We start from the raw sequence: 57,671 nt of genomic DNA on the forward strand, positions 1-57,671 counted from the left end.
ATGTAGTGGTGAGTGGCTTGCTCAATACTGACTTAAAACTCACTATCCCCTTGAGTGACGCACAAAATGTGCGAGCGCAAGGGACAGTTAATTTGGTCAATAATGACGTACGAATTGCAGCCCTAGGCCTTTCATTAACTGAGTCTATGGGTGAACTACGATTTGATAACCAAGATTTAGTCGTAAAAGATGTAAACGCGGTGTTGTTCGAACAACCCATATCTTTGAATTTACTTAGTGTTCAAAATGACACCTATGACCTAGACATTGGCATCAGAGGACAATGGGTGCTTGATAAGTTATTACTTGAGCACGCGCCTGATTTAACCGAAAGTGTCGCAGGTACGGCAGATTGGTTGCTTAATATTGATGTTCAATTGCAAGAGAAAGACTACAAATATACTGCGAATTTTACGTCTGACTTGTTGGGTGTGTCTTCAAGCTTACCGGCGCCTTTAGACAAAGCGTTGGATGACGTGTTTAATCTTAAGTTAGTTGCAAATGGCAATAATATTGCGTCAGTTATCAGATTGTCTGCGAACGATCAGGTCCGGTTTGAAGGCGCACTGCCGCACAAAGAAAAGCGATTTAATCGAGCACATTTATCTTTGGGCGAAACAGATTTTTTTGGTATGGGTGCCGGTTTCAGCATAAGTGCAAATTTACCTGAAATGGATGTAAGTCATTGGTATCGCACGGTGAATCAGATATTGTCTGGTAAAAAGAGCAATTCCCCCGGTTACTTAGATGTGCCACAACGAATTTTTGTTGAAGCTGACCAAGTAAACTTTGGCGATACAAGAATCACAGATATGGGCATGACGGCTAAACGGAATCAAGATAATTGGTTGATTGATTTTGACGCAGATCAAACGCGTGGAACGGCAACAATTTTCGATCAGTGGGTATCAAGAGGTGTCGAAATTTCAGTTGATTATATCAAATTTAAGAAAACCCCAGCACCTGAGTTCAAGAGTGACAATGGAGAGCCTTCTAAGGAAGTGTTAGCGCAAGCACCTGATTTAACTGAGACCTCGATAGATCCAGAGAGTTTGCCAACAATTCGGTTTGATTGCGCTGATTGTACTTTTGCGGGCTTAGATTTTGGCAAAGTGACCTTAGTCGCCTCACCAAATGATGATGGCTTAGAAATAAATCAGTTGTCGATGCGCGGTGAAAGCGGCCGAGTGAACGCCAGCGGACAATGGTATAAACGCCATAAAGACCACTACACATTTTTGGTTGGTGACGCACAGAGTAACGATTTTGGTCGATACCTCCAGGCATTTGATGTAGATAGTGGTATTAAAGACTCTGAAGCGCTGATGGATTTTCAGTTGACGTGGAAAAATTCGCCCTTGGATTTTAATTTTTCAACTCTCGACGGTGAAATCAATTGGCAACTAACCGACGGTTACTTAAATGAAGTGAGTGATAAGGGATCACGAATATTTACCTTGTTGAGTCTAAATTCACTAGTGCGGAAATTATCCCTAGACTTTAGGGATGTATTTGCAAAAGGCTTCTTTTATGACGAGATGAATGGGAGCATACAAATAACAGAAGGCAAAGCAGATACGCGTGATACTAATATAGACGGTGCAGCTGGTGAGATTGAGATTTATGGTTATACTGATTTGGTCAGTAAAGAACTCAATTATAATGTGAGTTTTGCACCGAATGTTACAGGAAATCTCCCAGTGCTAGTGTATTTCTTTACCGTCAGCCCGCCCTCTGCCTTAGCAGCTTTGGCTTTAGATCAAGTGCTTACATCGACTAAAGTGATATCTAATGTTAATTATTCGGTCACCGGTACCATTAAAGAACCTATCTTAATTGAAACTGGACGAGAAAGTACGGAAGTAGACTTGCCTGCAAGGCGTATTCCCTCACCACAAGAAGATGACCCTACATTTATTCCTCCTACGACTGGCGATATTATAGAAGTGCAAGCACAAGATGGTTAATTTGCATGCTTTGCAAATGACGAGTAGCGATAATGTAACGGAAAATTTGTCGTGTGTTGAAGGCTTATTAGCTAAGCTATTTACGTCGTCCTTCGCAAATACTGGGGCACACGATGAAAATATTGTCGTATTGCCGGAGTGCTTCTCCATGTTCGGTTGTGGCGGACGCGCGATGCTCGCACGAGCAGAAGCGTTAGGTGACGGTGAAGTACAACTGGCCTTGTCATCGTTAGCTAAACAGTATCAGTTATATTTAGTGGGCGGCAGTATGCCAATTACTTCAAATGAGCCACAGAAATACTTCGCTTGTAGCATAATTTATGGTCCAAATGGTGAACTAGTTTCTCGTTACAATAAAATGCATCTTTTTGATGTAAATGTTGATGACAACACTCAAAATTATAACGAGTCAGCATATACGACGGCTGGGCATTGCTGCTCTGTTGCATCACTACCTTTCGCACGTGTAGGCCAGAGTATTTGTTACGATCTAAGGTTTCCGGAATTGTATCGTAAGATGAATTTTCCTGATATTGTAGTTGTTCCCAGCGCTTTTACTCAAGTCACTGGTGAAGCACATTGGCATGCCTTATTGAAAGCGCGAGCGATTGAAAATCAATGTTATGTTGTTGCTGCAAATCAATCGGGAAAACATCAAGATGGTCGAGAAACATTCGGTCATAGCTGCATTTATTCTCCTTGGGGGGAGTTATTAAGCATTATCAAATCTGGCCAAGGTATGGCATCATCTGTCTTTAATAAAGATGCACTAACTAAGATCCGCAAGGCTATGCCTGTTAGATCTCACATTCGCGGAAACTATGAGTAAAGAACAAGTTGTTAATAGTCTACTAGACCAAAGTGGTTTATCACTGCAATCCCTTGAAAATGCCTTTGGCATTCTTTTGTCGCATGACAATAATTTCGCAGATTTATACTTTCAAAGCAGTCAGCATGAAAGTTGGGTATTGGAAGATGGCATTATTAAGGAAGGAAGCTACAACATTGAAAAAGGTGTTGGTGTAAGAGCCGTTTCGGGAGAAAAGACCGGGTTTTCTTATTCAGATGAAATATCTACGGATGCGTTGATTAAGGCCTGTAATGCTGCCAAAAATATTTCACCGCAGGCGACTAAGGCTAAAGGTTTCAAAGAATTAGTTACGCCAACGTTTACGCCGTTGTATGGCGAGGATAACCCACTTATTTCAATGTTAGATGCTGAAAAAATTGATTTGTTACGATCGACTGACGCGTATATTAGGCAACAAGCACCAGATGTAAGTCAGGTAGTCGTCAGTCTTTCTGGGGTTTACGAAGAGGTCTTAATTGCGGCCTCAGATGGCACCTTCGCTACCGACATTCGCCCACTTATCCGTTTAAATTGCTCCGTGCTATTAGAAAAGGGCGAGCGCCGAGAGCGCGGCGCTGCCGGGGTCGGTGGGAGAAGAATGTATGAGTATTTTTTGAGTGACGATACGGAAGGTAAGCCCTTATTTAAAAAGCTCGCGGATGATGCATTGCACATGGCTAAAGTTAACCTAGAGGCAATTCCTGCGCCAGCAGGTACGATGCCAGTTATCCTAGGAAGTGGTTGGCCTGGCGTATTGTTGCATGAAGCAGTAGGGCATGGACTAGAAGGTGACTTTAATCGTAAAGGTGCGTCTACATTTAGCGGCAGAATCGGTGAACAGGTGGCATCTAAAGGTGTGACGGTTGTTGATGATGGAACACTGTCAGATCGGCGTGGCTCATTGTCGGTAGACGATGAAGGCACGCCAAGTCAATACAATGTGCTGATTGAAGATGGCATTTTGAAAAGCTACATGCAAGATAAGATGAATGCGGAGCTGATGGGTGTGCCTGTTACAGGGAATGGACGAAGAGAATCTTATGCCCATTTGCCAATGCCAAGAATGACAAATACCTATATGTTAGCTGGCGAGCACAGCCCTGAAGAGATTATTAGCTCAGTGGAAAATGGTATTTATGCACCTAACTTTGGCGGTGGGCAAGTAGACATTACGTCGGGTAAGTTTGTATTTTCTACATCAGAGGCGTACTTAATTGAAAATGGCAAAGTTTCCACGCCGATTAAAGGCGCTACGCTAATTGGTAACGGGCCAGAATCTATGCAGCAAATATCCATGATAGGAAATGACCTTGCCTTAGATCGAGGCGTTGGGGTTTGTGGTAAAGATGGCCAATCTGTACCTGTTGGCGTTGGGCAACCGACACTGAAAGTTGACAACATGACAGTTGGCGGTACTCAGTAACGACGAAGCTTTTGAATATTCATTGTCTACACTCATAAGCGTCATATGTTATGAGTGAAGACAGCGACGATCTATGCCTTCTTAATCTCTACTACTTCAGCTTTTTCAGCTTCTAGAATAGTATCTGCGCTGGTGCCTTTCAGTAATTTAGAAACCGCCTCTTTATTTTTGGCGAGCAAGATACCGAGTTCTTCCGACATGGACTCGTTTAGCTCAATGCCTTTACTCGATATGTACAAACTTAGATTGTCTGCAATATCGAGCATTTTATCGTATTGATCAGCTTCTTTTTTGTCTGTAGTAACCAACTTATCTACTCCCCTATGCTGCACAACATATTGGGTAATGACTGCCATTCAGTTTCTCCCCTAAGTAAATTACAGATCATAATAACATTATAACTGTATAAATAAACAGTTTATGTCTTTATTTTTGATATAAACTTTACACTTGTGTTTGAACGTTTGCTTATGCTTTTTTTAAGCAATTCAGAGAAGGCTTATGTAAAGTTGAGAATGTTAGGCTTATTACGGCAGTTGATTTAAGGTTTAAATTTTGTAAATTTTATTGCTCAAACGCACAATTGTTTTGTTTACATCGAATGCAGTCGTGGTTAGATTTTATAGATTAGTTGGCATGTTAAGTACACATAGTATTGATTTTATTCATATTACTAACGGAAACAGAAAAACTTCCTAGAAAGTACATATAGCATGCAAATTGTGTTTTTTTTATATGCTAAAAACGTATAAATGGTTAACATTTATAACGGTATAATATAACCATTATATTTTCCCAATGAGTCACGTAGTACATAGGAAATTACCGTTGGATATTTTTTACGAAGCTATTTATGTCGTAGGTGCGTTTGCGTTGTGCGTGTCGCTTTACGTTAACTTGATGCAAATTCGGATTATTCGTGAAGTAAAACATCAGACTATCCTGCTAACAAAGAACGCATGCGATAAGCCCAAAGTAATAAATAACAATAAGCTATTTACTATGGCTAATCAGTTAGAAACTGCTGTAAAGGGGTTAGCTACGTCTAATTACTGGACGCAAAATCATGAGCAATGCCCTTCATTGTACCGTACCAAGTTGCGCAATGAATTAGGGCAAGTGCGCAATTTACTGCATACCTTAAGACATTTCCAGTTCAATAATACCGAATGCGACGCTGCTATCGATGATATTACTGCTCAAACAAGTGTTACGCTTGAAAACAACACCTTAGATCTATCTTCTGTACAAAAAGCATTGTTTGAGTTCGCTGATTTCCATCATTGTAAATTGTCAATATCACTATCAGAAAAATGTATTCTTCTGATGCCAAATAGTACCTTTTGCAAAGTATTAAAAGAACTAGTCGTTAATGCCGTAGTGCATAATGATGAGCACACCAATATTCTTGTTTATGGCGGTGTTTGTGAAAACAACTTAGTAATTAATATCTTGGACAATGGGCGAGGAATGCCTTTAGCACAACTAAATGACATTTGGTTCAAGGTCGAGAATGCATGTGCCTTGCATCGGCGCAGTGCTGATACTTATGTGTTTACCGACTTACCGGCGGCAATATGCACCATTAAATCGTTTGGCGGAGACGTTGAAATAAATACCGCTTTAGAATACGGAACCAATGTTAGAGTATTTGTGCCTCTTAAGGATAAAACTTCTGATGATGCAACAGACAAATGCGAGACTGATGGAAGTGTCAATAGCAATACTAAGCCTCTTGAAAATGTGCTTCAGATAGCCGCTAGCGCAGAAAAAACTTCAGCGTTTCAGCAGTTGCATAATCCAGCATTACTAGTCATTAATTTTTCAAACTCTTATGTGTTTAAAGATACAAGAGCGTCTATTTTACCAAACCATGATGTGTGTCTTGTTGAAACGATTGATGAAGCAATAACTATGCTGTCTACGCGTAACATTAAGTTAGTGTTATGTGATATCGACGTGGAATATGACAAAGCATTAGAGCTATCTTCGTTGATGATGGCTAGCCCTAAGATACGTGATATTCCGATTGTACTCTTAGCGTTTGCTATTCCTCAAGATTTACGTATTAAATTGTTGCGAGCAGGTATCACTAACCTTCTAGAGAAGCCAGTGAGAATCGAAGAAATCATGGCGATTTCACGTGCATGTATTGACGAAGTCAAAGCGGCAGAAAATAATGTTGAAGAAGCGTTAGCGACTTATACGATAGAAAAATCCGTAGTCAGCGCTAGTAATGTTGACAATGAATTTGTAGACAAATTTCAAAACATCATTGAACAGTATTATGCAGATCAAGAATTTAATCGTGCCCGATGCGCAGCGTTACTATTCATGTCAGAGAAGACACTTCATCGGCGTATTCGGACGTATTTCGATTCAAACTTTCGCTCTTACTTACAAAAGCATCGTATGGTCAAGGCGCGCGAAATTCTATTGAGTGGTGAATCTGTTACCTACACCAGTTTGAATGTCGGTATCCCATCCTTATCAAATTTCACTCGAAATTTTAGGCTGCACTTTGGATACCCACCATCAAAATTAAGCAAACGTGGATAACTAGGCTAATGTTGATTAGTCTAGTCGTGGCCGCCCAAGATTTGTATTTGTGCGATATCCGTATCACCTTTAATGACTTTGCGAATACCATCTTGGGTTAGTGTACGCATGCCATCTTGCATTGCTTGCGTTTTCATCTCATTGACTGACGCTTCTTTGTACACGAGCGCCCTCAGTTCGGGTGTCATGCCCAATAGTTCATGTACGCCCGTTCTGCCTTTGTAACCCGTATCACCACAGTCATCACAGCCTTTCGCCCTATGCAGTTGTAAGTTACTATCTAGGTGTAATTCTTCAAACCATTCATCGCCATATTGACGCTTAATAAATGCAATGTCGTCTTCTGTGGCGGCGTATTTTTCTTTGCAGTTACCACAAAGTGTACGAATAAGTCGTTGAGCTAGAATGCCGACACATGCATCAGAAAAATTCACTGGATCTAAACCTAAATCTAATAGACGAGTGATGGTCTCGGGCGCAGAGTTAGTGTGTAATGTAGACAATACCATATGTCCAGTTAACGACGCTTCAATTCCCGCATGCGCCGTTTCTTTATCTCGCATTTCACCAATCAGGATAATGTCTGGGTCGGCACGCAAAAAGGCCCGTAATGCATTTGCGAAAGTAAAACCAATTTTGGGGCTCACCTGCACTTGTTGAAGCCCTGGTTGAGTGATTTCTACAGGATCTTCAGCAGTCCAAATTTTCTTTTCAGGCGTATTGAGATATCCAAGTACGGCGTGAAGTGTGGTTGTTTTACCTGAACCAGTAGGACCAACAACTAGTAATATGCCGTGTGGTTTTTGAATCATTTGTTTTAGCCTATCCATGTTTTCGGCCATCAAATTCATTTTTTCAATGGGCATGGCACCGCCAGTGGCTAATATCCGCATAACGACACCTTCACCAGCAACGGTAGGGATAGTTGCTACTCGCACTTCAACTGATTGTCCGGACATTTTAAATGCCAATTTTCCATCTTGAGGAACACGTTTTTCGGCAATATTTAGGCCTGACATAATTTTGATACGCGCGATAACAGCACTATGGTGGGATGCTGGTACTTGTGTGATATCACGAATAACACCATCAACTCGCATTCGAACGCGTGTGGGCGCGCCTTTTTCAGGGTCAACATGAATATCTGATGCATTCAGACGTTTAGCGTCTTGCAATACTCTACTGACTAAACGAACGACCGCTGGAGCGTCTTCCGCCATTTCGTCAGTATTGTCGTCATCATCTTCTAAAGATGTTCCTATTTCGTCGAGGATTTCATCCATTTCTCCTGGGCCAGCACCAGCGCTGGTTTCACCTAAGTACTGAAGAATATGATTTGGCAATGCCACTGCAATTTCGTAGCTGTCGATACCCAATGCACTTTCAATTTCCATTAGAAGTTCCGCATTGTTAGGTTCCAACATCAAGACTATTGGGTTTTCTCGTACATCTGAAATAACCGCTACAAGATTACGTTTAAGGTATGACATATTCAGTTTAGAATTACCTTGATGTAAGTTGTAGGTATCAGGCAAATAACCCAAAAATGGTACTTGATAGTGAACAGACAAAGCTTCGCCAATGTCTTCTTCTTTAACTCTCAATTCAGAAATGATGCGTTGAATTATTTGCCTTGGATTATTGGACTCACAGATATCGTTGAGAGGTTTCTGTTGAACCAAATTTCGGTGGACGAGATAGTCTAAGGGGTTTTTGGTGCCACCGAGTTCATATCTAAATTTATCGCCGAGGGTGTTTGCTATTTTCGTCGCTAAGGCTAAGTCGTCATCGTTAAAACTGCCAGAAGATTTATTGATAACTTGCATAACGCCCATTAAAACGCCTGCATTGATCACCGGTACGCACAAAATACTGGCCGTTTTAAATTGACTCGCCTTATCAAACTTCTTATCAAAACGTAGCCTGAAATGTATTTGTTTTAATTGTTCGTCGTCATAAGGATCGTTAATGACTAAAGGCTGTTGTGCCATTGCAACGTAACCGGCAATCGAAAGTGGGCTGATAGGTACCTTTATCTCTTTGGTTTCTTTACCTGTCTTATATCTTGCGACCAGATCTTGATGTTGGCGACGACGTTGAAATATCGACATACGAACGGCGCCAAATGCTTGTAAAATTAGTGGTTCAACTTCTCTGTATGCTGCGGTCAGCGAAGGGTAGGCTTGCAGTCGCTTATTAAGCTCTGTGAGTATTGTATTGTTTGGCGACTGTTCTTGCATTGGATCTTTGGTTTCCTTTAACGATCTTCAAATTAATCTGGCAAATTGTTACGTGTTCTTTCGTAAAAGTCATCTGACTTCTGGTATAGATTAAGCGTTTCACCTTATGAACTTTATACGTATATAATTGAGTATTATCGGCAAATTTGAAAAAATCTTTCGTGTCAGGAATATTGACTTTTTATAAGACTGTTTTGGGTCAAAAAATAGACTTGTAGACAGCCATTGTTGTCCATAAAAAGAACATATTCATAGATTAAAGAAGAGCCTATAATTCCAATTGTAAATATCAATTTTGTACAAATATGAGTTAAGTTTTACAATACCCCGTTGAACAACATTCTGATAATATGTTGGCCATTGATAAAACCTCCAAAGCGTCAAGAGGTAAATCAAGTTTAGTGTGCATAAATATACAAATCGCTATTTGATTTATTTGTCGGTATCTTGAGACAACAAAAGGATATACAACACGTCATGGCGTTAGCATTTTATTCTCTGCTCAAGAATTTGAAAAACATACTCCTACGTCGTGGAAAGTAGCGCAGATTTAAAGCATTGACGCCGTTAAGCGTCCAAGATATTTAAAGCGCAATTGTTGCGCCTAAGCTATTAAATTGCGATAAACTTTGATTTATAGATTTATTAAGGACAAAGCATGAAACAAACCAGTTCAATATTTCGCTGGCTGATTACGTTAGGGGCTTGCTGCGCGATTGCTTATGCATTGTATTATTTCAATCTGCGACAAAATGCCTCCGCAGCATCTAATGAGCCGATGGAATTCCCGGAAACAGTTGAAGCAATTAAAGTAGGTAGCACAACGTGGGTATCTAAAACCAAGGCTTTGGGAGAAGTTGTTGCCACCCGTATCATCACAATTCGGAATGAACTTGAGGGTACTATTGTTGCGCTTAATTTACCTTCAGGTGGTCAAATTAAACAAGGACAAATTCTTGTTCAGTTGGACAGTAGTGAAGAACAAGCGAACTTAGCTAATGCCAGAGCAAACTTAGAATTGGCAGAAATAGAATTACGCAGGAACAAAAAGCTTTACAAGCAGGGCGTCGTCAGTCAAGACAACTACGACAAAGCACGGATTCAAGTGACGATTCAACAGGCGAAAATTGATGCCATCACCAGTTTAATTGATAAAAAAACTATCAAAGCGCCTTTTGATGCAGTAGCAGGATTACATTCACTTGAAGTGGGGCAATATCTTTCTGCGAACAGCGAAATCAATACATTGGTTAGTGTTGACGACAAAATATGGGTTGATTTTAAACTGCCACAACAATTTGCTTATATTCAAACTGGTACAGAGTTGCAGGTTAAATTGCCCTACGACGAAGTACCCGTTAAAGGTAAAATTTTGGCGAAGAACACGCTGTTGAACCGGGCGGCTCGTAGCTTAACGTTCAGAGCTGAAATTACCAACACTGATCAACTACTTAAACCAGGTATTGTAGTAAATGTATTGGTTCCTACGTCGGTTGCCACTCAAGCGATTGAAATACCCACATCCGCTATCATGCGTGATCAGTTCTCGACCTATGTGTATTTTTTAACGCCAGCTCAAGACAACAAGAATTACCGCGCTACAAGAAGAGAAATCACTATTGGTGAAGAGTTTGATAGCAGCACTATCGTGACTTCAGGGCTAAATATAAACGATTTAATTGTGAGCCTCGGTGCATTTAAATTGCGTCCAGACTTACTCGTAACGTTTGATCCGAAAGCAAATGCTCTGGATAAACCTCAGTAATTAAACAGGACGTTTACCAATATGAATCATATGAAAAAAAATATAATGGACATGTTTGTCACTAAACCTGTTTTGGCCATCGTGTTATCCATGGTTATTGTATTGGTCGGCCTATTGGCAGCTACTAAATTACCTATATTGCAATATCCTCAAATCGAAAGTTCTTCCATTGAAATTAACACCTTTTATGTAGGGGCATCAGCCAAAGAGATCCAAGGTTTCGTTACTGAACCAATTGAGCGAGCTGCTTCCACTGTGCCGGGTGTTGATTATGTTGATTCAACTTCAGTGGCTGGTTCGAGCAGGGTTACTATGTGGTTAGAGTTGAACCAAAATAGCACCATGGCCTTAGCTGAGTTGTCTAGTCGTCTCAGTCAGATTCGTTTTGAACTACCACAAGGTGCAGAAGATCCCGCCGTATCGGTTAGACGTGCCGACAGACCTAACGCCAGCTTTTATTTGGATGTAGAATCAAAAGAAATGTCACGGGAACAACTGACTGATTATTTGACTTATCAAGTCAATCCAATTTTGTCTACGATCAAAGGTGTGCAGCGCGTTGGTTTAGAGGGGGGGCGTTCTCCCGCGATGCGTATTTGGATTGACCCGGATAAACTTGCTGCATTCAATTTAAGTTCTATCGATGTACAAAATGCACTAATTGCTAACAACGTGGCGGCAACTATTGGCAATAGTGAAAACGATAAACAACGTATAGATCTAATCGCTAACACATTAATGAAAACTGAGAGTGATTTTCAGCGCTTAGTGATTAAACATATTGATGGTAGTAGCATTACCATAGGTGATATAGCCACCGTAGAGTTGGCAGAAAGTGAAGGTACAATTAACGCTAAGCTCAACAAAAACCAATCAATATACATTTCAGTTTGGCCCCTACCTGGTGCAAATGAAATTGAAATTGGTGATGAGTTGTATCGGCTAATAGAACAAATTAATCCTACACTTGATGGTGGTACCGAAATAGGCGTGGCATATGACGCTACTCTGTATATGCGCGATGCTATCAGTGAGATTTTTACCACCTTAAGCGAAACCGTCGTGTTAGTAGGCATTGTTATTTTGATGCTAATGGGTTCGTTTAGAACAGCCATAGTGCCCTTGATTACCATTCCTATTTCTATTTTGGGTGCTATGGCTGCTATGTCATTGATGGGATTCTCGCTTAACTTATTGACTATTTTAGCAGTAGTGCTATCGGTAGGTTTAGTTGTAGATGACGCAATAGTAGTTGTGGAAAATGTTGCCAAATACATGCGAGAAGGTATGGGACGTCGGCAGGCTGCGCTAAAAAGTTCAAGGCAATTACTTACACCAATTATCGGAATGACTATTACTTTAGCGGCGGTATATGCGCCAATTGGATTTATGTCAGGTTTAACTGGTATGTTGTTCAAAGAATTTGTATTTACCTTAGCTATTGCCGTCTTATTTTCAGGTGTCGTCGCGTTAACATTGTCACCCATAATGAGTGCTTATTTGTCACCAGAGGGGGGCAAGGAAAGTAAGATTACCGTGTGGGTTAACCGCCAGTTTAGCAAGCTAGAACGCTTTTATGCTAAACAACTAATTAGCGCGTTGGCATGGCGGCCGCAATTAATTACGGCAGCTGTCTTTATCAGCATGTTAACCATTCCATTTTACTTGTTTTCGAAAAAAGAACTTGCGCCTACTGAAGACCAAAGTACCGTCGTTGTCATTGCTCAGTCACCGCCAGAGTCATCGTTGGAATACACTGACTTTCACATGAACAAAACCGTTGATAAATTGCTCGATATCGAAGGTGGTAAAGAAATGTGGCAAATAGTTTTCCCTACTGGAGGGTTTGGTGGAATTGAATTTGTCACTAGTGACAAACGTGATTACACAACGGAAGAAATTGTTGGGGAAGTCTACAGTAGAGTCTCTACCATTGCAGGTATTCAAACCTTCCCTATACTGCCACCAGCCTTGCCTACCGCTGGAAATTTTGATGTAGAACTGATTATTACGTCAACAGATTCCCCGGAAGAGATGCAACAGTATGCCAGTCAAATTGTTGGTGCGGCATTCGGTAGTGGTCACTTTATGTTTGCTGATACTGACTTACGAATTGACCTCCCGCAAGCTAGATTGGTCATCGACAGGGAACGAATAGCCGACTTAGGTATGAGTCTCAATGAGGTGAATAGGCAAATGGCTATCATGTTGTCGGGCAACTATGTGAATCGTTTCAATTTAGATGGTCGAGCTTACAAAGTAATACCGATGATAGAAGGTCATGGAAGGCGCACACCAGAGGCCTTACTTGACTTACAATTGACTACCCCAAGTGGTGACTTAATTGCACTTTCTGCGGTTGCGCAACTTGAAAAGGTTACTGCTCCGCGCTCATTAACCCGATTTACTCAACAGAATTCTTTCAAAGTATATGGCGGTATATTACCTTCAAGTACCAAGGAAGAGGCGCTGAGTGTGCTTGAGAATATTGCTCGGGATATCATGCCTAAACATTACAACATTGATTACGCAGGCGAATCTCGACAAATCCGTAAAGGTGGCAACAGCTTGGTAGGTATTTTAGGTATAGCGCTCATTTTTGTTTATTTTGTGCTGGCCATTCAATTTAACAGTTTGCGTGATCCTTTAGTCGTGTTGCTAGGCTCTGTCCCCTTAGCATTAGCTGGAGCAATGTTTTTCCCATACCTAGGCTTAACGACAATTAATATATATTCACAAATAGGCTTGATCACCTTGGTGGGTTTGGTGGCTAAAAATGGCATCCTTATTGTGGAATTTGCTAAGGAAATGCAGCTCGATGGCCATGATAAATTAAGCGCTATTACAGGCGCCGCGACCTCTCGTTTACGCCCAATTTTGATGACAACCGCTGCCACTGTATTAGGTCATTTTCCACTTATGATAGTAACTGGTGCGGGTGCAGAAGCAAGAAATAGCATTGGTCTTATTTTAGTAGCTGGTATGTTTATTGGCACCTTATTTACGCTGTACATTTTACCCAACGTTTATGTGTTGATTGCTCAAACACATAAGCCTACTAATATCGAAAAAGTAAAAGTGACGGAAGCAGCAGTACAAACGTAGGCGTTTTATGGTATATTACTGGTCGGATTTGCTGTTGAGTGTCAAAAAGCTTTACAGTGAATGTAATTAATAGGTGCATCCTATTGAAATATATAAATATAATATGTGGCTTGATTTTTGCTTTTCAGAAGCGGTAGTTAAGCAAAGTACGCACAGTAGACACACTCTTGTAGTTTGTTTTCGGCACTCATGCTGTAAGCGTAGTTGTGATAATTTAGTAGTGTAAATGCCATGTTAAAGTGCATTTAATTAAATCAGTAGGTAGTAAGAGTGAAGTTTAGTTTAATAAAGGCCATTAGCACAGTGGTCGTTGTGGGTTTGGCGTCATATGCGTATGATGCAAATAGTGTTGAAAATACAATTGGTAAACATAACCTGATACTGATTGAAGATTACAACTTCACTGGCGGAGACGTTCAAGGTTCTGCTGTTATTGGTGGGGACTTAAACGCCAATGTCGCTGCAGAGTTTGGTAGTAGACTTGAAAATACAGACATCGCAATTGATGCTGTAACAGTTGTTGGCAATGTCGGTGACGTAAATGGCGGCAATGTTCAAATTCGTGTACTAAAAGACAATAACTTTGTTTATGGTGGCCAGATATACAACAATACAACAATTGAATTAAATGATGGCGATGATGCCCAGCTAATACACAATCCGGCTGTTTCTATTGCGGATATTGTTGCCGAATTGCACGCGGATACCGCTTACTATGCTGGATTAACCGCAAATGGTACATACGCTAATGGCCAATTCAATTATTCAGGCACAGAAGATCAGGTTGTCTTCAATGTTGAAGCAAAAGATATCTTTGCACAAAACAGCAATCTTTCGTTGAATGGTACCTCAGGACGTACAGTCATAATTAACGTTGCTACGAATGGTTTAACTGATAATGAAATCGTTTTGGGTGGAGGTATAAATCTTAACAACGGTTTCAATGGAAATGCAGCATTTTCTAGCGTTTTGTGGAATTTCTCTGATGCAACTCGAATTGATTTTGGCTCTTTGAATGTTAAAGGATCTGTTTTAGCCCCTTACGCGCATACTTTCGGTAGTGCAAATGTTGATGGCGCATATGCTGCGTTGTCCTTTACCGGTGCGAGAGAGTTCCATAATTTCACTTTCAATGGGGATGAACCGCCAACGTCAACTGTTAGCGTGCCAGTGCCTCCCATGTTCTGGTTTATCCTAGCGTCTGCTATAGCGCTGGTTTATAGACGCTCCCGCTAAATTATTCCGAATAATTTTATCTTCTAAGAGCATTAGTGCGTAGGTTATTAATACCTGCACTCTAATGCTTTGTTGCATTTGGCAGACTATACTTCTTATGTCGTTAATATCAGCGCCTCTTGCTAAACGACGTATATTCAGGTTGCTATAATTAGGTTTACTTTATTCTCGGAAAAGAACATGTTTATTCAACGCTTTAGTATTGTCATTCTAGTGTGTGTATTTTTACCATATACTTCTTTAGCAAATGACAACAACACGAATTATGAAAAAGCCTTAGTAGCGTTTAATGATGGTAAGTACGATGCAGCTTATGTCCTTGCAAAAAATGCGATACAAGCAGCACCAAAATACTTACCAGCTAAAATACTAATGGGGAAGTTACTGCTGAATAAGAAAGAATTCAGTGCTGCAGAACAAGAGTTCTCTGAGGCAGAGTTTGCTGGCGCTGACCCCAATTTATTTTCAAGAGAGTGGGGGCAAGCATTATTGGCGTCGCGCCAGTTCTCACGTTTGATATCCTTGAAATTTGAATCCTTGTTATCTGAAGGCAATCGGCTTTCCTGGGCATATTTAAAAGCGGAAGCTTGCATAAATATCGAAGATTACCTGTGCGCAAGAGAATTGCTTAACTCAATAAGAAAAAGTGCTTCTCAGCGAATGAATGCACTAAATAGTTTAGCCAGAATCAGTTTGCAAGAGGACGCGTTTAATAATGCTAAAGCATTACTTGATGAAGCCAACAAGTATGAAGCAAATAACCCTGAAACACTTCGACTATTAGGTCAATATCATCGTATTCATGGCGATTTATTCAAGGCGCAGATGTATCTAGAACAAGCATATGATCTTGAGGGGGCGTCGCCAACTATTTCTAGAAATCTAGCGGATATATATATATCGCAAGGAAAACTTGAGCAAGCGCTTAAGCTATCAGAAAAAATTCTTACTGAGTACCCGCAAGACCCTTATGTAAATTTTGCCTTTATTTGGCTAAAAGAACATTTAGGGGCAAGGCCAGTCGATGCAAAAGCCTTCGATGCACTTGAAGCTAGTCTGTCAAAACTTAGCAGCCAGGCAGCAAACCTAGAACCAACATTGGTATATTTGCGTGGTTTGGTAAATTATGTTCAAGGTAACTTTGAGTTGGCGTTACAAGATTTTGACACTTACTTGTCTGGCGATAAAAGTAATGTAGATGCTGCATTTTTATTGTCAAAAACTCATGTGGCACTAAAGGATCCAGCAGCTGCTTTATCTGTTTTTTCACAATATGAAACGTCGGTATTGAGAAACTTCCAACATACACTGTTTCTAGCGAATTTATATCTCGAAAGAAATAAAGTATATAAAGCCAACGCACTATTAGCACAGTTAAAAAATGGCTTTGATGACCATCCGCAAACTGCCTTGCTGGAATTAAAGAGCCTACTTACGAAAGCCGACAAGTCGCTAGCATTTGACGCATTAGACACTATGTTTAGCAAATTTTCAGATGATATCTCGGTGTTGCAAACATATGTATTGACCAATATAGATTTCGCTCGATTTAATGCCGCAGATAAGGGAATTGACGCTCTTTATTCTGTTGACCCTCAAAATGAAATGATACCTAGCTTTAAGATTGCATCGAATATTAAGCAGGGAGCATTTGCTGAAGCTCTCGCGCTCATTAACAAACAAATAGAGCATCAAGGGGATTCATTTGATTTGCTGTTTAATAAGGCAATAGCTTTAAATGGTATGAACGATTACAAGCGAGCGCAATCTATATTAGCGTCAATACTGGCGCGCCGAGGAGAGCATCTATCTGCAAGTTTGGCGTTGGCAAGGTCATATATGGGGTTGAATCAATATGATGACGCAGGCGCATTATACCTTGAATTAGTTAAAAAATATGAAGACGATGATGTCGTTCGGAGTGATTACATCGAGTATCTAATTTCTATTGGTGATTTTGTTCAAGCGCTAAATCAAACAAATCGTTTAACTAGACAGTTTCCAAGTGCTGCAAATTATATTGTGCTAAAAGCTAGATTGCACATCAAATTAAAACAATATGATAAGGCAACGGTTGAGGCTAAAAAGCTTAGCTATTTAGCTAACGCAAACCCACTACTATATAAAGCACAAAGTGGCTTATATAGCGCCACTGCTGAATATGCCTTGGCACTGGAGGCAATGGAAAATTTGCGAGCCTTGTTACCAAATCAGCGTCAAATTGAAGTTGATTACATAAGAGTCCTTTTACAGAATCGAGATTACGAAGATGGGGCTAAGGCTATAGCAAGCTTGCAGAAAGTCTATCCAGAAGACATTGAAGTTGGTTTGTTAAGCGCAGACCTGAGTTTGCTGCAAGATGATACAGCATCAGCAAATGCGCAATATGAAAAACTTTTAGCCATTGACGTTACTAATCAAGTGGTATTGGCAAAAATGTATGCATTGGTCAGCAAAGGGTTTAATGCGAGCGCTTTTCTCGCCAAGTTGGAAATCGCAATCGGCAAAGATAGTAGTTATTTTTACAGAAGCCTTAAAGCACAGTATCACTACTATTATGGGGATAAAAATATTGCGATACGTGAATATGAATATATCTTAACGAATAACTTAATGCCAAATCGAAGCGCGTTGCTTAATCGCTTAGCTGGACTGTATTTGCCAGATGACCTTGTGTCAAGTGAGCAATATATATTGCAGGCATACGCGTTGGATAATGGCAATTCAAAGGTATTGCAAACATTCGGGTGGCTGAGAGCATTGCAAGGAAAATACAAAGAAGCGTTGGGATTTTTGCGAGAAGCAAGTGTTAAAGACAACAATTCAAACACTTTGAAGTATCGTTTAGCGTATACATTAGAAAAGCTAGGTCGTAAAAGTGAAGCAATAAGTATTCTGAATAGAATACTAGATGTTGAAAATGTCAACTTTGAAGACAAGAAAAACGCAATATTACTATTGCAATTACTCGAAAGTAACTGAAGATTAGCCAGTGACAAAAATCAACAGGCTTTAATCTCTAATTATATTAGCTTTGCTATTGACTCAACATCCAATCCCTGTATAATTCGCGCCCACTGTCTAGCAGACTAACCTAATAGTTGTCTTCTCAAGACGTGAGTTAGCGGTAAATTTCTAGGTCAATGAGTGAATGCACTTCTTTAGAATTTACCACGCCAAAATGGCTTTTAATGATTTATAAAAATTAGCAGTCGCCAAGCAAGCTAACATATGAACAGAACTCCAATTAGGAGTTATCGGTTTACGCACATCTTTTCATCCAACTTTCAATAAGAAAGAACAGGATTGAGAAGGTGAATTTTTTTGTTCTTTCGATTGGAGCTTAATCGATGGCTAATCAAAGAATTCGTATTCGTCTAAAAGCGTTTGATCACAAGTTGATCGATCAGTCTACGGCGGAGATCGTTGACACAGCAAAGCGCACTGGTGCACAAGTTAGTGGCCCTATTCCACTTCCTACACGCAAAGAGCGCTACACAGTGTTAATTTCTCCACACGTAAACAAAGACGCACGTGATCAATACGAAATACGTACGCATAAGCGTTTAGTAGATATCATTGAACCAACTGACAAGACAGTTGACGCTTTGATGAGATTGGACTTGGCTGCCGGCGTTGATGTTCAAATCAGCCTAGGCTAACAAGAGAGGGTAATAACAATGTCGATTGGTCTTATCGGTCGTAAAGTAGGCATGACTCGCATCTTCACTGAAGACGGCGTTTCTATCCCTGTGACTGTTATCGAAGCGACCCCAAACCGTGTAACTCAGTTACGTACTGAAGAAGTTGACGGCTACCGCGCATTACAAGTGACCACTGGCACTAAAAAAGCCAACCGTGTGAACAAAGCACAAGCAGGTCACTTTGCTAAAGCTGGCGTTGAAGCTGGTCGTGGTCTTTGGGAATTCCGCCTAAGTGATGGCGAAGGTGCAGAAATAGAAGTTGGCAGTGAAATCACTGTTGAAATCTTAAACGACACCAAAAAAGTAGACGTAGTGGGTACCTCAAAGGGTAAAGGTTTTGCTGGTGCAATCAAACGCTGGAACTTTAGTTCACAGCGCATGACACACGGTAACTCTATTTCTCACCGTGCACCAGGTTCAATTGGTCAAAACCAATCACCAGGTAAAGTATTCAAAGGTAAAAAAATGGCTGGTCAGCTTGGTAACAAACAAGTGACTACTCAATCTTTGGAGCTAGTACGTGTTGATGCAGAAAACAACCTTTTATTAATTAAAGGTACAGTACCTGGCGCAACTGGCAGCGACGTAGTCGTCAAGCCAGCTGTTAAAGCATAACGTTTAGGAGTGAACTGATGGAATTAACATTGAAAGACGCTAACAGCGCTCTTGAAGTATCAGACGCCACTTTTGGACGTGAATTCAACGAAGCGTTAGTACATCAAGTCGTCGTGGCTTATGGTGCTGGTGCTCGTCAAGGTACTAAAGCGCAAAAAACTCGTTCTGAAGTTCGCGGTGGTGGTAAGAAGCCATGGCGTCAAAAAGGTACTGGCCGTGCACGTGCTGGTACAATCCGCAGCCCAATTTGGGTTGGTGGTGGCCGCGCATTCGCTGCAAAGCCTCGTAGCTTCGAACAGAAAGTGAATAAAAAGATGTACCGTGGTGCCATAAAAAGCATCCTTTCTGAGTTGGTACGTCAAGAACGTTTGATTGTTGTTGAGAAGTTCGGTGTTGAAGCACCAAAGACAAAAGAACTTCTTACAAAACTTAACGAACTAGAACTTAACGACGTGTTGATTGTAACAGGTGAATTAGATGAGAACTTGTTCTTATCTGCACGTAACCTATACAAAGTAGATGTTCGTGATGTTCAAGGTATCGACCCAGTAAGCCTTATCGCTTTCGAAAAAGTGCTTATGACGGCAGATGCAGTTAAGCAACTTGAGGAGTCTTTAGCATGAACGAAGAACGTTTATTAAAAGTGCTACTAGCACCTCATGTATCTGAAAAATCAACCTTAGCTGCTGAAAGTGCAAACACGTTTGTATTTAAAGTAGCTAAAGATGCGAACAAGCTTGAAATTAAAGCAGCTGTTGAAAAGTTGTTTGAAGTTGAAGTGAATTCTGTTCGTACAGTTAATTGCAAAGGCAAAGTTAAGCGTCACGGTCAAAGAATGGGTAAGCGTAGCGATTGGAAGAAAGCATACGTTTCACTTAAAGAAGGCCAGGATATCGACTTCGTCGGTGCGGCTGCTGAGTAAGGGGATTAGAGATGGCGTTAATGAAAGCTAAACCTACTTCTGCTGGTCGTCGTCACGTAGTTCAGGTAGTTAACCCTGACCTACATAAAGGTGCTCCACATGCGCCTTTATTAGACAAGATTAGCAAAAGCGGTGGTCGTAACAACAATGGTCGAATCACGGTTCGTCATATCGGTGGTGGTCATAAGCAGCACTATCGTATTATTGATTTTAAACGCAACAAAGACGGTATCCCGGCTAAAGTTGAACGTTTAGAATATGATCCAAACCGTTCTGCAAATATCGCATTAGTGCTTTATGCAGACGGTGAGCGTCGTTATATCTTGGCTCCTAAGGGTGCGCAAGCTGGCGATGCTATCCAATCTGGTTCTGATGCACCTATTAAAGCTGGTAATGCAATGCCTATGCGTAACATGCCAGTGGGTACTACAGTTCATGCTATAGAAATGAAGCCTGGTAAGGGCGCGCAAATTGCACGTTCTGCGGGTGCATATGCACAGATCCTAGCACGTGAAGGCACTTATGTGACACTTCGTTTGCGTTCAGGTGAAGTGCGTAAAGTATTGTCTGATTGCCGTGCAACTATCGGTGAAGTAGGTAATGCTGAGCATATGCTTCGTTCACTAGGTAAGGCTGGTGCAACACGTTGGAGAGGTATCCGTCCAACAGTTCGTGGTGTTGCCATGAACCCGGTTGACCACCCACACGGTGGTGGTGAAGGTCGCACATCAGGTGGCCGTCACCCTGTAACTCCTTGGGGCGTTCCTACTAAAGGTAAGAAAACCCGAAGCAACAAGCGTACTGATAAACTTATCGTACGTCGTCGTAACAAGTAATAGCGAGGATTCACCATGCCACGTTCTCTCAAGAAAGGTCCTTTTATTGACCTGCACTTGCTGAAGAAGGTAGAGGCTGCAGTGGAAAAGGGCGACAAGAAACCAATTAAAACTTGGTCTCGTCGCTCTATGATCATCCCAGATATGATTGGGTTGACCATTGCGGTCCATAACGGTCGCCAACACGTTCCTGTATATGTCAGTGACGAGATGGTTGGTCATAAATTGGGCGAATTTGCGCCTACGCGTACTTACCGTGGCCATGTCGCGGATAAGAAAGCCAAACGTTAATCGGAGATAAAAATGGAAGCTTTAGCTAAACACCGTTTTGCTCGTACGTCGGCTCAAAAAGCACGCTTAGTTGCAGATCAAATTCGAGGGTTGCATGTAGAAAAAGCACTTGAGCTTTTGAGCTACAGCCCGAAGAAAAGCGCTGGTTTAGTCAAGAAAGTTCTTGAGTCTGCCATCGCGAATGCTGAAAACAATGAAGGCGCTGACATCGACGAATTAACCGTCGCGAAAGTCTTTATTGACGAAGGCCCAACTATGAAGCGTATTAAGCCACGTGCCAAAGGCCGTGCTGATCGTATTTTTAAGCGTAGCAGTCACATTACTGTGGTTGTGGCGGATAACTAGGAGTAGATTATGGGACAGAAGGTTCATCCTACCGGTATACGCCTGGGTATCAGCAAACCATGGAATTCCACCTGGTACGCTAATACAGCAGAATATGCCGACAACTTATACAGCGATCATCAAGTACGTCAGTACTTGACGAAAGAACTGAAAAACGCGTCTCTTTCTAAAATCGTTATCGAACGTCCTGCAAAAAGCATTCGTGTGACTATTCACACTGCTCGCCCAGGAGTTGTTATCGGTAAGAAAGGTGAAGACGTAGAAAAACTTCGTAACTATATCACTAAGCTAACAGGTGTACCTGCGCAAGTGAATATTGCTGAAGTTCGTAAGCCTGAACTAGATGCACAACTAGTTGCTGACAGCATTTCAAGTCAGTTAGAGCGTCGTGTTATGTTCCGTCGTGCTATGAAGCGCGCGGTACAGAATGCAATGCGTATTGGTGCACTAGGTATCAAAGTAGAAGTAAGCGGTCGTCTTGGTGGTGCTGAGATTGCGCGTAGCGAATGGTATCGTGAAGGTCGTGTTCCATTACACACTTTCCGTGCTGATATCGACTACGCTACCTCAGAAGCACTGACTACTTACGGTATCATTGGCGTTAAAGTCTGGATCTTTAAAGGTGAAGTACTGGGTGGTTTACCACTTCAGCAAGAGCAACCAGCTCCTGCACCTCAAAAGAAGAAAGGCCGTGGCGCTAAGCGAGAGGGCTAATAATGTTACAACCAAAGCGTACGAAATTTCGTAAACAGCATAAGGGTCGTAACCGTGGTCTTGCAGTTGCCGGTGGCAAGGTAAGTTTCGGTACATTTGGCCTTAAAGCTATTGGTCGTGGTCGTATGACTGCGCGCCAAATCGAAGCGGCACGTCGAGCTATGACTCGTCACGTAAAACGTCAAGGTAAAATCTGGATTCGCGTATTTCCTGACAAGCCAATTACTGAGAAGCCTCTTGAGGTTCGTCAAGGTAAAGGTAAAGGTAACGTTGAATACTGGGTATGCCAAATTCAACCAGGTCGTGTTTTATACGAAATGGAAGGTGTACCAGAAGAATTGGCGCGTGAAGCATTTGCATTAGCAGCTGCTAAATTGCCGTTTAAGACAACCTTTGTAACTCGGACGGTGATGTAATGAATGCTACAGAACTAAGAGAAAAGAGTGTAGAAGAGTTGAATGCAGAGTTAATAAACTTACTTCGTGAGCAGTTTAATTTACGCATGCAACACTCTACTGGTCAACTTGAAAAAACTGACCAACTTAGAACGGTACGTCGTAGCATCGCACGTGTGAAAACACTTTTAACTGAGAAGGCAGGTGCGTAATGTCTGAACAAAAAATCCGTACAGTTCAAGGCCGTGTTTCTAGTAACAAAATGGACAAATCTATTACCGTAGTAATTGAGCGTCGCGTTAAGCACCCAATTTATGGTAAGTTCATTAAACGTTCTACTAAAGTACACGCACACGATGAAGCTAATGTATGTAACATTGGTGACACCGTTACTCTACGTGAGTGTCGCCCAATTTCTAAGAGTAAAACTTGGACATTGGTTGACGTTGTAGTAAAAGCAACAATTATCTAATTGTTCTTTTGTTATACATATTAAAAGGTTGCTTCGGCAACCTTTTTTGTTTTCTAATACAAAAAATCTACCAGCCAAAATCTCAGTAAAAATACATTTTCAATTTGATATCAAATAAAAACATAAATGTGAGAGACACGTGACAATTACGTGAGATTTTCATTCCAAACTGGATTCCGTTAGCAAATATTTAATTTAGATAACAGGAATCAAAGCATGAAATTACATAGACTAGCTGCATTTGCGGCAGTAACTTTAACATCAATATCGGCGGCTCATGCGGTTGAAGTTGAGCTCAGCATTACCAACTTAACACAGGGTAACTACTTCACTCCTCGACTTGTCGTAGCGCATACTGACGCCGCAGATTTATATGAAGTGGGTGAGGAAGCGTCTGTACCTTTAGCGTGGCTAGCAGAAGCGGGTGTAATTGATGATTCTGACAGTGCTGATTCTATCGGTCAAAATTTTGAATCTGTATTAGGCCCAGCTGACACCGACAATGACTCAAACACTTGGCATAAGTTTGGCGGTTTAGTCGCACCAGCAACTACCCTTACTTATACCTTCGATACTATGGACAAGCCGCTGTTATCTCTTGCAACTATGCTTATCCCAACGAATGATGCTTTCGCTGGCTTGGATAGCATTGAAATTCCGACTGTACCTGGCACATATCACTATTACTTAAATGCTTACGATGCCGGTACGGAGTTAAATGATGAATTAAACAGCCTTCGCACAGACATTACCGAAGAAGGTGGTGCAGCGCTTGGCGGTTACGGTGTGCCAGGTGTTGCGGGTGCAGGTGCGCCGCCAGTTATGCCGTCAATGAGTGATGGTGGTACAGGCGTTGCAGTAACTGTTGGTTGGGATGCTGAAGGTAACGCACTAGCCTCTCCGAACGAGGTGATAGATGGCACTGACGGCCCTATTCATATCCACAGAAATACCTTAGGTGATACGTCTGCAACTGACGGTGCTAGTGACCTTAATTCTACTATTCATAGATGGTTAAATCCCGTTGCTAAAGTGACCATTGTAGTGCCAGCATCTTAAGCTAAGGAGAATGGTATGAAAGATTTAACACTTAAAACGTTGGCTGTCGCTGTTGGTATAAGTTTCTTGGCCGCATGTAGCGGTGATGATGGCGAAGCTGGTGCACCAGGTCCGGCTGGTCCTGTTGGACCTGCAGGTGAACAAGGGCCGGCGGGTCCAGAGGGTCCTCAAGGTCCCGCAGGTGAAGATGCGCCAACAGCAGGTTTGGCTACATATAACGTTGTTGTGACAAACTTGACTCACGGTCAACCTTTAGCGCCACTGGCTGTTATCGCACATGAGCCTGGCTATTACGCATTCAAAGCTGGCGAGCCAGCGAGTGTAGGTATAGAAGTATTAGCCGAAGGTGGGAGTCCTGCCGGTGTCATCGATGAATCTAAAGAAGCGATACAATTTTTAGATGCTGCCCCTGGATCAGGCCCAATAATGCCGGGTCAAAAGAGTGAAAACATCACACTTGTTGTACCGGTACTTGACTCAGATAATTTGCAGCTTACGGTTACATCTATGCTAATTGATACAAATGACGCATTTACTGGCGTTACAGGGTATGACATTAGCAACATGGAAATTGGTGAAAGTGTATCATTCACGACAATTACATGGGATGCAGGTACAGAAGCAAACACAGAAACGGCAGATACAATGCCGGGTCCTGCGGCCACAGCAGCGGGTGGTGGTGGCGCGCCAGCAGGATTTAGCGAAGTGCGCGACGACATCATTGATGCAGTAAGAGTTCACGCAGGCGTGGTGACGGCCGAAAACGCCGACGACCCGAGTAAAGAAGGATTATCAAGCTCAGTGCTAGATCAAAGCGACAGATTTGACAATCCAACAGCGAAAGTTGTGGTAACACGTAGTAGGTAAACCTGTAGTTTTGTAGTTGGTTTACTTGTGTAAAAGGAGGTGTTTAATGACACCTCCTTTTTTTAATTGCTAAACGTCAAATCTTCAGAGGGTATATCTAGGTACAAAGTAGCTAGTTTGCCGTTGCGTTGCACTTCAAATTTAATGGAGTCCAAGTGGTGAACTTGCTCGGATAGCGCTTTAATATTAGCTTGCTCGTTTACATTTATATTGTTGATTCTTTTAATCACATCTCCCTCTTGCAACCCGGCTTGCGTAAATAGCTTATAGCTTTTACCCGGTGATGCATGAAAGTCTTCCATTGGTGTTTGTAGCGGCGTCAAATCGATTATATGTTCTAGTAGTTTTGGGCGGGTACCAATTTGCTCTGATGTCATTTGAGAGAAGGGTATTTTATCTTTCTCGTTTTTCGTAGATAACAGGTTTGCATCATATAAGGGTAATTCAAATACTGTATTGTTAAAAACCAAGGATACAACGGTATCTGAAAGTTGCGTAAATTTAATGGGTTGGTGGAATACAAAATCACCTAATTGATAGGTAATTACCTCGCTCTTCGATTCCAACAATGCGATATTCTTATTTACATCAGTACCGAGCACGAGAATATCAATTGGTAAGATAATTCTGTCCTTTAATAGTGTGCCATCATTTTTTGTCGTAGCGACTTGTTCAGCGATTTTATTCCCCTCGTCAGTGAATATACTCGTCCCTATCGTGTCATTTTTATGATTTAACTTATGCGTATTTTCCGGTATATCGACGGCTTTTTCTGGCGAGGCTTTCAATGAATACATTACGTATCCAAGCGTCGTCGTTACTACAATTATCATTAAGGCCGTAGACCAAGAAACTTTGATTTTGGGCGCCTCTCTTTGTCAACTGTCATTGCTGCGCAAGTTAACTTGACTAAACATATTTGTCGCTACTTGTGTATCGGTACGTACTATTTTTAATTGACGATTATTTTGAAGTATGTGAGTCAACATGCAATTTAGTAGTTAATACTTAAAATTCGAATTAATAATTGGTCAAAATTTAAATTATGAATAAATAAATCGAAATTTTACTCATTAATAAGTTCATAATATTATTTTGTGTGATACGTATATCTGGATGTTAAAAAAAATATATATAAATCAACGCTTTATTTTTAATTGAAAAGCTGGCGCGGACAGTGCTATGGGCGAGTAACACGTACTTTATATGAGTACGCAGTATTAAGCATTACCCTGTTGTTCGTTGTACGAAGATGTATAACGAGAGGAGATAAAAATGAAGTTAATCAGTAAAGCCACTATTCTTGCCTGCAGTATCGCATTGACCTTATCAGTGCAAAGCGAAAATACGCCAGACCTGCCTGTTACAGCAGCGACTAAGGTATTGGCTTCAGCAAGCAGTGAAATCACTGAACAACAATCATATATCATCCAAGGCACGAGCATTGCGCATTTGACTACCGTATTAGAAGCCGCTGGCGTTTCAGTTGCTCGTGAGTTCCCAATCATCAATTCTGTCTCCGCAGTATTAACCAGTGACCAAGTTAAAGCGATAACAAAGATCGGTAGTTTGTCTTTAAAACAGGATGGTGTCGTAAAGACGCAAAGTCCTATGCCTGCGCATATGCAATGGGAAATAAACAACAACATAGCGCAGCAAGTAGAAGCGCATCGTTTGCATACCATTGGTCTAAAAGGGCGTGGTGTGACAATTGCTATCGTTGATAGTGGTACAAATGTCAATGGCGACTATGGCCGACGCTTAGCTGAACATGAAGACGGTAGCAATCGTTTAGTGGCAAAATACGATGCGACACTTGGTCAATTGTCTACTGTAAAAAATGATGATCAAAACGGCCATGGGACGCATGTTGCAAACATTATAGGTAGCAGGTTTAAACATGGTACAGGTGTCTGGCATCGTTACAATGGCATTGCACCTGAGGCAAATATTTTACCAGTAAAAGCGTTTGATGCCGAAGGTAAAAGTAACTACTCGACAGTACTCGATGCACTCAATTGGATCTATCAAAATCGCGACAAAAAGCGTATTCAAGTAGTTAATCTTTCATTAGGCACTGCAGCGACTAGTCGCTATTGGGAGGATCCTATCAACCAAGCCGTGACGAAACTATGGGATGCTGGCATTGTGGTAGTTGCTTCTGCGGGTAACAACGGTGAAGAACTTGGTATTACAGTACCGGGTAATAATCCTTATATTATAACAGCAGGTGCAGCGACCGATAACCGTACGCCGTTTGATTATTCAGATGACCGCATTGCTTCTTTTTCGTCCATGGGGCCTACTTATGATGGCTTTGTTAAGCCTGATGTGGTGGCACCTGCGACAAATATTGCGGTTAAATTTCAACAAAATATTCTTGCTAGAAAATTAAAACTTCATCCCCTTGGGCATGACTACGCAGAAATTTCAGGGACATCTCAGGCGGCGGCTATTGTAACAGGTGTGGCTGCATTGGTAGTACAAAATAACCCGCATCTTTCACCAGATGATGTGAAATGTAAAATCATGACAGCAGCGCGCGCAGCTGTTACACAAGAAGGTAAGTATAGCTTTTCACCTTTTAAGCAAGGCGCTGGCTTAGTTGACGCTTACGAAGCGGTAATGACACACACCACAGGTTGTGCAAATAAAGGCTTAGATATTAAGGCTGATATTGCTGATACCGCGCATTTTATTGGGCCAGTTGAGCAGACAGATACAGGTGAGTTTGCGATTCGTTTGTTTGATGGGACATTGGTAAATGCAGATGAGCATTGGTCTACACAACTTATTGATATTAATGGTGGTCATTGGGGTGGCAATAGAATGCGCCTCTTGGAAGCCCATGCAACTGATAACGCTTTAGATTTGTTAGGTGCACATTGGGAAGGACAAACGATCGATATAAATGGTGGTCATTGGGGCGGAGACAAACTGCGAATAATGGCTCAAAGTACTCAGTCCGTTGAGAATGCTGAAAGTAACTAATTCTCTAGCTATCTAAAGTGTAAAAAGAGCTTTGATTTCCAAAGCTCTTTTTATATGTAAGCACAACAAAAGTGCAAGATACAAATTCTTTGCTACATTACTATCAAGAACACATTCAGCAGTCCGATACAACTATATGCAGCTTATTTTTCAAACATTAATATTACTCACTGGGTTCAAGCGTGTAAGCACGACCTTGGCAGTGCTAATAAGCCTGCTTAATCACGATACAGTGTTGGCAGAAAGCGCATATAAAAATATCAGTTTTTCGCAGATGACGATGGAGGATGGCTTAAGTTCCGATAGCATTACGGATATCTTTCAAGATGACAAAGGTTTTTTGTGGCTAGCGACGCAAGATGGCTTAAACCGCTACGATGGCAACAGTCTTAAACATTACCTATATTCTCCTAAAGATAGTAATACGCTATCCGCGCCATGGATAAATTCAGTTATCGAAGACCAAAATGGCCTGATTTGGGTGGGGACTGATAACGGTCTAAATATTATTGATCCCGTTTCAGACACCGTGCAGAGAATTTTTGCATCAAAGGGCACGGCAAGCTTAAGTGCAAATAGAGTTGGTGATTTATATTTGGATGCGTCAAACACAATCTGGATGCTTGCAGATGGCATATTAAATAAGTATTCGTCCGATAAACAAAAAGTTACTCATCAAAAATTTTATGCTCAGAGTGGTGAGCAGCTAAAGATTAAAGCATTTCAGGCTTTAAGTGACTGGCAGTTTTTGCTTGGTACAGAAAATAAAGGTTTGTATCTTTATTCACCGCAGTCTGACGCCTTTACACCATTACGCGGCCACTTTATTAAAAATGCTGAAATTGTATCCGTTGCGGTAAGTACACTATATATTTCGAGTAACAATACACTTTGGGTTGGCACTGCGTCATCGGGTTTGTTCAAGGTGGATATGAAAGACCTACTGAGCGACAAGGTGGCTGCAACAATTGCGCATATTCCTGCCTCTGGCGATACGCATATTAAAGAATTAATAGAAGACCAAGACAACACCTTGTGGGCAGCCACTAATAGCGGTTTGGCTTACTCAAATCAGGCGCATGACCTCAATTTTATTAGACGGAATCCTCGCGATTCAGATTCTTTAGTGTCAGATGAGGTCAATACAATATTCATTGACGAGAGCGGCATTTTTTGGGTGGGGACATTTTCTGGCATCAGTAAATGGAACACATTTTCAAAGTATTTTACTAATATTGACGCTGACGGCATTCAGGGGGTCAGTTTATCCGGCGCTGATGTTACCGGTATCGATATTATTAACCATGACAAGATATTGGTCTCTAATCTAAAAGGCCTCGACCTTGTCACGATATCTACCGGCAAAGTCGAGAATATACCTGTGCAGCTTAGTCAACAACAAGGGTTAGCAGAAGCGGAAGTTATGTCTGTAAAGTATCGGCATGAGAATGAAATATGGGTTGGTTATCGCAATAAAGGTGTGAGTAAATTCAATCCGAAAACGCTGGAATTTAACCACTATGAGTATAAAAGAGATGATACTTCGAGTATTGGCGCAGCAGGTATTCCTTACATATTACGCTTAGCGAATATACAGAAGGACATGTGGTTTACTACTTTTGGTGGCGGTATTAGTTTATACAACGAGAGCGATAATGCTTTTATATCTTACGCGCGAAATGAAGATGATCAATATACCCTAAGCTCAAATCGCGTAATTTCTGCCTACGAAAGTTCAGAAGACTTGATTTGGCTCGGCACCTTAGATGATGGCATAAACATATTTAATCCAAGAACCAAGTCAAACTATCGAGTAAACGGGCTACTTGATACACAGTACAAAATAAAAGAGATTATTCGAGGTTTCACTGAAGATGGTGAGGGTAATATGTGGGTGGCTACCAATGGACGAGGCCTACTTTATATTTCAGCAGAAACCCTACAAGCGGGTAGATTTGATTACCAAATGCTGGTGCGTGAAGATGGCTTGCCCTCGAATAGTATTGCAGGTATTGAGTACGCCGCAGATGGATACATTTGGGCTAGTACTTACAAAGGATTGGTAAAAGTCAATCCGAAAACCTTTGAGATGAAGGTTTTTACCACTGCCCATGGTTTGAAAGACAATAATTTTAACTCTATGTCACACACCCAGTTACCAGATGGTCGCCTAGTATTTGGCAGTACCAGCGGTATTAGTATTTTTGACCCCAAACAACTGGCGAAAGAACAGCGGCATTTTCCGATAGAGATAACACAATTTCATAAACTGAATACCGTATACAACCCTGCGGTAATTAAAAACAGTCTAGATGAAATTGTGGTGCAACATGACGATTACCTTGTTGGGTTTGAATTTGCTGGCCTTGATTACGTTTCGCCTGACGATAACAAGTTTAAGTATCGTCTTATCGGTTTTGACCCTGACTGGGTCGACGCGAGTGAAGGCAACAAAGCGGTGTATACAAACTTACCGTCTGGCGACTATACATTTCAAGTCATTGGGGCGAATAGCGATGGGCACTGGAATGAAGAAGGGGCAAGCATAAAACTGGTTGTCAAGCCGCCCATTTGGCTATCGTTTTGGGCGTATATCGTTTACTTTTTTATGTTCATGTTAGTCATCTTAGTGGCTGCTCGGATGCTTAGGTTGAGAAATGAACGAGAAAAACGTTACCTAGAAAAACTTGAAAATGATGTGAGTGAGCGAACGCAAGAATTACAGCGCTTAAATACAGAACTACTAAATGCCAGCGTAACTGACCAATTGACCGGGCTGCATAACCGTCGGTATTTGAATAATGTGTTGCCGGGTGTCGCAAAAGAAGCGTTGCAGAAGTTTACGGCAGTCATTGCCGGTATGGACGAACAAAGTTTGGGGGATAGCCAAGTGGTTGCGCCTCGCATATTTTTTCTGATGTTTGATATGGACGGCTTTAAACCGGTTAATGACACTTATGGACATGATGTTGGTGACAAGGTAATTGAACAAGTCGCAGACTTGCTTAAAGACGTTTGCCGGGTAAACGACATCGTGGTGCGCTGGGGTGGAGATGAGTTTTTAATTGTGGGGCATGTGAATCAAGCGAAAGAAGCAACTCAACTGGCTGAACGTGTGAGATCCGTTATTGCCAGTCATGAATTTGATTTAGGAATTTCACAGCCAATTCACCTGTCCAGCTCAATCGGATTTTCTTTATATCCCTTCAGTCAGTTTTCACCTGAAGCATTAACGTGGGATCACGTGCATATTCTTGCTGACAATGCGCTTTATGAATCAAAAGGAAATGGCCGAAATACATGGACAGGCATATTGCCTAAAAATGAGCTATTGCCCTATTCCGCACTCAATCAAATCACTGCAAATGTAGAGGCTGCCATTCAACAAGGTTTTGTTGAGCTGGTTTCACATAAAAAATCTTAGTATGAATGGGTCAACGAACAAGTAGCGCTGATGTCTACCGGAGCGTTTTGAAATTCTTATTGCTGCCTTTTTAATTTGTAGAGTGTAGGCTCACTCACACCAATTTGCGCGGCTGCGCGTGTCATGTTGCACGTGTTTTCTTGCAACACTTTGTCAACTAGCACGCATTTAATAGCCGCAAGTGGTTCTTTGACGACGATATCACTAGTAATTAAGGTATCTAGCAAACTGGCAACGGGTGTCCAGCTTGCAGGCAGGGTTACTTTGAGTTTAGCACTAAGTGCTTTGTTAACTTTTCTGCGTGCTGTGCTAATGGGTAACTGTAGTCGTGTCGCTATTTCTTTATTTGTTTTATATACAAGTTCGCATTCTCTGAATAAGTAGAGTTCTATTTGCTCGCCGATATTGAGGTGGTAGTGCGCATGAGATTGATTCACCTCAATCACGAGTGCTTGAATAGCATTTGAAAATGTTTGAAGCCAACTTTCTGCTGAATCGGTTATTGGCACAATTGTATTGTTCGGCAATTTGCTTTCGATTTGATTGTCCTCAGGGGAAGCAGCAATTTCTGGTGGTGGTGTATGTTGAGCCGATATTGCCCTGCCGCTTTCTGATGTGTTGGTACTTGACCTTATTGCTAGCGCAACTGACTGCATATTATGCTGGGCATCTAAGCGAAGATCCTCAAGTGTAATTTCGTCAGTTTGACTTAACAGAAAGGCTTGCATTAGCTTATTTTCAAGCTCACGAATATTCCCCGGCCAAGTGTACTGGCGCATATGACTTAAGGTGTCTGATTGAATATATTTTTTGGGCGTATCAAAGCGTTTTGAAAACTGGGTAATGAAGTGCTGACAAAGTAGAGGTAGGTCGTCGACCCTATCGCGTAACGGAATATTATGCAGGGTAATAACATTCAGGCGATAAAACAAATCTCGCCTAAACCGACCCGCTTCTACTTCGGTTTCTAAATTTCGATTAGTGACGGCGACAATTTTGACATTTACCGCGAGTTGCTTGGTGCTGCCAATGGGGGTTATATACTTTTCTTGCACGAAACGCAGAAGTTTAGGTTGCATAGACAAAGGTAATTCACCAATTTCATCCAATACAATTGTACCGCCGTCCGCGGCTTTAATTTTGCCTGTTTTTTCGTGTTGCGCGCCAGTAAATGCACCTTTTGCATGGCCAAATAATTCGGACTCAATGAGTGTTTCTGGAATCGAGCCGCAATCTACAATGATTAAAGGCGCAGACGCTCGAGGACCAAGAGAGTGTACCGCATGTATTAGGCGTTCTTTACCAGTACCACTTTCACCGGTAATGAGCACTGTAGTGTCGGTTCTAGCGGCACGTTGTGCTTGTATCATCAGTTGCTGCATTGCATCAGATTGGTATATAAGTGTGCTTGATTTTAAGCCTGTTTTTAAGGTTTCAACTTCTTCAACGAGTTTAGCATTTTGCTGGGCAAGGTTTTTATTTAGGGCGTCTTCAAGTTGATTTCTGCGCAACGCTTTCCCTATTTGCCTTGCAAACCCGGCAAATAGTTGGTTTGTATCTCGAGACAAAGAAAATTGCTGAGTATTGCCATACATGAAAAAACTGACGTCGTGGTTTATGCCCATGGGCAGGACTAAAAAACACATCTCGTTTTCTATATGCTCCATCACTTGTTGTTCAGAAAGCGATTTTTCAGACAAAGTATGTAAAAGCGCTTGCGCATTACTTTCTAGTGCATTTACTTGGCTAATATCCGCTATGTCATTGGATGATAAGAATACATTGTTGTCAGGCTGTTTAGGTGAAATGAGACCTGCAAACTCGAATTCGAAGGTAGACGCTAAACGTTGAATAACGTTAAATATCAGTTTTTCAAATTCGTATTCGTCAGCGATAATTGAGGAAATATCCCAGAGCAGTAACATATTTCTGTAATTCGATACGTTGTCAGCAGAGAAGATGCCACCCAGATAGTCAAAGTCTTGTTCATCGTGGTCAAATTTCCCTATTTCCCACAACATTATTGAGGTGCTTTCATCACTTTGCGCTGCTCTAAGCGCTTTTTCAGACCTATTCATAATAATTGAAGAGGGTGATGCGTTATCATGTTCGGCATCATGTTGGCTGTAAATGCCAACCCCAAAATTAAACGTTAATCGAATGGCGCTGTTGAGATAGGGATTTGCTTCTAGGGCAGTTTTTAGTTTTGAGGCTAATAGATAGCCGTCTTCGATATCGTCAGAATGTGCCGCAACACCAAATAACGCGCCGCCAAAGCGGCTCAAAATATCATCAGCACGCGTATGTTGACCTAAGATAAGAGAAATCTCTTGTAGTACTTCATCGCCTTTTGACTGACCAAATTTTCGGTTAATTAATTGAAAGTCATTACAGTGAATGAGGCAAAGTAGCATGTCAGCGTCCGTTGCTTGCGCATCTATCTTACGTTGTATCGCTTCTCTGCTAAGAAGTTTAGTCAATGGGTCACTTTTTAGTCGTTCAAATTCGCGTACTTGTCGTGAGTGAACATATAGGAGTGACAATAACGCAATAAAGCCCTCTTGCTGAGAGGTGTATGGATGCTCCACAGAAGCCAGCGATATGAGCCAAGCTGGCAGGCTTGACATTGATACAAATGACAATGTGGCAATGCGGTTTGTTCTATGTGTATTGGTCCTGTTTCGTCGCTCATTTGCGTTTGCATCGCCTGTATCCGTCAATTGAATCGACAAGTAGTTATTCGAAATGATCGAAAATGTGAATAAAATTTGCTCTGAGACGTATGTGGCTATTTGTTTTGTGCCGGGAGCATTACGGCTCAATATTGACTCAATGTCAGTGCTAGCATCGCCGCATTCAGCATCATATTGCGCTTTACCATGTTCTTCTTTGTAGCGTAAGTAATCGCAATGTGTCATTCCAGCTAAACCATCGATTAGTTTTTGTAATGATAAATCGCTCTGAGCCATATAAATGAAGAGTACACGGAAAATTTAGCAGATAATAACGTATCGGCATGAGATCGGTATTTCTTAGCGAAACATCAACTTAAGCGAGAATTGCCTAGACAAATAGTTTGCTTTAGGTAATGTAGCAATTGAACAATTTGATTGTAAACTTTAACCATGCACTTATGTATGCAGTATAGTGCTCAAATTTGTATTCAAACAATGTATGCCAAATAATGCCTTACTTGATCTATCTGGTGAATTTTCTGATTCCTTGAATGAAATTTTCGAGGCATGCACAACAGCGATATTACTCGTTGATAAATATTCTAATATTCGATATTGCAACGGTGTCGTATTAGATCTTTTTGGATATCAGCCCAAGGAACTATTGAATCAACCCATTAGCATGTTGATGCCACCAAAATTTCGATTTGGTCATGAAGAAATGTTTAACCGATATTTTACCGCCCCCCAACGCAGGCAGATGGGAAACGGTACTATATTTCCCTCCATCGACAAAATGGGCAATAAAATCAATGTGAGCATTGGCCTTAATACCCTGCTTTTAAATAATGAAAATTTTGTTGTTGCTAATATAACGCAAGCACAAGAAAACAACGATAGAGTCAATCGAGACCTGCAGCTATCCGACGCGCTTCGGATTCGAATGATCAATAATAAACGCTTAATACAACTTGCTGACGCAAGCAATAGCAGTGTGATTATTACAGACAAACAACATGTTATTACGTGGGTAAACACCTCCCTTACTAAGCTGTTAGATAAGTCGTTAGAACAACTCATTGGGCGACCAATCATCGACGTATTTGGCGCGCAAAAGGCTAAGCTTGATGCTTTGTTTATGGCGTACGCAGAGCAACATGCGTTAAAGAAAGAGTTTGTTGTCGAACTGTCTGGCGTACCACGTCACCTTGTGATGGCACTGAGTCCAATACTGTCTGAGCAAAATTCAAACGGGAATGTGCTTTATATTAACGACATTACGGAGCAGTTGCGGCTGCAACACGAATTAGATGAAAATACTCATCTCCTGACTACTATTGCCAGAATCGCTAAGATTGGTCATTACACCTTAAACATTGCGACAAATGAGTTAAATTGGTCGGATGAAATCTATCGCATTCATGATTTACCGATTGGTACACCGATGGACGTTGAAAAAGCTATTGGTTTTTATACTAATCAGTCAAGGCCAATTATAGAAAAAGCGGTTGAAAGCTCATTGCAAACGGGTGAACCCTATGATTTAGAACTTCCTCTAATTACTGCATCAAGACGAGATATATGGGTACGTGCAGTGGGTTACGTAGAGTTTATTGATGGAGAGCCTGCGATGTTGAAAGGTGCATTTCAGGATATCACGCACATGCGCCTTTCGGCGCTTGAAGCAGAAAAAGGAATTCGCACAAAAAGTGCTTTTTTAGCGAATATGAGCCACGAGTTGCGTACGCCGATCAATGGCATTATGGGCGTATCGGAGATTCTTGCCGAAACAAAGTTAGATGCGCAACAAAACGAATATTTATCCGTCTTAACAAAAAGTGCATCAACGCTGCTATCGCTAGTGAATCAGATTCTTACCTATGCAAAATTAGAAGAGTATCCGGATGATGTTCACAATTCCCAATTTTCTGTGTCTACACTAATACAACAAGTCGCATTTACGCATACCGTTGCAAGTGAGAAGAAAGGGATTACGTTTTCTGTCAGCATTGCTGATGACGTACCGGATAGTATTGTGGCAGATGCAGAAAAACTCGAACAAATTATAAATAATATATTGTCTAATGCAGTTAAATTTACGACGCAAGGCGGCATCAAACTTAATATCGCGGCTAGCAGAGATAACGAACTAAGGATTTCTGTCGAAGACACAGGACCAGGTATAAAAGATAGTGATCAGGAAATGTTATTTGAGGCATTTCGGCAGTTAGACATGTCCTATGCGCGGCAATATGATGGCACCGGTTTAGGCCTAGCGATTAGCAAAAACCTCGTTAGTAATATTGGTGGGCGTATGGGCGTAGACAGCGAATTAGGGCGAGGCTCAACTTTTTGGTTTACGGTGCCGTATGAGACAGCGCAGCACGCAAAACCTTCAAACAAAATACTAAAATTGCCACCGATACTTGTGCTAGTAAAAAGTAACGAACGAAATCAATGGTTGAAAGTAGCCGATGGTCTTAATTTAACTATTGTGCCAGCAACAAGCGAAACGCAGATGCTGCAGGTCCTTAAATCCAATGATATTATTAAGCTAGTGCTGGTGCCTTTGGAACAAATTACAAAACCAGCCGATGTGGTTAAACGAGCAGTAGAGCGGTTGCTGAGTAAACAACAGCTTTTACTATTTGTTAAATCGTCTAAGCTAGGTGATGTTATACATAAAGACTTTGTCGATTGTGTCGTGGAGGTCGCTACCAGTCAAGATATCGGTGAGCGGGTAACGCAATACCTATTGGCAGCCGAGTCCTTCTATCAATCGTTCATGCGTCTATCTGAAGGAAAACTTGAAGGTAAGCACTTACTTATTGTAGAGGATAACGAAATTAACAGGTTAATCTTCTATGAGATGCTAAATGATTTGGTGGCTAAAATTACGATGGCAGAAAATGGGGTAGATGCTTTAGAAAAGCTTTCAGCACATGATGACATTGACCTCATTGTGATGGATTGTCAGATGCCCGAAATGGATGGTTATGAATGTACCCAGTATATTCGTAAATCAACCGATGCGCAGCGGCGCAATCTTCCAATAGTTGCTGCGACTGCCCATGTACTCAGCGACGAAGTTACTAAATGTTATACTGTGGGTATGAATGATATTATTCAGAAGCCATTCAATAAACATCAATTAATTAAGGCGATTGCAAATAATTTATGAGCCATGCAGTAAAAATACCGCCGTATCATCATATATGGCGGTACATCTACACTTTCATACTCTCAATACTATTACCGATAATTTTACTCTTAAGTAGAAAAAAGTTAAGCCAGAAAACGGTAAGTACGAATGAACAGTCTGACATTTTAGATGAACGACGCTTTTCTGAAAGGTTTGGTGTGCTTAACCAGCGTGCAACATCCGTGGATATCTTAGTTCATTGCGTGTCAGTCGGGGAGTTAAATGCTGCATCGCCACTCATTGCGCGTTTACTGGTTGACTACCCCGACTATAAGATAATGGTGACAACGACGTCTGTCACCGGGGCAATTCATGCTTATGGATTGTTTAAACAGAAAGTACAGCATCATTTTTTACCTATTGATATTCCTTTTTTCATTGGACGTTTTTTAAAAAAAGTAGCTCCAAAGCTTGTTTGTATTACTGAAGTAGAAATATGGCCAAATTTAGTTAACGCTTGTTGGGAAAACAACATTCCGATATGTTTGTTGAACGCGAGAATGAGTGATAAGTCGGTGCCTACTTATCGAAGGCTAAGTAAGTTGTTTCGACCGACTTTGCGGAAATTCACCTACATATGTGCGCAAAATCAATCATCTTATGACAACTTCTTGTCGGTCGGTATTTATAAATCCCAATTGCGCCTTTGTCACAATATGAAATTTGATATTTCTTTAGATGCTGCCGACACCGACAAGGGGGAAGTGCTAGCGAAACATTTCGCATTGACAGACAAACTAGTTATTGTTGTTGCGAGTTCTCACGATCCTGAAGAAAAGCTATTGTTGTCGTCATATTCGTCCTTGCAGAAAAAGCACCCTAATTTAGTGTTGATTGTTGTACCTCGACATCCTCATCGCTTTGGCGACGTTTATGAGTTATGCAGTGCCAGTGGATTTATAACTGAGAAACTTAGTGATCATGTCGACGATGCTGGGCAAGTGTTGAAGGTAAGTAACGCAACACCTAATATTCTTGTGTTGAATGCTATGGGGTGGCTAAAAGCGGCGTACAGTGTCTGCAATATTGCGTTTATCGGTGGGAGTTTTGTAGAAAAAGGCGGTCACAACGCCCTTGAATGCGCGGCATACGGAAAGCCCATGTTAATGGGGCCAAGTATTTTTAATAACCCAGGTATATGCAAACAATTATCTCAATCAGGTGCCTTGTCAATTGTTGAAAACGAAGAAGCGCTAACAAAACAATGTGGCCTATGGCTTCAGTGTTCCGACAAAGCTGTATCTGCAGGTAATGCTGGTAAAGACGTTGTCACCGGGAATAGAGGTGCAGTCGACGCTACGCTAACGCTATTGCACCCTTTACTTGGCAACTTTTTAAGAAACTAGGGTGTATTGCAAGATTGAATACACCCGTTGCTGTTATGGCTTATTCGCCTTCAACTGGAAAACCACGGTCACGCATGAGTGCCTCTACCTCGGCGTCTCGGCCTCTAAATTGGCGGTACGCCTCTGCGGGATCCATTGCATTGCGTACGCTAAATAAATATTGTACCAATTTATCGCCTAGCGCTTTGTCATAATATCCGCCAGGCGATTGTGCAAATGCTTCTGCGGCATCAGACGTCAAAACTTCAGCCCACATATAACCATAGTAAGCCGCCGCATATCCCTCACTTGAAAATACATGTTGGAAGTGAGGTGAGCGATGCCGCATTACTATTTCACTTGGCATCCCGAGTTTATCGAGTTGTTCTTTCTCAAATGTATCCGGTTCGATTGTCGCCGGGTCAGTGGTATGGTAGAGCAAGTCCATAATGGCAGATGACATATATTCGGTGGTTTTGAAGCCCTCGTTAAATGTCGCTGCACTTTTAATTTTGGCCACTAGTGCCGCTGGAATCGGTTCGCCTGTTTTGTGGTGTACAAGGTAGCTGTTGATTACGTCGTCTGTTAGTAGCCATCGCTCTAACAATTGAGACTGAAATTCGGTGTAATCTCGAACACCATTGTGTGAACTGGGGTATTTTACATCTGCTGCCAAGAAATGAAGGGCATGACCAAATTCATGAAAATAGGTCTCTGCATCGTCCCAAGAGATGAGTGTCGCTTCGCCAGGTGCACCTTTAACAAAATTTGAATTGTTTGATGATAATACATTGGTTTCACCGTCGTAAGTTGTGTAGCTGCGATAATACGTTGCCCATGCGCCTGAACGTTTTCCTTGTCTAGCGAACGGGTCGAGGTACCATAAACCAACAAGTTTACCTGATGTTATGTCTTTCACTTCCCATACACTTACGTCTTCGTGAAACACCGGAACACTGCCTTCGGGCACCTCCGAAAATTCGAAGTTAAATAAACGCCCCGCGACATAAAACATAGCATCACGCAGTTTATCTAGTTGCAAATATTGCTTTACTTCATTTGAGTCTAACGCGTATTTGGCTTTACGCACTTTCTCAGCATAAAAACGGTAGTCCCAAGGGGCTATTTTGATACCTGCGCCTTCTTGATCGGCAATCGCCTGCATATCAGCGACTTCTTCAGATACACGTGCCAAGGCCGCTGGCCAGACTTTTTCCATCAAAGTCATAGCATTTTCAGGTGTTTTTGCCATGCGATCTTGAAGTCGCCACTGTGCATAATTGTCAAATCCGAGCATTTTTACTCGTTCGTGACGAAGGCTTAATATTTCCTTAATGACAGCGTTATTGTCATATTCATCGCCGTTATCGCTACGGTTATAGTAGGTATTCCAAACTTTTTCTCGCAGGTCTCTATTTGTTGAATAAGTTAGAAAGGGATCCATCGACGAGCGTGAATTAGTCACCGCGTATTTACCTTCTTCTCCTCGTCTTTCAGCCATACCAGCTGCCGCTTTGACAAATGAGTCTGGTAGCCCATCTAGCTGTGAGTCGTCCAAATAAAGCACATAGTTTTCTTCATCCGCAAGTACATTTGCGCCAAATTGACGATGTAATTCCGCTAAGCGTTGATTGATTTCTGCAAAGCGCTTTTTACCCGCTTCATCAAGCGTAGCACCACTGCCAACAAAGTTGTTGTAGCGTGCAGTGGTAATTCTCTTTTCTTCTTCACTTAAGGCTTTAAACGCGTCGCTTTTATAGACTGTTTCTATTCTTTTGAAAAGTTTAGCATTTTGGGTGATTTTAGAGGAATATTCGCTAATTTTCGGCGTAATTTCCCGTTGTATTTCACGAAACTCGGGGCTAGAAAGGTTTGATCGCCAAATACCGTAATAAGTAAACGCACGATTGAGCGCTTGGCCTGCGCGCTCCATCGCGACAATGGTATTTTCGAAAGTGGGATCTTCAGTATTATTTGCAATGCTTTCAATTTCGACAAGTGATTTTTCCATCCCAGTGTCAAGAGCTGGTGCAAGATATTTCAAATCCATCTTATCAAATGCCGGTACACCTTCATATGGACCCGAAAACTCGAGAAGTAACGGATTAGGCGTAACTGCGTCGCTCATGGCTGCTTGGTTTTCAGTGGTAGATGTTTCGGCGCTGCTGTCTTGCTCTGGCTTTGAGCAACCAGATAGCGTTAGCGTCACCGCAAATGCGATGGCACTGAATTTCATTTTTTTCATTTCTGTCGTCCTACTATACTATTATTTTTATGTTCACTTAGGGCGGATTGAACTAAGTGTTATCTCAAATATAATGAGATTTATAAGTAAAACAACTGCATTTCGATGTAATTTTGGTGAATAACGCATACAAATACCTGAATTTTTAATTCAAGTACTTGAGGGGCGTTAGTTTTTTTGAAAACTGCGTGTTAGAAATTAAACGGCGAAGACCAATGCGCCTAGTCAAAAACTACCGTTTTGTGCTGACAAATGATAACCCGATCTTCAAGGTGGTAGCGAATACCGTTTGCTAAGGCGTTAATTTCACATCGCTTGCCTTTTCGCACCATGTCTTCAACACCATCACTATGGCTAATACGCATGACTTCTTGCTCAATTATTGGGCCTTCATCAAGATCTTTAGTGACATAGTGACAGGTAGCTCCTATGAGTTTAACGCCCCTGTCGTAGGCTTGTTGATAGGGTTTTGCACCCGCAAATGATGGTAAAAAACTATGATGGATATTTATCATCTTACCAGCCCACTCTTGGCAGATCTGGTCTGGCACTATTTGCATGAAACGAGCAAGTACTGCTAAATCAGTATTGTATGAGTGAAGTAGTTTATTAATTTCAGCAAACGCCCGCGCTTTGTCTGAAAAATCAATGTAATGAAAGGGGACTTTATACCAATCAGCGTATTGACGCATTTTTTCATGATTAGCTATGATACAAGGAATTTCACAAACTAATTCACCTGTATGCCAGCGGTGTAATACGTCATTAAGGCAGTGCGACTCATGACTTGCCAGCAATACAACGCGTGGTTTTTTACATGCATTCTTTAGGGACCAATTCATCTCGTATTTGACCGCAAGCGCTGAAAAATCTTTACGAAATTCAGCTTCGTCAAATTGTTTATGCTCGCCGCTTAAATAGTCGTCGCTGGCGACAATTTCATGACGCATGAAAAACCGATTTTGCTGCTTATCAGTATGATGACTGGCTTCCAAAATATTGACACTATGTTGCGCCAAGAAATTCGAAACCGAAGCAACAAGACCTACTTTATCAGGACAGTCGATGATTAGGCGTATGGTTGAAGACAATTTGTTTTCCTTCCCTAGTTGATCACGCAAGGGGTATTCAGGAAATACCTTGCAACACTGGATTAAAAAATTTGACCACGCATCATACTTATCTTTGGTACTTTCTCAAGCGATTTACTCCCTATTCGTATATTTAACCTTGTATATTGCTGCCAATTACTTACTTCTCAACAACGATAAGGTCTCAGGAGAAGGGAAACCATCCGCAACAAGCTTGTTGTCAGTCTGGAAGCGTCTAATACCGTCTCGCGTTGCAGGGCCCATAATGCCATCCGCAACGCCTACATCATAACCTTGTGCATTTAGGTTTCGCTGAACAACAGCCATTTCAGCAATGCTGAATGCCGGGATGTCGGGAAGTCCAGCGACAAGCTCGCCTCCGCCGGTTATTCTCGTGGCTAATCGGCCCACTGCGATACCATAAAATTCTGAGTTGTTCCAACGTAGGATTGTTTTAAAGTTATCGTAGGCTAAAAAGGCTGGACCTTTGTGGCCAGCCGGCACAATCAGTTTTGCTAAAATATCACTGTTTCCTAATGCAGTAGAGTCTGCTTTAGTTACGCCAATTTGCTGCCATTCGGATACCGTTTTTTTATCAGAGTTTGCCAACTGATAATTAAAGTCACTAGGTAGTATTACTTCTCTGCCCCAACGCAGGCCTGGTGTCCAACCTAATTTCCATAAAAAATGTGCGGCAGACGTTAGTGCATCTTTCTCACTTTCCCATAAGTTCGCAACGCCATCGCCATCGCCATCAATTGCATATTGCGTGTAACTTGATGGCATAAACTGAGTATGTCCCATTGCACCTGCCCATGAACCTATCATGGTTTCTTTTACTAGGTTTTCTCTGTCCATTAGTTTCAGGGCCAAAAACAATTCTTTAGTAAAAAATGCGCCTCGTCTTTGGTCACAAGCAAGCGTTGCTAATGAATCCAAGGTAGACATTTTACCTTTGTAGCCGCCATAGTTGGTTTCTAAACCCCAAAATGCAATGAGGTAATGTCCTGGAATGCCATACTTTTTGGTTAATTCTCTTAAAAACTCTCGGTACTCAGTATACTTTTCGCGTCCTTTATCAATCCTCCAAGCATTGACACGCTTAGAGTAATAGTTTGGGAAAGTCGATATAAACTCAGGTTGCCGGCGATCAAGTTCAATGACACGTGGCACAAATTTTAAATTTGAAAATTCTTGTTTAACTCGCTCGTTACTTACGCCAGCGGCAAGCGCTAGTTCGGATTTTTCACTCAAACACGTCGAAAATAGCTGACGTTGTTCGTCAATTTGGGCGGCTAACTCATCCGCGTGCGTCTGATGAGACAATGCTAGTAGAGCGGCTGAACTTAACAAGCTTAAAAATAATTTGTTCAAAACAATCCTGTTGATATGTAAACAATAATTACTTAGTTGGCACTTTAACTAAAAGCGTGCATGTACTCAATTGCTATTATTCGTAATTGAGTACATGCAGCTGTTCTAGAGCCAGTTTTCGTTGCGGTATTTGGATGCCTGATTGATGTTAAAGAAATAATTGAAGATACCGTTAACAATAGGAGTTAGATAATTGTTGAATAGGATTAGTCAGCAGTGATTTGCAGGTAGGCCTCTGGTAGTAATTAAAATTGTACAAGGGACGCAATTTCGGTTTGGTTTTTGCCTGTTGTAAATGTCACAAATTTGCCCTGGTGAATATTAAATATGAATCTGCTTAGCGCTATATCAATTCGGACTAGAATACTGATTCTAGTGTTGCTTCCCTTACTCGCAATTGTTGCTTTATCTACTGAGCGTCTCATCGATGCTGTAAAACAAAAACAACAAATAACGAAGCTCAACGAAGTGCTTGATTACGCAGATGTATCTTACCCTTTACTTGCTGCGTTGTTAGAAGAGTCATTTTACAGTCGTTTACATATTGATCAAAAACAAAACAGCAATAAAGACGTGAGTGCCTTATTGAATAGCGCACGCAGAAAATCTTCAGAAGCAGAAACCGCCTTTGCCGCCTTTGCAGAGGCTCATGACGAATCACTCGCCCAGTTTCAAGAGTTATACACTAATCTTGGTGAACTAAAAGGGCTTCTTAATAATTTAGAGTACATTCGTGGTGCGGTAGATCAGCAAGTACATTTGTCTAAAGAGTACATGGACGACAATGCGTTCGGCAGAGAATTGCACACAATGTGGGAGATGACGGTCGTTATTCGCCGCTTAGTTAATTCGATGAGTGAAATTGCAGCATTGTCTTCACAAAACGAAGCTTTAAGTAATATTGCGAATGCTTATTACAACCTATTACAAGCGAGTATGGAAACTTCTTTTCATAACAGTATGGTGTATGCGGCTATCTACAATGCCTTGGATATCTATATTTTTGGTGAAATCTATGCAAGTGTACAAAAAATTGGATATTTACAGGAGTTATTTAGAGCGTTTGCCCCGCGGGTCAGCCGTGCAGCATTTGATGCTATGCTTAATCATCCTGATTACAGAGCGGCAGGAGAAGTTGGACTATTTGCAAGAAGCGATGTGTACAACAAGCAAAATAAACCTGTACCCGTAGATCCAAGTCTTGATTGGGGAAATATGACGGCAAAGGAACTTGCTTTGTATGAGGATACTATCAACGTCGTGTTAGGCGAGTTAATCAGTAAAAAAGACTCACTAATAGATGAATCTAACGATAAGGTATTCGTAACTGCACTGATTATGGCGTTGCTTGTCGTGCTTATTATTGTTACGTCGACGGCAATAGCGAGAAGTATCACAAACCCACTGAAGCAAATGGTAAAGAATTTCACTTACCTTGCAAACGAAAAAGACATGACCGCAAAGCTTGTTGTAGATGGTGAGGATGAACTTAAGGAATTAAGTGATGCATTTAATTCTTTATTGGAGAGTTTTAGTAGTACGTTAGCGAAAGTTGAAGATGAGTCTCATCAAATTAATGGTACGACGAAAACGATGGTCGATGCGATGAACAAATCGGCGTCACTATCGCAGAATCAATTGTCTGCAACAGACAGTATTTCTGTGGCGGTCAACCAAATGACGGCAACTATTCAATCTGTTTCTACTATGGCTACTGATACGTCCCGTTCGGTGCAGGAAGCGCATGACGTGTCTATTGAAAGTTCCAATAAAGCGCAAGAAAGTGATGGCATGATGTCGTCTTTAACCAACGAATTGGGTAAAACCATGGAAGTGGTTGAAGCACTAAATAAAGAAAGTGAATCAATTGGCAATGTATTGAATGTTATCCAAGGTATTGCGGAACAAACAAACTTACTTGCGTTAAATGCAGCTATCGAGGCTGCAAGGGCTGGTGAGCAAGGAAGAGGCTTTGCTGTCGTCGCAGATGAGGTGAGAAGTTTAGCGAGCCGAACCCAAGAATCTACCGAGCAAATACGTCAACAAATCGAAGCGCTTCAGGTAGGTGCAACGCAAGCAACGTCGAATATGACTAATCTTCAGGCTGAAAACTCTCAAGCACGCGAAATAGTGACTGAAACTGCTGAGTCATTCAATTTGGTGAAAAATAAATTGGACGATATTATGCAAATGGCAATACAAATTGCGACTGCGGCTGAGGAGCAGTCAAGTGTATCCAATGAAATAAATGAACGCATTGTCGCTATCCGCGACGATAGTGAACTCATTAGCCAGACAAATGCTGAAACGACTGAAGACACTCATGAATTAAATGCTATCGCAGAAAAGCTAGAGGAACATGTTGGCGAGTTTCGTCTTAGCTAGCGTTTGCTGTTTATTTGATTAAGCAGATTTAGTCAAGAACCTATAGACACGTAAAATTTAGCTTGGCAGTCATTTCTATGGCTGCCTTTTCAATTCTAAATGAATGGCTCAGTAGTCGCCTTTCACAAAGTATTATGCTTAAGGACTTTAAATTTCTTTACATTTTCTATTCAGTTAACGTCGAAAAGTCATTTCTATCGGTGGTATTATTGAAACCAATTCACGTTTTTGGCGACAAATAGCCAATAAATAGACCGTAGAGAATTTTGAAAATTATCCAGATATTAACAGCACCTTTTAGATGGTTTAAAAAGCATTTTTTCAAATTGGCATTAGTCATCATTGTGCTGATAGGCAGTTACCTTTTTTATATTGATGCCCAAATAAAAGAACGCTTTGCTGGAAATAAGTGGGAAGTGCCTGCTCAAGTATATGCGCGTCCGCTTGTTTTGACCCTACAACAAGAAATAACACCTCATGAAGTAGAAGACGAATTAACTCTGTTGGGTTACCGGAAAGTTAACAAGGTTAAGCAAGTGGGTGAATATACTATCACCCAACACTCGGTCAAGATCTATCGACGCGCGTTTGAGTACATCGCGCTGGATGCGCCAGAGAGAATGGTTGAAATAGAATGGCAGAATAAGCGAATTCATCAGATACGCTTGCCACATACAAAGCAGCAATCTCGTCGAATAATGCTTGAACCCTGGCTTGTTTCTAGATTGGTCGGTGGCTTAGACGAAGATCGAATGTTGCTGCTGGATGAAGATATCCCTGAGATGCTAAAAGTCGCTCTACTAGCCGTTGAGGATAAAGATTTTTATGAACATCATGGCATTGCGCCTCTGGGAATCATTCGCGCGTTATTTGCCAATCTATCCGCAGGAAGAACCGTTCAAGGAGGCAGTACTTTAACTCAGCAATTGGTAAAGAACTTATATCTTACTAGAGAGAGAAGTTACATTCGTAAAATACGTGAAGCAGCGATGGCGGTTGTCATTGATTTTAGGTATACCAAACAAGAAATATTAAACGCTTATATCAACGAAGTATTTTTGGGACAAAACGGTGCGGTAGCCGTTCATGGCTTTGGATTAGCTAGCCATTTTTATTTCAATAAACCCTTGTCTGAGCTCGCACTTGATGAAATAGCAACCTTGGTTGGCATGGTAAAAGGACCGTCATATTATCATCCTGTTCGACATAAGGCGCGTGCGCAAGAAAGGCGAAACTTGGTACTTCGTGTACTATTTGAAGGCAAACACCTAGATCTTCAAGAGTATCAAGCGGCCTTAGTTAAGCCGTTAAAAACGGCATCAAGTTCGAGTTTAGCCTCCGGCAAACACCCAGCATTCATGGATAAGGTAAGACAAGAAATTGATGAAGTTATTGCTGCACCTGAGTTAAAGCAGTCAGGGATTAAGTTATATACTACCTTAGACATAAATGTTCAACGACGCGCGGAAGCAGCGGTAAAAAAAGTAATTAAGGCCAAGCAAAACAAAAAGCTGCCAGATCTTGATGCTGCAATGGTAGTTACCGATATAGACAGTGGTGGCATTCGGGCAATTGTCGGTGGAAAAAATACTGACTACGCAGGATTTAATCGTGCCCTTAATGCGTCTAGGCCGATCGGTTCTTTAATTAAGCCGGTGGTGTTTTTAAGTGCTTTAACTGAACCTGAGCGCTTCAATCTAGCGACACAGCTTGAAGATAAACCAATATCACTTGATGATGCAGGTGGAAAACGTTGGAAACCACTCAATGCTGATAAGGCGTTCCGAGGACACGTGCCACTCATCGATGCGCTAGTGCATTCGTATAATGTGCCTACGGTTAATTTAGCATTGGCGCTTGGCTTAGATAAGGTTGTCGATATATTAAATGACTTGGGTGCAGACAAGCGGCCAACATTGCTGCCCTCTATAGCACTTGGCGCCATTGAACTAACACCATTATCAGTCAATCAAGTGTATCAAACGATAGCAAATAAAGGCGAGTTTAGGCCTTTGCACTCTCTTAGTGCAGTCTCGACGCATGACAATAAAGTGATTTGGCGACGAGAGGATGTTTATGAACAAGTTGTTAACGAAGATGCGAGTTATTTGTTAAATTACGCGCTAAACAAAGTCACTAGGGTAGGTACTGCTAAGCGTCTATCTGAGCAGTTTCCAAGTGTAAACATGGCAGGTAAAACGGGGACGACAGATGACTATAGAGATAGTTGGTTTGCAGGTTTTGACCGACATTTAGTGACATCTGTTTGGCTAGGAAACGACGAGAATAAACCCATCTATATGTCAGGCGCTAGCGGTGCTTTGGTGATTTTTAGTGAATTTCAGAAGCAGCAAACACCTAAAAACTTATCACAACGCTTTCCATCAAGCTTAATGATTGCACATTTTAATGCTGGTACTGGTGAGCTTACTACGCCAGGTTGCGGTGATGTACTCAGTGTTCCTGCAATTAAACAGTTCTTACCTATACGCGCTAAATGCAACAATAAAATAACAGAAGCGCCCCTTCCACAAACTAAAAAACCTAAAACATGGTGGCAGAAATTGTTTGGCAATTAATAAATGTTCGCCTTTGGTGCGTAATTTATTTGATGCACTATATTTGTGCGAATTTTTGTCTGTTTTTTACCACACTAATTCTTAAGTGTATGAAATACATGTCTTTTTAAAGTTGGCATTTTCCTTGAATCACTGCTGAAAATATTTGTTACACATTTTAATTACAGCAGGAGCAATCTATGAAACTAGTCACTGCAATCATTAAGCCTTTTAAGCTAGATGATGTTCGTGAAGCGATATCAGAAATTGGTATCGACGGTCTAACCGTTACTGAAGTGAAAGGCTTCGGTCGTCAAAAGGGACACACTGAACTTTATCGTGGTGCAGAATATCAAGTGGATTTCCTACCAAAAGTTAAGCTTGAAATCGCAGTACAAGATGATCAAGTAGAACGTTTGGTTGAAGCCATTGTAGGCGCAGCTAAAACTGGCAAAATTGGTGACGGCAAAGTGTTCGTTTACGACCTTGAACAAGCGGTGCGTATCCGTACCGGTGAAGCTGACGCAGACGCGCTTTAATGCGTTAACTATTTACGGAGAACAATAATGGAAATCACATTCGAACTTGGGTATGCATTAGATACCTTTTACTTTTTAGTTTGCGGCGCATTTGTCATGTGGATGGCAGCCGGTTTTGCTATGTTAGAAGCAGGCCTTGTTCGCGCAAAAAACACAACCGAAATTTTAACTAAGAACATCGCGCTATATTCTATCGCTTGTATCATGTACATGGTGTGTGGCTACGCAATTATGTATGGTGACTCAATCGGTACTGCAACTGCGTTCTTGTCAAGCATAACAGGCGATGGTGCAACTGGCGTTGCTGAAGATGCAGCAACTTATGCACCATCTGCTGACTTTTTCTTCCAAGTAGTGTTCGTTGCAACTGCAATGTCTATTGTATCGGGCGCTGTAGCTGAGCGCATGAAGCTATGGGCATTCTTGTTGTTTGCTGTTGTTATGACTGGTTTTATCTATCCTATGGAAGGCGCTTGGACTTGGGGTGGTGAAAAAGTTTTTGGTTTGTATAGCCTCGGTGACAATGGTTTCTCAGACTTTGCTGGTTCAGGTATTGTGCACATGGCTGGTGCTGCTGCCGCACTTGCTGGTGTGTTGGTACTTGGCGCTCGTAAAGGTAAGTACACAGCTGATGGAAAAACAATCGCAATTCCCGGAGCTAACCTACCATTGGCTACTTTAGGTACATTTATTTTATGGATGGGATGGTTTGGATTTAATGGTGGTTCTGTGCTAGCGACTGCTTCAGTTGAAAGTGCCAACGCGGTAGCAGTGGTATTTATGAACACTAATTTAGCTGCTGCTGGTGGTTCTGTTGCCGCTTTGCTGATTGCTCGCGTTTTATTCGGTAAAGCCGACCTGACTATGGCGTTAAATGGTGCACTAGCTGGTCTGGTTGCTATTACTGCCGAGCCTTCAACGCCAACTGCACTGCAAGCGACTATCTTTGGTGCTGTAGGCGGTATATTGGTTGTGTTTAGTATCATTGGCCTAGACAAGCTTAAAATTGACGATCCAGTGGGCGCTATCTCTGTTCACGGTGTGGTTGGCCTACTTGGTTTATTACTTGTACCAATTACTAACGGTGAGAACTCCACGTTCTCAGGCCAGATCATTGGTGCATTGACTATCTTTGTTTGGGTATTTGCCACTAGCTTAGCGGCTTGGTTCATCATCAAAGCTATCATCGGTGTACGTGTAAGTGAAGAAGAAGAGTATGAAGGCGTTGATATGAGTGAGTGTGGATTAGAAGCTTATCCTGACTTCACTACAAAGCGTTCATAATCATTCGTTTATATTGATTTTGAGTTAAAACGGCAGACTGAAAATAATAAGAATAAGACAGAAGAAGAATAAATCAGTCGCCACTTTATACTCAATCAGCATTCTTAAAGCCCCGCATTTATTGCGGGGTTTTTGTATATTCAAGCTGTGAGTGCTAATCTAGCGAATATGAGGTGTTTACTTCATAAAATATATAGATATCAGGGGTATAGAAGCGTTTGTAGATGACATGCAATGAAAGCGCTGTACAGGGTTTCTGCGACATAAATCAACAATGATAAGAATAATATGGCTGCTATAAAATATCGATTTTTACCTATTGTCGTTTTACTTATTACTAGTATTAACGTCTTTGCATATGACCGGATTACTGGCGAATCGTTTGCTTCGCGTTCAGAAGTTATCGCACAAAGTGGCATGGTGGCAACAAGCCAACCTTTGGCTTCACAGGTTGCTTTAGACGTACTCAAAAGTGGTGGGAATGCAATTGATGCGGCCATTGCTGCAAATGCAATGTTAGGCCTAGTGGAGCCTACAGGGTGCGGTATTGGTGGTGATTTGTTTGCGATAGTGTGGGATGCCGAAACTAAAAAGCTCTATGGTCTTAATGCATCAGGTCGCAGTCCACAAAGCTTGAATATGGATTATTTTACAGCGCAAGGCATAAGTAAAATACCAAAATTTGGTGCGTTACCGTTGTCAGTGCCGGGAGCTGTTGACGGTTGGTTTATGCTGCAAGAACGTTTTGGTTCTATGGGGATGGACGAATTGCTTGCGCCTGCTATCGAATATGCACGCACGGGCTTTCCTGTTTCTGAGTTAATTGCTTATTATTTAGAAGTAAATCAAGAAAGAATAGGCCACTATCCCGGTTTTTCTGAGACGTTTACGATCAATGGTAAAACCCCTAAAAAAGGACAAGTCTTTAAAAATCCCAACTTAGCATCGACCTATGAAAAAATAGCGTCGGGCGGCAGAGATGCTTTTTACAAAGGTGATATCGCCCGCACCATCGGTGCCTTTGTAAAGTCTCAAGGTGGATTTTTGTCATATCAGGATATGCTTGCTCATTATTCTGAGTGGGTAGAACCTGTTTCGACAAATTACCGTGGCTATGACGTTTGGGAACTACCGCCTAATGGTCAGGGCATCGCGGCATTGCAAATCTTGAATATTCTTGAGCTATATGACTTGGAAAGTATGGGAAGACATTCTGCTGAGTTTGTTCATACTTTTGTGGAAGCAAAGAAACTCGCATTTGAAGACCGAGCTAAATATTATGCAGATCCTACATTCAATGATATCCCTATTTCTGAGCTTATTTCGAAAGAGTATGCTAAAAAAAGGCAAGCGCTTATATCACCAAACCACGCAGCGAAAAGAGTAGACGCAGGTCTTAATGACGGTGATACCATTTATCTCACTGTGGCAGATAAATTTGGCAATATGGTCTCACTTATTCAGAGTAATTATAGAGGGATGGGCTCTGGTATGATCCCAAGCGATTTAGGCTTTGTGTTACAAAATCGTGGTGAGATGTTTGCTTTAGAAAAAGGGCATTTTAATCAATATGCGCCAGGTAAAAGGCCTTTCCATACAATAATTCCGGCTTTTGTAACAAAGAACAATACCCCTCTAATGAGTTTTGGAGTGATGGGCGGTGGTACACAGCCTCAGATGCATGCGCAGATTATTATCAATATGATCGATTTTGGAATGAACTTGCAGGAAGCGGGAGATGCGCCAAGAATTTTACATTCTGGTTCTAGCTCCCCCGAAGGCGATATAATGACAGATGGTGGCTACGTCAGCCTAGAGTCAGGTTTTTCTGTGAATACTAGACGAGAATTAATGAAAAAAGGGCATGAATTGCAGGACGTTGTGGGCGCGTTTGGCGGCTATCAAGCAATTTTGTATGACGCCCAAGAGAAGGTATATTATGGGGCGTCTGAATCTAGAAAAGACGGACAAGCGGCAGGGTATTGATTTCATAAATTAATGCTAAGAAAAACTTACTTTAGTTTACGGCTTTTAATTGCGTTTACTTTTAATTACGCGTAATCACTGAGAATAATAAATGAGTCAACCGCAGAAAGGCGTTTGTGCAGAACCTAATTTACATGCCCAGTATCTATTGTTTAATGTCGTTGATGATGATTTAGCGGCTATTAGAACCAAACTCGCTGCATGTTTAGATATTTTTGACTACTACGAAGATGAACACTACGAAGCGATGGTTTCTGGTGTCATTGGTATCGGCAGTAATTTTTGGTCAGAAATTTATCCGTCCTCTCGGCCCGCAGGGCTAAGCCCGTTTCCTGATATGCAATGTGAAGACAGGTGCGCACCAGTGATGTTAGCAGATATATTTATTCAAATAAGAGCGGATCGCTTAGATATCTGCCATGAAATGGGCATTAAAATCGTCGATATGCTTAAAATTCATACGGAAATGGTAGAGCAGGTTAGAGCGTTTAGATATCTGGATGGTAGAGACTTAACTGGCTACGTTATTACAGACGATAACCCGAGAGGTATGAAAAAATTTGATATTGCGGTTCTTGATAATGAGGACAAAGAATTTGTAGGCGGAAGTTATCTGCATATCCAGCGTTATCGTCATGATATGAACCGTTGGAATGCTTTGTCCGAATCGCGCCAAGAAAAAGTCATGGGGCGCACACGCGAACACAATTTACCTGTTGTCGATTCGGGGCTATCCTCGCACGCCTTTAGAACAAAAGTCACAGGCCCTGAGGGAGAATACCCTGTATTGCTCAACCAAAGTATGCCTTATGGTAACATGAGCGTTCAAGGTTTGTATTTTGTTAGCTGTGCCAGAGAGCCGATGTCTTTCAAAAATTATCTACACAGCAGAATTTATGGCGATCAGCATGGACATTACGATCGTTTGTTAGACTATACAAATGCCGAAACCGGCGCCGCTTTTTTTGCGCCATCGATCAACTTCATTCGCAAGCAATCTGAGTTCGTTGATTGATAAAAAAAGATGCCTGCCTATTTACTTGGAGTCAGCTATGTTATAAGGATACAACGCCGTCCCAGCCTTCGGAATGCAAGGCCTTTTGGCTCATACTGTAGTGATGTGCAATCACTTTATCATCAGGGTATTTTGCAAACAGGTCAGAAAACAACTTTGCTGCATCCGCCATTTTTTCATTATTTCTGAGCGAAATGCCTTCTTCGATGGCAGTATGGCAAGCTAATTTAGCTTTTCTTTCGTTTTCATCAAGATGAGACAGTATTTCTAATACGCAAACATTCACTGATTTGCCTTTTAAGCGGATGTTTTCGACGGTGCGATAGTCTAAATGGCTCGATTTAAGCGCTAACTCTAGGCACTCTCGACTTACTAATATGTCTGAACCAAAGTAGTCGTTTAATGTTTCGATGCGCTGTGCAACGTTTACAGCGTCGCCAATCACAGTAGTATCCATTCTGTCATCAGATCCAACGGTACCAATAACTACAGGACCAAAGTGAATACCAACCCCATTGCGAATAGGGGGATAACCTACATTGTCTCTGTGCATGTTATACAGTTTGAGTGCTTTTTGAATGCCGATGGCAGAACTTATCGCATCTCTAGCTTTGTCGCTGTCAGTTCCTTTTGGATTGTCAAACAGTGCCATAATCGCGTCGCCAATGAACTTGTCGATAAAGCCATTGTTTTCGTGAATTGGTGCATTCATTCGCAGAAAATAAGAATTGAGGAAGTTCATGAGTTGCTGAGGCGTAAGTTTTTCAGATAGCGATGTAAATCCGCGAATATCACAAAACATGATGGCAACGTTGTCCTCGTCTGCTCTGCCTAACTCTAGTGTATTAACCCCTGCTTTTGCAAAATGTGCGACAAACTGGCGTGGCACAAATTTTTGAAAATTCTGATGAAGTTGCATAGCTTCATCAGCCTTTCTTTGTATGAGCGCGGTTTTATCGATTTGCTTGAGGGCATCTTCAATTGTGTTGGATTCAAATTCGTGTTTTTGCTTTACGCGCAACCACATGATGGTCATTACAACCGAGTACACTGCAAACAATACCAGCAGGACTACACCTACAAATACAGGTATTAGCATAGATGCAAGTGTGCCCTCCATTGACTATTTCTCGATCCGCGCAAATACGGTATCTGCTGCTTGTAAAGTTGCGTCAATCACATCAGGTGTATGTACTTTGGATACAAAACCAGCTTCGAAAGACGCTGGCGCAAGGTAAACACCCTGTTCAAGCATGCCGTGATAAAACTGATTAAATTGCTTAGTGTTGCAATTGATCGCTTGCTGATAATTAGTGACTTTTTCTACGTCGGTAAAAAAGAAACCAAACATGCTGCCAGCATAGTTGATTGTCATATCTATGCCGTGTTTGTGTGCAATACTGCGTATTCCTTCAGCTAAGGTTTTCGTATTTTCGAATATTGAATCAAAAAAACCGTCAGCTGTTATTTGAGTCAGTGCGGCAAGACCGGCTGCCATTGCTATGGGGTTTCCAGACAATGTACCCGCCTGGTATACAGGGCCCGTAGGTGCGATATGTGTAATGATTTCACGCTTGCCACCAAACGCGCCAACAGGCATGCCGCCACCAATGACTTTTCCTAAACACGTTAAATCTGGGACTACATTGTAGCGCGCTTGTGCACCGCCTCTTGACACGCGAAAGCCTGTCATAACTTCGTCGAATATCAACACACTATTGTATTTGTCACATATATCACGCAGGCCCTCTAAAAATCCGGGTACTGGCGGTATGCAGTTCATATTGCCTGCGACAGGCTCTACAATAATACAAGCAATATCATCAGGGTATTCTTCGAAGGCCTGTTGTACGGAATCAAGATTGTTAAACTCGACGGTTAATGTGTGTTTTGCGAAATCTTCCGGCACGCCAGGAGACGACGGAACACCCAGCGTTAACGCGCCTGAACCGGCTTTTACTAGCAAAGAGTCTGCATGACCGTGGTAACAACCTTCGAATTTAAGTATCTTATTCTTGCTCGTAAACCCTCTAGCCAATCGAATGGCACTCATGGTGGCTTCAGTCCCTGAATTTACCATCCTGACCATTTCCATTGATGGAACCGCATCACTTACTAATTCTGCCATGATAATTTCAGCTTCAGTGGGCGCACCATAACTTAAGCCATTTTCTGCGGCCGCAACAACAGCCTCCCGCACCGCCGTATTGTTATGGCCAAGTATCATTGGCCCCCACGATTGAATGTAATCAATGTATTGGTTGCCATCTACATCCCACATATATGGGCCGTCAGCTTTTTGAATAAACCGCGGTGTACCGCCAACGGCCTTAAACGCACGTACTGGTGAGTTAACACCGCCTGGAATTGTTTTCTGCGCGCGGGAAAAAAGTATTTCTGATTTATTCATATAATTTAATTGCTCTTGTTTGAATACCAATGCACTGGGCGGTCAAAGTCACTGATTTTGTCAGCGACCCCCAGTGTTAATGCAAATAATGCCATACGCACGAGTACACCATTATCGGTTTGTCTAAAAATCGCGAGGTTTGGGTTTTTATTCAAATCGTTATCTAACTCATTGGCTTCTGCCCGCGAATCTCGTGGCAGTGGATGCATGATAACCGTCTGAGATTTAAAATGTTGAGTGTAGATTTGTTGATTCAGCCTAAATTTACCACGGTATTTGTTAGCTTCTTCTTGTGAAGGGAAGCGCTCTTCTTGAATACGGGTTTGGTAGCATATATCTGCTTCAACTATGCCTTCTAGCTGATCGCTTATGACCAATTGATGGCCTTTATTTTCAATGATATCGCAAATGCTTTGCGGCATAGAGAGTTCTGTCGGCGAAATTAAGGTAAATTTGACATTGTCGAAATGGGTTAGCATTTTTGCAAGGCTGTGCACTGTGCGCCCAAATTTTAAGTCGCCAATCATTGCGATATGCAGCTTATCTATGGATTGACCATAAGACGCTCTTTCTTTAGCGATAGTATATAGGTCAAGTAAGGCTTGAGTCGGGTGTTCGTTGGCGCCGTCACCTCCATTAATCACCGGTACACGACTACCTTCAGAAAATTCACTCACCGAGCCTGCATGCGGGTGGCGCATGGCGATGATATCACTGTATCCACTTAAGACTCTTGCCGTGTCGTACAAAGATTCGCCTTTTGCCAACGCTGATGTACTCATGCCGGTTGTTTCTCGTACTTCACCGCCTAACAGGTTAAATGCGGTGCCAAAGCTCACGCGTGTGCGCGTACTTGCTTCAAAAAACAAATTCCCAAGTATTGCACCTTGAAGCACAGTCGTGCGTTTTTCTCGGTTTGCATAAGGTGCCATGGTATCGGCTACTGCGAACACACGTTCAACCGCTTCACGGTCAAACTGATTTACACTTAAAATGTGCTGTCCAATAAAGCTCTGCATACATTTATCGATTAATCTTGAGTGGCCGAAGTGTAACAAATTTTTCCATTGTCATGCCAATATTCACAAGCCTATTCTTAAATTAAAGGTGTCGTAAGCGTTCTTATATGAGGTTTGTCAATTAAACACACCCTAGTGTGAGGCATGTTGAATTATAGACATCAGCTTATGTGCCGTTTTCCTTGCATGCGCTTTAAACTTAGACGGTGGCATGTTGTAAGGTAAGTGTAAGATACTTTTCATATGAAAATCGAATTCGAGGAGGTTAAAAAAATCAGCGGCTGCTTCTTTGGCCGACATCTGCGCGAGTGCTACATCGGGGTGTGTATAAATAATGTCTGTAACAAGCTGCAGGCTTCTTTCCGGCCCCGCTTCATAAAACAGTTTTGAGACATGTGCGTTACTTCGGGACTCTCCAATAATTAAGGTGTACATATCGATGATATCTGGGTCCGTAAAAAGGTGTAAGAAACGGATGCCAATTTCTTCTAGAATGTCAGGTAATGGCGCGGCACTTAGATTAAGGTTGCTCGAATCAATTTGATAAGTTATGCATTTGAGCTCAATGACTGCGTTAAACAACGAATCTTTATTTGCGAAATGAGAGTAAACGGTTTGTTTGCTTACACCACTTGACTTTGCCACTGCATCCATCGAAGTCAGTTTATAGCCGTGAGACAAAAATAAGTCACTTGCACTTTTGAGTATTTGTAGGCGTTTTTCAGAACTTTTAGGTCTGCCAACCGTTCGTTCTTCATCAAATGTTTCGACGGTGTTTTGCGA

At 41.6% G+C, this 57,671-nt stretch carries 42 protein-coding genes (2 of these 42 cut by a window edge); 31 read left to right on the forward strand and 11 right to left on the reverse strand.

The features are described 5' to 3' along the window. The 3 genes in view from QQK00_RS15955 to tldD are tightly spaced (at most 16 nt apart) and all read left to right on the forward strand, a layout consistent with a single transcriptional unit that may run on beyond the window. Window positions 1-1,967, forward strand: partial view of a YhdP family protein gene (locus QQK00_RS15955; RefSeq protein WP_284218672.1) — the 3' portion only. 1,933 nt of this gene lie to the left of the window's left edge; 1,967 of the gene's 3,900 nt are visible here — the last part of the coding sequence; the start codon falls outside the window, past its left edge; it ends in the stop codon at window positions 1,965-1,967. 16 nt (window positions 1,968-1,983) lie between these two features. Beyond that, window positions 1,984-2,796 (forward strand): carbon-nitrogen hydrolase family protein, encoded by an 813-nt coding sequence (locus QQK00_RS15960; RefSeq protein ID WP_284218673.1) that lies wholly within the window; start codon window positions 1,984-1,986, stop codon window positions 2,794-2,796. Then, entirely contained in the window at window positions 2,789-4,240 is a 1,452-nt protein-coding gene (tldD, locus tag QQK00_RS15965) for a metalloprotease TldD (RefSeq protein WP_284218674.1), read from the forward strand. Before QQK00_RS15960 ends, tldD begins: the two co-directional genes overlap by 8 nt. Window positions 4,241-4,311: 71 nt before the next feature. Here the strand turns inward: tldD and QQK00_RS15970 are convergent, their stop codons facing one another. Then, window positions 4,312-4,596, reverse strand: coding sequence for a YebG family protein (locus QQK00_RS15970; RefSeq protein WP_284218675.1), 285 nt, complete (start codon window positions 4,594-4,596; stop codon window positions 4,312-4,314). A 472-nt stretch (window positions 4,597-5,068) separates the two neighbouring features. Between QQK00_RS15970 and QQK00_RS15975 the strand changes: the two genes are divergently transcribed. Next, window positions 5,069-6,799: a helix-turn-helix domain-containing protein gene (locus QQK00_RS15975; protein WP_284218676.1), complete on the forward strand. Its 1,731-nt coding sequence runs from the start codon at window positions 5,069-5,071 to the stop codon at window positions 6,797-6,799. Window positions 6,800-6,819: 20 nt separating this feature from the next. On the opposite strand, the gene QQK00_RS15980 is transcribed toward QQK00_RS15975, so the two are convergent. Further along, on the reverse strand, window positions 6,820-8,910 hold the full coding sequence (locus QQK00_RS15980) for a GspE/PulE family protein (RefSeq protein ID WP_431307753.1): 2,091 nt from the start codon (window positions 8,908-8,910) through the stop codon (window positions 6,820-6,822). A 787-nt stretch (window positions 8,911-9,697) separates the two neighbouring features. Here QQK00_RS15980 and QQK00_RS15985 point away from each other — a divergent pair. From QQK00_RS15985 to QQK00_RS16065, 17 genes are all read left to right on the forward strand, one after another. Next, window positions 9,698-10,804, forward strand: coding sequence for an efflux RND transporter periplasmic adaptor subunit (locus QQK00_RS15985; protein ID WP_284218678.1), 1,107 nt, complete (start codon window positions 9,698-9,700; stop codon window positions 10,802-10,804). A gap of 21 nt (window positions 10,805-10,825) precedes the next feature. After that, window positions 10,826-13,909: an efflux RND transporter permease subunit gene (locus QQK00_RS15990; protein ID WP_284218679.1), complete on the forward strand. Its 3,084-nt coding sequence runs from the start codon at window positions 10,826-10,828 to the stop codon at window positions 13,907-13,909. 270 nt (window positions 13,910-14,179) lie between these two features. Continuing rightward, window positions 14,180-15,145 carry a choice-of-anchor A family protein gene (locus tag QQK00_RS15995; protein WP_284218680.1) on the forward strand — a complete coding sequence of 322 codons (966 nt, stop codon included), beginning with the start codon at window positions 14,180-14,182 and terminating at the stop codon, window positions 15,143-15,145. Between the two features lie 180 nt (window positions 15,146-15,325). Next, window positions 15,326-18,127: a tetratricopeptide repeat protein gene (locus QQK00_RS16000; protein WP_284218681.1), complete on the forward strand. Its 2,802-nt coding sequence runs from the start codon at window positions 15,326-15,328 to the stop codon at window positions 18,125-18,127. Window positions 18,128-18,495: 368 nt separating this feature from the next. Beyond that, window positions 18,496-18,807, forward strand: coding sequence for a 30S ribosomal protein S10 (gene rpsJ / locus QQK00_RS16005; RefSeq protein WP_232360004.1), 312 nt, complete (start codon window positions 18,496-18,498; stop codon window positions 18,805-18,807). A gap of 18 nt (window positions 18,808-18,825) precedes the next feature. Next, window positions 18,826-19,464: a 50S ribosomal protein L3 gene (gene rplC / locus QQK00_RS16010; RefSeq protein ID WP_284218682.1), complete on the forward strand. Its 639-nt coding sequence runs from the start codon at window positions 18,826-18,828 to the stop codon at window positions 19,462-19,464. 17 nt (window positions 19,465-19,481) lie between these two features. After that, the gene (gene rplD / locus QQK00_RS16015; protein ID WP_284218683.1) at window positions 19,482-20,087 is read left to right on the forward strand and encodes a 50S ribosomal protein L4; all 606 of its coding nucleotides are present in this window, start codon (window positions 19,482-19,484) and stop codon (window positions 20,085-20,087) included. After that, entirely contained in the window at window positions 20,084-20,386 is a 303-nt protein-coding gene (gene rplW / locus QQK00_RS16020; RefSeq protein ID WP_284218684.1) for a 50S ribosomal protein L23, read from the forward strand. The genes rplD and rplW overlap by 4 nt, the downstream gene beginning before the upstream one ends. Before the next feature lie 11 nt (window positions 20,387-20,397). After that, a complete protein-coding gene (gene rplB / locus QQK00_RS16025; protein ID WP_284218685.1) occupies window positions 20,398-21,222 on the forward strand; it encodes a 50S ribosomal protein L2 in 825 nt (274 codons plus the stop codon). Window positions 21,223-21,237: 15 nt separating this feature from the next. After that, window positions 21,238-21,513: a 30S ribosomal protein S19 gene (gene rpsS, locus QQK00_RS16030; RefSeq protein ID WP_284218686.1), complete on the forward strand. Its 276-nt coding sequence runs from the start codon at window positions 21,238-21,240 to the stop codon at window positions 21,511-21,513. Window positions 21,514-21,525: 12 nt separating this feature from the next. Beyond that, on the forward strand, window positions 21,526-21,858 hold the full coding sequence (gene rplV, locus QQK00_RS16035) for a 50S ribosomal protein L22 (protein ID WP_284218687.1): 333 nt from the start codon (window positions 21,526-21,528) through the stop codon (window positions 21,856-21,858). Between the two features lie 9 nt (window positions 21,859-21,867). Further along, entirely contained in the window at window positions 21,868-22,572 is a 705-nt protein-coding gene (rpsC, locus tag QQK00_RS16040) for a 30S ribosomal protein S3 (RefSeq protein WP_284218688.1), read from the forward strand. A gap of 2 nt (window positions 22,573-22,574) precedes the next feature. Further along, on the forward strand, window positions 22,575-22,988 hold the full coding sequence (rplP, locus tag QQK00_RS16045) for a 50S ribosomal protein L16 (protein WP_284218689.1): 414 nt from the start codon (window positions 22,575-22,577) through the stop codon (window positions 22,986-22,988). Next, window positions 22,988-23,179: a 50S ribosomal protein L29 gene (rpmC, locus tag QQK00_RS16050; RefSeq protein WP_284218690.1), complete on the forward strand. Its 192-nt coding sequence runs from the start codon at window positions 22,988-22,990 to the stop codon at window positions 23,177-23,179. Before rplP ends, rpmC begins: the two co-directional genes overlap by 1 nt. Further along, window positions 23,179-23,439: a 30S ribosomal protein S17 gene (gene rpsQ, locus QQK00_RS16055; RefSeq protein ID WP_284218691.1), complete on the forward strand. Its 261-nt coding sequence runs from the start codon at window positions 23,179-23,181 to the stop codon at window positions 23,437-23,439. Before rpmC ends, rpsQ begins: the two co-directional genes overlap by 1 nt. Before the next feature lie 216 nt (window positions 23,440-23,655). After that, window positions 23,656-24,498, forward strand: coding sequence for a spondin domain-containing protein (locus tag QQK00_RS16060; RefSeq protein WP_284218692.1), 843 nt, complete (start codon window positions 23,656-23,658; stop codon window positions 24,496-24,498). Between the two features lie 15 nt (window positions 24,499-24,513). After that, window positions 24,514-25,365 carry a spondin domain-containing protein gene (locus QQK00_RS16065; RefSeq protein ID WP_284218693.1) on the forward strand — a complete coding sequence of 284 codons (852 nt, stop codon included), beginning with the start codon at window positions 24,514-24,516 and terminating at the stop codon, window positions 25,363-25,365. A 62-nt stretch (window positions 25,366-25,427) separates the two neighbouring features. Here the strand turns inward: QQK00_RS16065 and QQK00_RS16070 are convergent, their stop codons facing one another. Further along, entirely contained in the window at window positions 25,428-26,198 is a 771-nt protein-coding gene (locus QQK00_RS16070; RefSeq protein ID WP_284218694.1) for a hypothetical protein, read from the reverse strand. A 442-nt stretch (window positions 26,199-26,640) separates the two neighbouring features. Between QQK00_RS16070 and QQK00_RS16075 the strand changes: the two genes are divergently transcribed. Together QQK00_RS16075 and QQK00_RS16080 are read left to right on the forward strand one after the other, a co-directional pair. Then, on the forward strand, window positions 26,641-28,356 hold the full coding sequence (locus QQK00_RS16075; protein ID WP_284218695.1) for a S8 family peptidase: 1,716 nt from the start codon (window positions 26,641-26,643) through the stop codon (window positions 28,354-28,356). A gap of 136 nt (window positions 28,357-28,492) precedes the next feature. Beyond that, window positions 28,493-31,780, forward strand: a complete 3,288-nt coding sequence (locus QQK00_RS16080; protein WP_284218696.1) for a ligand-binding sensor domain-containing protein — start codon at window positions 28,493-28,495, stop codon at window positions 31,778-31,780. Window positions 31,781-31,836: 56 nt separating this feature from the next. Here QQK00_RS16080 and QQK00_RS16085 read toward each other — a convergent pair whose 3' ends face one another. After that, the gene (locus QQK00_RS16085) at window positions 31,837-34,749 is read right to left on the reverse strand and encodes a sigma 54-interacting transcriptional regulator (protein ID WP_284218697.1); all 2,913 of its coding nucleotides are present in this window, start codon (window positions 34,747-34,749) and stop codon (window positions 31,837-31,839) included. 178 nt (window positions 34,750-34,927) lie between these two features. Between QQK00_RS16085 and QQK00_RS16090 the strand changes: the two genes are divergently transcribed. Then, the gene (locus QQK00_RS16090; protein ID WP_284218698.1) at window positions 34,928-37,636 is read left to right on the forward strand and encodes a PAS domain-containing hybrid sensor histidine kinase/response regulator; all 2,709 of its coding nucleotides are present in this window, start codon (window positions 34,928-34,930) and stop codon (window positions 37,634-37,636) included. Continuing rightward, window positions 37,633-39,003 carry a 3-deoxy-D-manno-octulosonic acid transferase gene (locus QQK00_RS16095; RefSeq protein WP_284218699.1) on the forward strand — a complete coding sequence of 457 codons (1,371 nt, stop codon included), beginning with the start codon at window positions 37,633-37,635 and terminating at the stop codon, window positions 39,001-39,003. The genes QQK00_RS16090 and QQK00_RS16095 overlap by 4 nt, the downstream gene beginning before the upstream one ends. 40 nt (window positions 39,004-39,043) lie before the next feature. Here QQK00_RS16095 and QQK00_RS16100 read toward each other — a convergent pair whose 3' ends face one another. The 3 genes from QQK00_RS16100 to QQK00_RS16110 all read right to left on the reverse strand — a co-directional run bounded on the left by QQK00_RS16100 (window position 39,044) and on the right by QQK00_RS16110 (window position 43,692). Continuing rightward, the gene (locus QQK00_RS16100) at window positions 39,044-41,227 is read right to left on the reverse strand and encodes a M3 family metallopeptidase (RefSeq protein WP_284218700.1); all 2,184 of its coding nucleotides are present in this window, start codon (window positions 41,225-41,227) and stop codon (window positions 39,044-39,046) included. 221 nt (window positions 41,228-41,448) lie between these two features. After that, on the reverse strand, window positions 41,449-42,318 hold the full coding sequence (gene purU, locus QQK00_RS16105; RefSeq protein ID WP_284218701.1) for a formyltetrahydrofolate deformylase: 870 nt from the start codon (window positions 42,316-42,318) through the stop codon (window positions 41,449-41,451). Window positions 42,319-42,474: 156 nt separating this feature from the next. After that, window positions 42,475-43,692 (reverse strand): lytic murein transglycosylase, encoded by a 1,218-nt coding sequence (locus tag QQK00_RS16110; RefSeq protein ID WP_284218702.1) that lies wholly within the window; start codon window positions 43,690-43,692, stop codon window positions 42,475-42,477. Between the two features lie 327 nt (window positions 43,693-44,019). Here QQK00_RS16110 and QQK00_RS16115 point away from each other — a divergent pair, with 327 nt between their 5' ends. From QQK00_RS16115 to QQK00_RS16140, 6 genes are all read left to right on the forward strand, one after another. Next, window positions 44,020-46,077, forward strand: a complete 2,058-nt coding sequence (locus tag QQK00_RS16115) for a methyl-accepting chemotaxis protein (RefSeq protein WP_284218703.1) — start codon at window positions 44,020-44,022, stop codon at window positions 46,075-46,077. A 266-nt stretch (window positions 46,078-46,343) separates the two neighbouring features. Beyond that, window positions 46,344-48,656, forward strand: coding sequence for a penicillin-binding protein 1B (gene mrcB / locus QQK00_RS16120; RefSeq protein ID WP_284218704.1), 2,313 nt, complete (start codon window positions 46,344-46,346; stop codon window positions 48,654-48,656). Between the two features lie 179 nt (window positions 48,657-48,835). Then, window positions 48,836-49,174 (forward strand): P-II family nitrogen regulator, encoded by a 339-nt coding sequence (glnK, locus tag QQK00_RS16125; RefSeq protein WP_136251396.1) that lies wholly within the window; start codon window positions 48,836-48,838, stop codon window positions 49,172-49,174. A gap of 27 nt (window positions 49,175-49,201) precedes the next feature. Beyond that, the gene (locus QQK00_RS16130; protein WP_284218705.1) at window positions 49,202-50,458 is read left to right on the forward strand and encodes an ammonium transporter; all 1,257 of its coding nucleotides are present in this window, start codon (window positions 49,202-49,204) and stop codon (window positions 50,456-50,458) included. A 288-nt stretch (window positions 50,459-50,746) separates the two neighbouring features. Then, window positions 50,747-52,444, forward strand: a complete 1,698-nt coding sequence (gene ggt / locus QQK00_RS16135; RefSeq protein WP_284218706.1) for a gamma-glutamyltransferase — start codon at window positions 50,747-50,749, stop codon at window positions 52,442-52,444. A 91-nt stretch (window positions 52,445-52,535) separates the two neighbouring features. Then, window positions 52,536-53,459, forward strand: a complete 924-nt coding sequence (locus QQK00_RS16140; RefSeq protein ID WP_284218707.1) for a Dyp-type peroxidase — start codon at window positions 52,536-52,538, stop codon at window positions 53,457-53,459. 40 nt (window positions 53,460-53,499) lie between these two features. On the opposite strand, the gene QQK00_RS16145 is transcribed toward QQK00_RS16140, so the two are convergent. The 4 genes from QQK00_RS16145 to QQK00_RS16160 form a co-directional block, all read right to left on the reverse strand. After that, a complete protein-coding gene (locus QQK00_RS16145) occupies window positions 53,500-54,558 on the reverse strand; it encodes an adenylate/guanylate cyclase domain-containing protein (protein ID WP_284218708.1) in 1,059 nt (352 codons plus the stop codon). A gap of 24 nt (window positions 54,559-54,582) precedes the next feature. Next, window positions 54,583-55,869 carry a glutamate-1-semialdehyde 2,1-aminomutase gene (gene hemL, locus QQK00_RS16150; RefSeq protein ID WP_284218709.1) on the reverse strand — a complete coding sequence of 429 codons (1,287 nt, stop codon included), beginning with the start codon at window positions 55,867-55,869 and terminating at the stop codon, window positions 54,583-54,585. A gap of 5 nt (window positions 55,870-55,874) precedes the next feature. After that, window positions 55,875-56,888, reverse strand: coding sequence for an aspartate carbamoyltransferase (locus tag QQK00_RS16155; protein ID WP_284218710.1), 1,014 nt, complete (start codon window positions 56,886-56,888; stop codon window positions 55,875-55,877). 132 nt (window positions 56,889-57,020) lie between these two features. Continuing rightward, window positions 57,021-57,671, reverse strand: partial view of a TetR/AcrR family transcriptional regulator gene (locus QQK00_RS16160; RefSeq protein WP_284218711.1) — the 3' portion only. It continues 12 nt past the right edge of the window; 651 of the gene's 663 nt are visible here — the last part of the coding sequence; the start codon falls outside the window, past its right edge; the stop codon is at window positions 57,021-57,023.

Origin of the sequence: Agaribacter marinus (assembly GCF_030160655.1) — a bacterium.
Lineage (GTDB): Bacteria > Pseudomonadota > Gammaproteobacteria > Enterobacterales > Alteromonadaceae > Glaciecola > Glaciecola marina.

Bases quoted from the DNA above. Each gene is read 5' to 3' on its own strand.
- QQK00_RS16095 (WP_284218699.1), top strand. From the start codon at position 37,633: ATGAGCCATGCAGTAAAAATACCGCCGTATCATCATATATGGCGGTAC.
- rplP (WP_284218689.1), top strand. From the start codon at position 22,575: ATGTTACAACCAAAGCGTACGAAATTTCGTAAACAGCATAAGGGTCGT.
- QQK00_RS16130 (WP_284218705.1), top strand. From the start codon at position 49,202: ATGGAAATCACATTCGAACTTGGGTATGCATTAGATACCTTTTACTTT.
- QQK00_RS15980 (WP_431307753.1), bottom strand. From the start codon at position 8,910: ATGTCGATATTTCAACGTCGTCGCCAACATCAAGATCTGGTCGCAAGA.
- QQK00_RS16100 (WP_284218700.1), bottom strand. From the start codon at position 41,227: ATGAAAAAAATGAAATTCAGTGCCATCGCATTTGCGGTGACGCTAACG.
- QQK00_RS16065 (WP_284218693.1), top strand. From the start codon at position 24,514: ATGAAAGATTTAACACTTAAAACGTTGGCTGTCGCTGTTGGTATAAGT.
- rplB (WP_284218685.1), top strand. From the start codon at position 20,398: ATGGCGTTAATGAAAGCTAAACCTACTTCTGCTGGTCGTCGTCACGTA.
- QQK00_RS15985 (WP_284218678.1), top strand. From the start codon at position 9,698: ATGAAACAAACCAGTTCAATATTTCGCTGGCTGATTACGTTAGGGGCT.
- rpmC (WP_284218690.1), top strand. From the start codon at position 22,988: ATGAATGCTACAGAACTAAGAGAAAAGAGTGTAGAAGAGTTGAATGCA.
- rplD (WP_284218683.1), top strand. From the start codon at position 19,482: ATGGAATTAACATTGAAAGACGCTAACAGCGCTCTTGAAGTATCAGAC.
- rpsS (WP_284218686.1), top strand. From the start codon at position 21,238: ATGCCACGTTCTCTCAAGAAAGGTCCTTTTATTGACCTGCACTTGCTG.
- QQK00_RS16115 (WP_284218703.1), top strand. From the start codon at position 44,020: ATGAATCTGCTTAGCGCTATATCAATTCGGACTAGAATACTGATTCTA.
- rpsQ (WP_284218691.1), top strand. From the start codon at position 23,179: ATGTCTGAACAAAAAATCCGTACAGTTCAAGGCCGTGTTTCTAGTAAC.
- glnK (WP_136251396.1), top strand. From the start codon at position 48,836: ATGAAACTAGTCACTGCAATCATTAAGCCTTTTAAGCTAGATGATGTT.
- ggt (WP_284218706.1), top strand. From the start codon at position 50,747: ATGGCTGCTATAAAATATCGATTTTTACCTATTGTCGTTTTACTTATT.
- QQK00_RS16080 (WP_284218696.1), top strand. From the start codon at position 28,493: ATGCAGCTTATTTTTCAAACATTAATATTACTCACTGGGTTCAAGCGT.
- QQK00_RS16155 (WP_284218710.1), bottom strand. From the start codon at position 56,888: ATGCAGAGCTTTATTGGACAGCACATTTTAAGTGTAAATCAGTTTGAC.
- tldD (WP_284218674.1), top strand. From the start codon at position 2,789: ATGAGTAAAGAACAAGTTGTTAATAGTCTACTAGACCAAAGTGGTTTA.
- rpsJ (WP_232360004.1), top strand. From the start codon at position 18,496: ATGGCTAATCAAAGAATTCGTATTCGTCTAAAAGCGTTTGATCACAAG.
- rplW (WP_284218684.1), top strand. From the start codon at position 20,084: ATGAACGAAGAACGTTTATTAAAAGTGCTACTAGCACCTCATGTATCT.
- QQK00_RS15970 (WP_284218675.1), bottom strand. From the start codon at position 4,596: ATGGCAGTCATTACCCAATATGTTGTGCAGCATAGGGGAGTAGATAAG.
- QQK00_RS16145 (WP_284218708.1), bottom strand. From the start codon at position 54,558: ATGCTAATACCTGTATTTGTAGGTGTAGTCCTGCTGGTATTGTTTGCA.
- QQK00_RS15990 (WP_284218679.1), top strand. From the start codon at position 10,826: ATGAATCATATGAAAAAAAATATAATGGACATGTTTGTCACTAAACCT.
- rpsC (WP_284218688.1), top strand. From the start codon at position 21,868: ATGGGACAGAAGGTTCATCCTACCGGTATACGCCTGGGTATCAGCAAA.
- rplC (WP_284218682.1), top strand. From the start codon at position 18,826: ATGTCGATTGGTCTTATCGGTCGTAAAGTAGGCATGACTCGCATCTTC.
- QQK00_RS16075 (WP_284218695.1), top strand. From the start codon at position 26,641: ATGAAGTTAATCAGTAAAGCCACTATTCTTGCCTGCAGTATCGCATTG.
- QQK00_RS15960 (WP_284218673.1), top strand. From the start codon at position 1,984: ATGACGAGTAGCGATAATGTAACGGAAAATTTGTCGTGTGTTGAAGGC.
- QQK00_RS16060 (WP_284218692.1), top strand. From the start codon at position 23,656: ATGAAATTACATAGACTAGCTGCATTTGCGGCAGTAACTTTAACATCA.
- QQK00_RS16070 (WP_284218694.1), bottom strand. From the start codon at position 26,198: ATGATAATTGTAGTAACGACGACGCTTGGATACGTAATGTATTCATTG.
- QQK00_RS16140 (WP_284218707.1), top strand. From the start codon at position 52,536: ATGAGTCAACCGCAGAAAGGCGTTTGTGCAGAACCTAATTTACATGCC.
- hemL (WP_284218709.1), bottom strand. From the start codon at position 55,869: ATGAATAAATCAGAAATACTTTTTTCCCGCGCGCAGAAAACAATTCCA.
- rplV (WP_284218687.1), top strand. From the start codon at position 21,526: ATGGAAGCTTTAGCTAAACACCGTTTTGCTCGTACGTCGGCTCAAAAA.
- QQK00_RS16000 (WP_284218681.1), top strand. From the start codon at position 15,326: ATGTTTATTCAACGCTTTAGTATTGTCATTCTAGTGTGTGTATTTTTA.
- QQK00_RS16085 (WP_284218697.1), bottom strand. From the start codon at position 34,749: ATGGCTCAGAGCGATTTATCATTACAAAAACTAATCGATGGTTTAGCT.